Annotated in this window: 48 protein-coding genes and 2 pseudogenes (1 of these 50 running past the window's edge); 40 read left to right on the forward strand and 10 right to left on the reverse strand. The window is 68.7% G+C overall.

What is annotated here, in order from left to right:
- The 4 genes from AC1RNC_RS18150 to AC1RNC_RS18165 all read left to right on the forward strand — a co-directional run.
- On the forward strand, positions 1 to 542 hold the 3' portion of the coding sequence (locus AC1RNC_RS18150) for a DUF2793 domain-containing protein (protein ID WP_492887725.1). Its footprint begins 211 nt before the window's first position; only the last 542 of its 753 coding nucleotides appear in the window; its start codon lies off the left edge, out of view; it ends in the stop codon at positions 540 to 542.
- Between the two features lie 240 nt (positions 543 to 782).
- Positions 783 to 1,358, forward strand: coding sequence for a TMEM165/GDT1 family protein (locus AC1RNC_RS18155; RefSeq protein ID WP_492887726.1), 576 nt, complete (start codon positions 783 to 785; stop codon positions 1,356 to 1,358).
- A 130-nt stretch (positions 1,359 to 1,488) separates the two neighbouring features.
- Complete coding sequence (locus AC1RNC_RS18160) at positions 1,489 to 5,073, forward strand: hydantoinase B/oxoprolinase family protein (protein WP_492887727.1); 3,585 nt, start codon at positions 1,489 to 1,491, stop codon at positions 5,071 to 5,073.
- On the forward strand, positions 5,058 to 5,555 hold the full coding sequence (locus tag AC1RNC_RS18165) for a low molecular weight protein-tyrosine-phosphatase (protein WP_492837935.1): 498 nt from the start codon (positions 5,058 to 5,060) through the stop codon (positions 5,553 to 5,555). The genes AC1RNC_RS18160 and AC1RNC_RS18165 overlap by 16 nt, the downstream gene beginning before the upstream one ends.
- Here the strand turns inward: AC1RNC_RS18165 and AC1RNC_RS18170 are convergent.
- The 4 genes from AC1RNC_RS18170 to AC1RNC_RS18185 all read right to left on the reverse strand — a co-directional run bounded on the left by AC1RNC_RS18170 (position 5,552) and on the right by AC1RNC_RS18185 (position 7,911).
- Positions 5,552 to 6,037 (reverse strand): hypothetical protein, encoded by a 486-nt coding sequence (locus AC1RNC_RS18170; RefSeq protein ID WP_492887728.1) that lies wholly within the window; start codon positions 6,035 to 6,037, stop codon positions 5,552 to 5,554. The two genes, AC1RNC_RS18165 and AC1RNC_RS18170, sit on opposite strands and share 4 nt — an antisense overlap.
- 145 nt (positions 6,038 to 6,182) lie before the next feature.
- Complete coding sequence (locus AC1RNC_RS18175; protein ID WP_492887729.1) at positions 6,183 to 6,821, reverse strand: DUF1190 domain-containing protein; 639 nt, start codon at positions 6,819 to 6,821, stop codon at positions 6,183 to 6,185.
- A gap of 11 nt (positions 6,822 to 6,832) precedes the next feature.
- Complete coding sequence (locus tag AC1RNC_RS18180) at positions 6,833 to 7,246, reverse strand: DUF350 domain-containing protein (RefSeq protein WP_492887730.1); 414 nt, start codon at positions 7,244 to 7,246, stop codon at positions 6,833 to 6,835.
- 17 nt (positions 7,247 to 7,263) lie between these two features.
- Positions 7,264 to 7,911 carry a YjfK family protein gene (locus AC1RNC_RS18185; protein ID WP_492887731.1) on the reverse strand — a complete coding sequence of 216 codons (648 nt, stop codon included), beginning with the start codon at positions 7,909 to 7,911 and terminating at the stop codon, positions 7,264 to 7,266.
- Between the two features lie 215 nt (positions 7,912 to 8,126).
- Here AC1RNC_RS18185 and AC1RNC_RS18190 point away from each other — a divergent pair, with 215 nt between their 5' ends.
- Genes AC1RNC_RS18190 through AC1RNC_RS18200 form a run of 3 tightly spaced genes read left to right on the forward strand, consistent with a single transcriptional unit; the run spans position 8,127 to position 10,744 of the window.
- Positions 8,127 to 8,798: a YjfI family protein gene (locus tag AC1RNC_RS18190; RefSeq protein ID WP_492887732.1), complete on the forward strand. Its 672-nt coding sequence runs from the start codon at positions 8,127 to 8,129 to the stop codon at positions 8,796 to 8,798.
- A gap of 24 nt (positions 8,799 to 8,822) precedes the next feature.
- Positions 8,823 to 9,581 (forward strand): PspA/IM30 family protein, encoded by a 759-nt coding sequence (locus AC1RNC_RS18195; protein ID WP_492887733.1) that lies wholly within the window; start codon positions 8,823 to 8,825, stop codon positions 9,579 to 9,581.
- Positions 9,581 to 10,744 (forward strand): glutathionylspermidine synthase family protein, encoded by a 1,164-nt coding sequence (locus AC1RNC_RS18200; protein WP_492887734.1) that lies wholly within the window; start codon positions 9,581 to 9,583, stop codon positions 10,742 to 10,744. The genes AC1RNC_RS18195 and AC1RNC_RS18200 overlap by 1 nt, the downstream gene beginning before the upstream one ends.
- 64 nt (positions 10,745 to 10,808) lie before the next feature.
- Here the strand turns inward: AC1RNC_RS18200 and AC1RNC_RS18205 are convergent, their stop codons facing one another.
- Entirely contained in the window at positions 10,809 to 11,546 is a 738-nt protein-coding gene (locus AC1RNC_RS18205; protein ID WP_492887735.1) for a copper homeostasis protein CutC, read from the reverse strand.
- Between the two features lie 55 nt (positions 11,547 to 11,601).
- Between AC1RNC_RS18205 and AC1RNC_RS18210 the strand changes: the two genes are divergently transcribed.
- The 9 genes from AC1RNC_RS18210 (at position 11,602) to AC1RNC_RS18250 (ending at position 21,991) form a co-directional block, all read left to right on the forward strand.
- A complete protein-coding gene (locus tag AC1RNC_RS18210) occupies positions 11,602 to 12,660 on the forward strand; it encodes a glycosylasparaginase (RefSeq protein WP_492887736.1) in 1,059 nt (352 codons plus the stop codon).
- A gap of 101 nt (positions 12,661 to 12,761) precedes the next feature.
- Complete coding sequence (locus AC1RNC_RS18215; RefSeq protein ID WP_492887737.1) at positions 12,762 to 13,625, forward strand: dienelactone hydrolase family protein; 864 nt, start codon at positions 12,762 to 12,764, stop codon at positions 13,623 to 13,625.
- A 214-nt stretch (positions 13,626 to 13,839) separates the two neighbouring features.
- The gene (locus AC1RNC_RS18220) at positions 13,840 to 14,841 is read left to right on the forward strand and encodes a purine-nucleoside phosphorylase (protein ID WP_492887738.1); all 1,002 of its coding nucleotides are present in this window, start codon (positions 13,840 to 13,842) and stop codon (positions 14,839 to 14,841) included.
- A 111-nt stretch (positions 14,842 to 14,952) separates the two neighbouring features.
- Positions 14,953 to 15,411, forward strand: a complete 459-nt coding sequence (locus AC1RNC_RS18225) for a MarR family winged helix-turn-helix transcriptional regulator (RefSeq protein WP_492887739.1) — start codon at positions 14,953 to 14,955, stop codon at positions 15,409 to 15,411.
- Between the two features lie 12 nt (positions 15,412 to 15,423).
- Positions 15,424 to 17,442, forward strand: coding sequence for an FUSC family protein (locus AC1RNC_RS18230; protein ID WP_492887740.1), 2,019 nt, complete (start codon positions 15,424 to 15,426; stop codon positions 17,440 to 17,442).
- Positions 17,439 to 17,648 carry a DUF1656 domain-containing protein gene (locus AC1RNC_RS18235; protein WP_492887741.1) on the forward strand — a complete coding sequence of 70 codons (210 nt, stop codon included), beginning with the start codon at positions 17,439 to 17,441 and terminating at the stop codon, positions 17,646 to 17,648. The genes AC1RNC_RS18230 and AC1RNC_RS18235 overlap by 4 nt, the downstream gene beginning before the upstream one ends.
- Before the next feature lie 12 nt (positions 17,649 to 17,660).
- Positions 17,661 to 18,542, forward strand: coding sequence for an efflux RND transporter periplasmic adaptor subunit (locus tag AC1RNC_RS18240; RefSeq protein WP_492887742.1), 882 nt, complete (start codon positions 17,661 to 17,663; stop codon positions 18,540 to 18,542).
- Entirely contained in the window at positions 18,539 to 19,957 is a 1,419-nt protein-coding gene (locus AC1RNC_RS18245) for an efflux transporter outer membrane subunit (protein ID WP_492887743.1), read from the forward strand. The genes AC1RNC_RS18240 and AC1RNC_RS18245 overlap by 4 nt, the downstream gene beginning before the upstream one ends.
- A gap of 54 nt (positions 19,958 to 20,011) precedes the next feature.
- Positions 20,012 to 21,991 (forward strand): TonB-dependent receptor, encoded by a 1,980-nt coding sequence (locus tag AC1RNC_RS18250; RefSeq protein WP_492887744.1) that lies wholly within the window; start codon positions 20,012 to 20,014, stop codon positions 21,989 to 21,991.
- Positions 21,992 to 22,002: 11 nt separating this feature from the next.
- On the opposite strand, the gene AC1RNC_RS18255 is transcribed toward AC1RNC_RS18250, so the two are convergent.
- A complete protein-coding gene (locus AC1RNC_RS18255) occupies positions 22,003 to 22,749 on the reverse strand; it encodes a Crp/Fnr family transcriptional regulator (RefSeq protein WP_492887745.1) in 747 nt (248 codons plus the stop codon).
- Positions 22,750 to 22,782: 33 nt separating this feature from the next.
- On the opposite strand from AC1RNC_RS18255, the gene AC1RNC_RS18260 reads away from it, so the two are divergent.
- The 16 genes and pseudogenes from AC1RNC_RS18260 to AC1RNC_RS18335 all read left to right on the forward strand — a co-directional run bounded on the left by AC1RNC_RS18260 (position 22,783) and on the right by AC1RNC_RS18335 (position 39,347).
- Positions 22,783 to 24,795, forward strand: a complete 2,013-nt coding sequence (locus tag AC1RNC_RS18260) for a TIR domain-containing protein (protein WP_492887746.1) — start codon at positions 22,783 to 22,785, stop codon at positions 24,793 to 24,795.
- Positions 24,796 to 24,812: 17 nt separating this feature from the next.
- Positions 24,813 to 25,229, forward strand: coding sequence for a hypothetical protein (locus AC1RNC_RS18265; RefSeq protein WP_492837955.1), 417 nt, complete (start codon positions 24,813 to 24,815; stop codon positions 25,227 to 25,229).
- Between the two features lie 11 nt (positions 25,230 to 25,240).
- Positions 25,241 to 26,980, forward strand: coding sequence for an adenylate/guanylate cyclase domain-containing protein (locus AC1RNC_RS18270; protein ID WP_492887747.1), 1,740 nt, complete (start codon positions 25,241 to 25,243; stop codon positions 26,978 to 26,980).
- Positions 26,981 to 27,265: 285 nt separating this feature from the next.
- Entirely contained in the window at positions 27,266 to 27,460 is a 195-nt protein-coding gene (locus tag AC1RNC_RS18275; protein WP_492887748.1) for a hypothetical protein, read from the forward strand.
- 174 nt (positions 27,461 to 27,634) lie between these two features.
- The gene (locus AC1RNC_RS18280) at positions 27,635 to 27,985 is read left to right on the forward strand and encodes a hypothetical protein (RefSeq protein WP_492837958.1); all 351 of its coding nucleotides are present in this window, start codon (positions 27,635 to 27,637) and stop codon (positions 27,983 to 27,985) included.
- 78 nt (positions 27,986 to 28,063) lie between these two features.
- A complete protein-coding gene (locus AC1RNC_RS18285; RefSeq protein WP_492887749.1) occupies positions 28,064 to 29,878 on the forward strand; it encodes a PAS domain-containing hybrid sensor histidine kinase/response regulator in 1,815 nt (604 codons plus the stop codon).
- Positions 29,879 to 30,045: 167 nt separating this feature from the next.
- Positions 30,046 to 30,372, forward strand: coding sequence for an STAS domain-containing protein (locus AC1RNC_RS18290; protein ID WP_492887951.1), 327 nt, complete (start codon positions 30,046 to 30,048; stop codon positions 30,370 to 30,372).
- Entirely contained in the window at positions 30,369 to 30,734 is a 366-nt protein-coding gene (locus AC1RNC_RS18295) for a response regulator (RefSeq protein WP_492837961.1), read from the forward strand. The genes AC1RNC_RS18290 and AC1RNC_RS18295 overlap by 4 nt, the downstream gene beginning before the upstream one ends.
- Positions 30,731 to 32,707 (forward strand): chemotaxis protein CheA, encoded by a 1,977-nt coding sequence (locus AC1RNC_RS18300; RefSeq protein WP_492887750.1) that lies wholly within the window; start codon positions 30,731 to 30,733, stop codon positions 32,705 to 32,707. The genes AC1RNC_RS18295 and AC1RNC_RS18300 overlap by 4 nt, the downstream gene beginning before the upstream one ends.
- Positions 32,708 to 32,717: 10 nt before the next feature.
- On the forward strand, positions 32,718 to 33,203 hold the full coding sequence (locus AC1RNC_RS18305) for a chemotaxis protein CheW (RefSeq protein ID WP_492887751.1): 486 nt from the start codon (positions 32,718 to 32,720) through the stop codon (positions 33,201 to 33,203).
- Positions 33,204 to 33,220: 17 nt separating this feature from the next.
- Positions 33,221 to 34,909: a methyl-accepting chemotaxis protein gene (locus AC1RNC_RS18310; protein ID WP_492887752.1), complete on the forward strand. Its 1,689-nt coding sequence runs from the start codon at positions 33,221 to 33,223 to the stop codon at positions 34,907 to 34,909.
- Positions 34,910 to 35,093: 184 nt separating this feature from the next.
- A pseudogene (locus AC1RNC_RS18315) lies at positions 35,094 to 35,621 on the forward strand (MCP four helix bundle domain-containing protein); the annotation flags it as partial.
- Positions 35,604 to 36,896, forward strand: a pseudogene (locus AC1RNC_RS18320) (methyl-accepting chemotaxis protein); the annotation flags it as partial. The pseudogenes AC1RNC_RS18315 and AC1RNC_RS18320, both read left to right, overlap by 18 nt.
- Positions 36,896 to 37,381, forward strand: coding sequence for a chemotaxis protein CheW (locus AC1RNC_RS18325; protein ID WP_492887753.1), 486 nt, complete (start codon positions 36,896 to 36,898; stop codon positions 37,379 to 37,381). The pseudogene AC1RNC_RS18320 and the gene AC1RNC_RS18325, both read left to right, overlap by 1 nt.
- Before the next feature lie 12 nt (positions 37,382 to 37,393).
- Complete coding sequence (locus AC1RNC_RS18330) at positions 37,394 to 38,251, forward strand: CheR family methyltransferase (protein WP_492887754.1); 858 nt, start codon at positions 37,394 to 37,396, stop codon at positions 38,249 to 38,251.
- A gap of 4 nt (positions 38,252 to 38,255) precedes the next feature.
- A complete protein-coding gene (locus AC1RNC_RS18335; protein ID WP_492887755.1) occupies positions 38,256 to 39,347 on the forward strand; it encodes a protein-glutamate methylesterase/protein-glutamine glutaminase in 1,092 nt (363 codons plus the stop codon).
- Positions 39,348 to 39,492: 145 nt separating this feature from the next.
- Here AC1RNC_RS18335 and AC1RNC_RS18340 read toward each other — a convergent pair whose 3' ends face one another.
- Together AC1RNC_RS18340 and AC1RNC_RS18345 are read right to left on the reverse strand one after the other, a co-directional pair.
- Positions 39,493 to 41,220 (reverse strand): methyl-accepting chemotaxis protein, encoded by a 1,728-nt coding sequence (locus AC1RNC_RS18340; protein WP_492837972.1) that lies wholly within the window; start codon positions 41,218 to 41,220, stop codon positions 39,493 to 39,495.
- Between the two features lie 155 nt (positions 41,221 to 41,375).
- Entirely contained in the window at positions 41,376 to 44,435 is a 3,060-nt protein-coding gene (locus AC1RNC_RS18345) for a TonB-dependent receptor domain-containing protein (protein WP_492887756.1), read from the reverse strand.
- 200 nt (positions 44,436 to 44,635) lie between these two features.
- Between AC1RNC_RS18345 and AC1RNC_RS18350 the strand changes: the two genes are divergently transcribed.
- Entirely contained in the window at positions 44,636 to 45,313 is a 678-nt protein-coding gene (locus tag AC1RNC_RS18350) for a TetR/AcrR family transcriptional regulator (protein WP_492887757.1), read from the forward strand.
- 117 nt (positions 45,314 to 45,430) lie between these two features.
- Here AC1RNC_RS18350 and AC1RNC_RS18355 read toward each other — a convergent pair whose 3' ends face one another.
- A complete protein-coding gene (locus AC1RNC_RS18355; protein WP_492887758.1) occupies positions 45,431 to 46,741 on the reverse strand; it encodes a spinster family MFS transporter in 1,311 nt (436 codons plus the stop codon).
- A gap of 177 nt (positions 46,742 to 46,918) precedes the next feature.
- On the opposite strand from AC1RNC_RS18355, the gene AC1RNC_RS18360 reads away from it, so the two are divergent.
- From AC1RNC_RS18360 to AC1RNC_RS18385, 6 genes are all read left to right on the forward strand, one after another.
- Positions 46,919 to 49,183 carry a TonB-dependent receptor gene (locus tag AC1RNC_RS18360; protein ID WP_492887759.1) on the forward strand — a complete coding sequence of 755 codons (2,265 nt, stop codon included), beginning with the start codon at positions 46,919 to 46,921 and terminating at the stop codon, positions 49,181 to 49,183.
- A 9-nt stretch (positions 49,184 to 49,192) separates the two neighbouring features.
- Positions 49,193 to 50,836, forward strand: coding sequence for a carboxylesterase/lipase family protein (locus tag AC1RNC_RS18365; RefSeq protein ID WP_492887760.1), 1,644 nt, complete (start codon positions 49,193 to 49,195; stop codon positions 50,834 to 50,836).
- 26 nt (positions 50,837 to 50,862) lie between these two features.
- The gene (locus AC1RNC_RS18370) at positions 50,863 to 52,404 is read left to right on the forward strand and encodes an AMP-binding protein (RefSeq protein ID WP_492887952.1); all 1,542 of its coding nucleotides are present in this window, start codon (positions 50,863 to 50,865) and stop codon (positions 52,402 to 52,404) included.
- A 108-nt stretch (positions 52,405 to 52,512) separates the two neighbouring features.
- Positions 52,513 to 53,142: a TetR/AcrR family transcriptional regulator gene (locus AC1RNC_RS18375; RefSeq protein ID WP_492887953.1), complete on the forward strand. Its 630-nt coding sequence runs from the start codon at positions 52,513 to 52,515 to the stop codon at positions 53,140 to 53,142.
- A gap of 112 nt (positions 53,143 to 53,254) precedes the next feature.
- Positions 53,255 to 54,148 carry an SDR family NAD(P)-dependent oxidoreductase gene (locus tag AC1RNC_RS18380; RefSeq protein ID WP_492887761.1) on the forward strand — a complete coding sequence of 298 codons (894 nt, stop codon included), beginning with the start codon at positions 53,255 to 53,257 and terminating at the stop codon, positions 54,146 to 54,148.
- Entirely contained in the window at positions 54,148 to 55,320 is a 1,173-nt protein-coding gene (locus AC1RNC_RS18385) for an acetyl-CoA C-acyltransferase (protein WP_492887762.1), read from the forward strand. The genes AC1RNC_RS18380 and AC1RNC_RS18385 overlap by 1 nt, the downstream gene beginning before the upstream one ends.
- 153 nt (positions 55,321 to 55,473) lie before the next feature.
- Here the strand turns inward: AC1RNC_RS18385 and AC1RNC_RS18390 are convergent, their stop codons facing one another.
- Entirely contained in the window at positions 55,474 to 56,100 is a 627-nt protein-coding gene (locus tag AC1RNC_RS18390; protein ID WP_492887763.1) for a TetR/AcrR family transcriptional regulator, read from the reverse strand.
- Between the two features lie 108 nt (positions 56,101 to 56,208).
- Between AC1RNC_RS18390 and AC1RNC_RS18395 the strand changes: the two genes are divergently transcribed.
- On the forward strand, positions 56,209 to 57,639 hold the full coding sequence (locus AC1RNC_RS18395; protein WP_492887764.1) for an efflux transporter outer membrane subunit: 1,431 nt from the start codon (positions 56,209 to 56,211) through the stop codon (positions 57,637 to 57,639).
- Positions 57,640 to 57,671 lie beyond the last annotated feature (32 nt).

Below are 57,671 nucleotides of genomic sequence, written 5' to 3' on the forward strand. Positions count from 1 at the left end.
CGGCCTGGGCGAGCCAGCCCTCCGGCGTTCTGATGCGCTTCGAGGCCGGCGCCTGGGAACCCCTCGCGCCCGCCGAGGGCGTACTGGCCTGGGTCAAGGACGAGAACCAGATGGTCGCCTTCGACGGCGCGGCCTGGACGCAGCTGTCGGCGACGTTCCGCGGCACGACCGCCGCCCAGACGCCTAACCTCGCCAACACCCGCCTGGAGATCCTGGAGCAGGAAGTGACCTTGTCGGGCGCTTCGACCGCGACGGGCATCGCCATCCCCAACCGCGCCATCGTGCTGGCTGTATCGACCCGCACCACGGTCGCGGTGACCGGGGCGGCCTCGTACAACTGCGGCGTCTCGGGCGATGCGAGCAAGTTCGGCGGCTCGCTGGGCGTGGCTAAGAATTCCAGCAACATCGGCGTGGTGGGGCCGACCGCCTACTACGCCGACACCCCGGTCCTGATCAGCGCGGTCGGCGGCAGCTTCGTCACGGGCAAGGTGCGGGTCGCCATCCACGTTCTGAGGTTCGACGCGCCCGCCGCGGTCGCCTGATACGTTGACCTGGCGCGTTGACGGCGGGGGGCGGAGCGGCTAAACGCGCCTCACCTTTGGGGAGTAGCCGCCCGCATCTATCAGCGGGCCCCGCCGTCAACACACTTGCTGCTTCGGGAGCATGGCGCGGGGAAGGGAAGCGACTGGAGCTTCCTTGGCGAGACCAATGGCGCCGATTTTCATCCGGGCCGGGTGGACGTCGACGCTATTGGCATGCGCCCGGCCCGGAGGACAATTTCAGTGGAAGCCCTGCTCGTCTCGACCCTGGTCGTGGCCATCGCCGAAATCGGCGACAAGACCCAGTTGCTGGCCATCATCCTGGCCACGCGGTTCAAGAAGCCTGTTCCGATCATTCTTGGCATCCTGGTCGCCACCCTGGCCAACCACGCCCTGGCCGCTACCGCCGGCTACTGGGTGTCGGACTTCCTGAGCGGCGCCTGGTTCAAGTGGGCCATCGCCATCTCGTTCATCGCCATGGCCGCGTGGGCCCTGATCCCCGACAAGGCCGATGACGAGGAGGGGGCGAGCGCTGGCCGCTACGGCGTGTTCGTGACCACGGCCATCGCCTTCTTTCTGGTCGAGATGGGCGACAAGACACAGATCGCCACCGTCGCCCTGGGCGCCAAGTTCCACTCGATCTTCTGGGTCGCCGCCGGCACCACCCTGGGCATGATGCTGGCCAACGTCCCGGCCGTCTATCTGGGCGAGGCGGCGACCAAGATCGTGCCGCTGAAGTACGTGCGGATGGGCGCGGCGCTGATCTTCCTGTTGTTGGGTCTCTGGCAGGTGGCGGAGTTGACGGGCGTGCTCAAATAACCCCTAAACCGACTTCCCCGGCGAAGGCCGGGGCCCAGATCGTAAGGCTCCGCGTCGCCAGGATTGGCGGATGCTCAGGCTGAACCTGGGTCCCGGCTTTCGCCGGGAAGATCGGATTTTGGGGATGTGGATGACCGCTCGCGGCTGGGAATTCTGGATCGACCGCGGCGGCACCTTCACCGACATCGTCGCGCGGCGGCCGGACGGCTCGCTGGTGACCCACAAGCTGTTGTCGGAAAATCCCGAGCACTATGCCGACGCCGCCGTGGCGGGCGTGCGGGCGCTGCTGCCGGAAGGCGCGGGCGTCGACGCGGTGAAGATGGGCACCACTGTCGCCACCAACGCCCTGCTCGAGCGCAAGGGCGAGCCGACGGTCCTGGCGATCACGGCGGGTCACGCCGACGCCCTGCGCATCGGATACCAGGCGCGGCCCAAGCTATTTGAGCGCCACATCGTCAAGCCGGAAGCCCTCTACGACCGCGTGGTCGAGGTCGACGAGCGGATGAGCGTCGAGGGTCAGACGCTGCGGCCGCTGGACGAGGGCGCGGCGCGGGCGAGCCTGCAAGCGGCCTTCGACGAAGGCTTCCGCGCCATCGCCATCGTGCTGCTGCACGGCTTCCGCTTCACCGACCACGAGGCGCGGGTCGCCGCGATCGCGCGCGAGATCGGCTTCACCCAGGTGTCGGTCAGTCACGAGGTCAGCCCGCTGATGAAACTGGTCGGGCGCGGCGACACCACCGTGGTCGACGCCTATCTGTCGCCGATCCTGCGACGCTATGTGGACCAGGTGGCCGATGCGCTGGGTCGTGACACCCGGCTGCTGTTCATGCAGTCGAACGGCGGCCTGACCGATGCGCGGGCCTTCCGGGGCAAGGACGCCATCCTGTCCGGCCCGGCCGGCGGTGTGGTCGGCATGGCGCGGACGGCGGGCGAGGCCGGCTTTGATCGTGTCATAGGCTTCGACATGGGCGGCACCTCGACCGACGTCTGCCACTATGCCGGCCAGTACGAGCGGGCCTTCGAGACCGTTGTGGCCGGCGTGCGGATGCGCGCTCCGATGATGAACATCCATACCGTGGCGGCCGGCGGGGGCTCGATCTGCAGCTTCGACGGCGCGCGGCTGCGGGTGGGGCCGGCCTCGGCCGGCGCGGTCCCTGGACCGGCGGCCTATCGTCGGGGCGGCCCGCTGACGGTCACCGACTGCAACGTCATGCTGGGCAAGCTGCGGCCGGAGTTCTTCCCCCAGGTGTTCGGCCCCAACGCCGACCAGCCGCTGGACGCCGATGCGGTGGCGGCCGGCTTCAGGGCGGTGTCGGCCCAGATCGAAGCCGCGACCGGCAAGGCCATGACCCCGCAGGACGTGGCCGAAGGCTTCGTCACCATCGCCGTCGAGAACATGGCCAAGGCCGTGCGGCAGATCTCGATCCAGCGCGGCTACGACGTCACCCGCTATGTCCTGGCCTGTTTCGGTGGCGCGGGCGGTCAGCACGCCTGCCTGGTGGCCGACGCCCTGGGCATGACCAAGGTGATGATCCATCCGTTCGCGGGGGTGTTGAGCGCCTATGGCATGGGCCTGGCCGACCTGCGCCTGATCCGCGAGGAGACGGTCGAGCGGCCGCTGGACCAGGCGGGCGACCTGGCCGATCGCGCGAAGGTGCTGGCCGCGGAAGCGGAAGCGGCCTTGCGCGCCCAGGACGTGCCGATGGCCTCGGTCGAGACCGTCGCCAGCCTGCGGGTGAAGTACGCAGGGACCGACACGCCGCTGGTCACATCCTTCGGCGAAGCGGCGTCTGTTCGTGAGGACTTCGAGGCGCTGCATCAACGCCGCTTCGGCTTCACCTCGCCGACGACGCCGCTGGTGGTCGAGACGCTGTCGGTCGAGTCGATCGGTCATTCGGACGCCGGGGCGCAACCGGATTTCGAGACCGGCGCGTCCAAGGGCGAACCCACGCCGCTGGCGACGGTCGAAACCCGGATGGCGGGCGCGAGCCATACGACGCCGGTCTTCGACCGCGAGGCCCTGGCCGTCGGCGTCGAGATCCTCGGCCCGGCCATCATTCGCGAAGCCACCGGCACGACGGTCGTCGAGCCCGGCTGGCGCGCGACCGTGGACTCCCGTCTGAACCTGATCCTCGACCGCGTCGTCGCCCTGCCGGCCCGCAAGGCCATCGGGACCGAAGCCGACCCGGTCATGCTGGAGGTGTTCAACAACCTCTTCATGGCCGTGGCCGAGGAGATGGGTTTCGCCCTCCAGAACACCGCCTACTCGGTCAATATCAAGGAGCGGCTGGACTTCTCCTGCGCGCTGTTCAGCCGCGACGGCGACCTGATCGCCAACGCGCCGCATATGCCGGTGCACCTGGGCTCGATGGGCAACAGCGTGCGGGCCATCCGTGAGGCGCGCGAGGGCGACGGCCGCGGCATGAAGCCGGGCGACGCCTACATGCTCAATGCCCCCTACAAGGGCGGCACCCACCTGCCGGACGTCACGGTGGTCATGCCGGTGTTCGACGCGGCGGGCGCCCTGCTGTTCTACGTCGCCGCGCGCGGGCACCAGGGCGACATCGGCGGCATCACGCCGGGCTCGATGCCGCCGACCAGCAAGACGGTCGAGGAAGAGGGCGTCCTGATCGAGAACTTCCTGCTGGTCGAGGGCGGCCGGTTCCTGGAAGCCGAGACCCGCGCCCTGCTGGCCTCGGGCAAGTGGCCGGCGCGCAACCCCGACCAGAACATCGGTGACCTCAAGGCTCAGATCGCCGCCTGCGCGCGCGGCGCCGAGGCCCTGACCTCGATGGTCGCCGAATTCGGCCAGGACGTCGTCGAAGCCTATATGGCCCACGTCCAGGACAATGCCGAAGAGGCCGTCCGTCGCGTGCTGGCGAAGATGGAAGGCGGATCGTTCGCCTACGAACTGGACGACGGGGCGGTGGTCCGCGTGGCCATTACGGTCGACCGCCAGGCCCGCACCGCCCGCGTGGACTTCACCGGCACCAGCGACCAGGTCCCGACCAACTTCAACGCCCCGGCCTCGATCTGCCGGGCGGCGGCGCTGTACGTCTTCCGCACTCTGGTCGACGACGAGATCCCGATGAACGACGGCTGCCTGCGGCCGGTCGAGCTTGTCATTCCCGAGGGCTCGATGCTGCGGCCGCGCTATCCGGCCGCCGTGGTGGCCGGCAATGTCGAGACCAGCCAGGTGGTGGTCGACGCCCTCTATGGCGCGCTGGGCGTGATGGCCGGGGCCCAGGGGACGATGAACAACTTCACCTTCGGCGACGAGCGGCGCCAGTACTACGAGACCATCTGCGGCGGCTCGGGCGCGGGGCCGGACTTCGCCGGGACCGACGCGGTCCAGAGCCACATGACCAACAGCCGCCTGACCGATCCCGAGGTGCTGGAGACCCGCTATCCCGTGCTGGTCGAGACGTTCTCGATCCGGCGCGGTTCGGGCGGGGCGGGCGCGCATCGCGGCGGCGACGGCGTCGTGCGCAGGATCGGCTTCCGCGAGCCGATGACCGCGACCTTGCTGTCCAATCGCCGCCGCGTGCCGCCGTTCGGCCTGCGGGGCGGGGGCGCGGGCCAGGTCGGCAAGGCGTGGGTCGAGCGCGCCAACGGAACGGTCCAGCCTATGGCCGCCACCGATCTCGTGGAGGTCGGCGCGGGCGACGCGATCGTCATCGAGACGCCGGGCGGCGGCGGTTGGGGAGAAGCCTGATGGCCAAGGCCAGCGTGCTGTTCGTCTGCATGGGCAACATCTGTCGCTCGCCCCTGGCCGAGGGCGCGTTCCGGGCGGAAGCCGATCGGCTGGGGCTGGAGGTCATGGTCGACAGCGCGGGCACCGGCGGCTGGCACAGGGGCGATCCGCCGGACCCGCGCGCCATCGCGGTGGCGCGGCGTAACGGCGTCGACATTGGCGGCCTGAAGGCGCGTCAGGTGAAGCCTGACGACTTCCGGACCTTCACCCACATCTACGCCCTGGACCACGACAACCTGCGCGGCCTGCTGCAGGTCGCGCCGTCCGATGCGACCGCCGAGGTCGGGCTGTTGCTGGATCTGGTCGAGGGGCATCGGGGGCGGGCCGTGGCCGATCCTTACTACGGCGACGACGCCGGGTTCGACGTGACTTGGAGTGACGTCGTGCAGGCGGCCCAAGCGCTGGCGCGGCGGTTGGTGGATGAGGGCTGGTCTCGGGCCTAGTGCAGCGTCGGCCGCCGCGCGTGCGAAACCACCACCTCAGGCTCATCGAACCGCATCGGCAGCGCCATGCCGTCATTGGCCAGGGCCGTGTTCAGGAACCGCGCCATCACCGTCACGCTCTCGGGCGTGATCACCAGGTCCTCGATCAGGCGGCCGGCGATCTCGGGCGAGGCGGGGCAGACGCCGCAGGCGGTGATCAGGCGCTGTTCGTCGTCCGCATAGCCCTCGCAGCAGGGCGCGGAGACGCAGAGCGGACGGCGGACCTGGCCTTCGATGGCGCTCATCATCAGGATGAAGGCGGTCGCCACGCGGGGCGAGACCAGGGCGCCGGCCTTTTTTGATAGGCGCTGGCCTGGCTCTTCGCCCAGCACGCGGGCGGTGACCCACTGTCGCAGCATCCAGAGCAGGATCCGCTCGCCGTCGGCCAGGCCGACAGGGCCGCAATGGTTCAGGTGGGTCTCTGAGAAAGGGTCGGGCCGCACGCCGGAAATCTCCTCGCCAAGCAGGGGGCCGACACCCGCCGTGGCGAACCGATCTCGGTGAGCGGCCCGACGCGTTCTTGCGAACACATCGCAACTAGATGGGATGTCTAGTTGCGAGTCAATTGCAAAAATGCGTCCGTCCGATCTAGCCGCCGAAACCGCCCTTATAGCTGCCGCTGTGGGCGTAGCTGCGACCGCCGCCGAAGCCGCCGCGAGAGACCACGGAAGTGCGGGTCTGGACCTTGGGCGGGGCGTTGCGGATCGCGTCGGGCGGGTCGATGCTCTCGCGGCTGATGACCGTGCGGCCGGTGCTGTAGTCGCGGCTCAGGCGTCCGCCCCAGGTCGAGTAGTAACCGCCGCCATAGCGGTCGTCCTGGCGGTAGAGGCCGGTGCCGCGATAGCCACCGCCGTCCAGCATCCGGCCGATCACGAAGCCGGCCAGCAGGGGCGTGAAGAAGTTGCCGCCGTTGTTGTAGCTGCGCGGCACGCAGTTGCCGGCGCCATAGACCTCCTCGCACGAGGCGCGGGCCTCGTAGCGCGGGGCGTCCTTGGCGTCGTCCTTCTGGGCGGCGGCGTAGGAGGTGTCGCACTGGGCGTCGGAGACCTCGTTGGCCGCCTTGCACTCTTCCAGGGTCTTGTAGCTAAAGGCCTCGACCTGCTCGCCCTTGTTGGGATCCCAGCTGGCCTGGCCGGCGGGATCGTCGCAGCCGGAGAGGGTCAAGGCCGTGGCGCCGGCCAGCATGGTGGTCAGCTTCAGCGAGCTCGAGCGTTTGCGCGGGGTCATCGCTCAGGTCCTCAAGAGGTCATGCAGGCGGCGTTCAACAGGCCGACCGCGATCGAGATGCCGGCCAGATAGATGCCGATCGAGACCTCGTTGGCCTCGATCCGCGCCTTGACGTCGGGCAGGGCGATCAGGCGCACGCCGGTGAACGCGGCGATCTGGATAATCCCCGCCAAGGTCGCCCAGGCGGCGAGCTCCGGCAGGCTGACCGTGTGGCTCAGGGCCGAAGCCAGCGGCAGGGCGTAACCGATCAGCGCGCCGGCCAGGGCGATGGCCGCCGAGGTGTTGCCCGCGCGGATCAGGGTCTTCTCGTTGTAGGGCGTCACCCACTGGTAGATGTACTTGAAGGCGATCGTGAACAGGCCGGCCACGACGAAGGCCAGCAGGAACGCGGTCGCGCCGTCCTGGAAACTGGTGAAGTCGAACATCTGGGTTTGTCCCCTACCTAGGCCCTGAACTCACCCACCGACAGCGGCAGGCCGATCATCGTCTCGTGGCTGATGTCCTTGCTGTCCTCGGGCTCCAAGGTCAGGGCCAGAAGCAGCTCGCGCCCGTCGCCGCCGGCGAGGTCGCGGTTGAACAGCATGGTGGTCTGGAAGAGGCGTCGGTCGGGCCGATCGGCGTCGCGGTTGTAATAGACGTCTTCCCATAGGGTCACCGGATCCTGCTCCGCGGCCTCTTCGCCGAACCACAGGCGGGTATAGGCGGGCAGGCCCTCGGGCTGGAACGCGCGGGCGCGCAGGCGCTGGGTCCAGAGGTCGCGGTCGGCGCGGTCGGCGGGATATTCGCTGGCCCACGGGACGAAGACGGTGAAGTCGTTGGCCTTCTGGCCCTCGCGGTCGTCCGACACGACCTGGAACAGGATCTCGTCGTCCGTATAGAAGCGATGCACGAACGCGCCGTCGTTCAGCTGGATCAGGCCCTGGGCGGTGATCTCCAGCGTGTCGCGGTCGAGGGCGAACTTGGTCTCGGCTCCGAACCGGCGCCAGGCCAGCGGATCCAGCACCACGGTCCGGCCGATCGTGACATTGCGGATCACGGGCAGGGCGGGCCTAGCCTCGCCGCCTTTGTTGCCGAAAAGCTTTCCGAACATCGCGGTGCGCGTGCCCTCAAAAACCTGCTCGGGCCGCTTATCTGACAAGCGACGCCGAATTGCCCGACGGCGCGCTTGCCCTGGCCTTGTTCAAGGAACAAGGTCCGACCCAAGCACACTGAGCGTGGCGAGCCACGCACGGGGGTGAACTTAACGCGCAGGATGGCGCCGAACGACGCCTTGTCAAGCGTACATGTTATGCGTACATGTAACGCATGCCTGCCAAACCGACCCGAAGCGCCCAGGCCGCTGAAAGAACCCGAGCGTGGCGCGAAGCCCGCCGGAACGCCGGCTTCGTGAAGATCGAGGTCTGGGCGCCGGCGGCGTGCAAGCCCGATATCCTTTCGGCCGTGCAGGCGATCGTCGTCGAGTCGGTTCGTGGCCCGACCCTGGCAACCAACCCCCATCCCCCCAAGGGCGTCAGACACATGGACTCCGTTATCGATACCGCCTGGACGATCCACAACTTGCGCGACGCGCTGGTGGAAAGCGCCCTCGTGCGCGAAGGCGAGATGACCGCCACCGTCGTCGAGGGCGTCGAGCCCGTGCTTCAGGTCACGATGCACGAGTTCGGCGATCTGCCGATCTATGTCAGCGGCGGCGAGCTGCAACTGGTCGTATCGACCCTGTTGTGGCCCTGCGACGAGCAGAACGACCGCGCGGCCTTCAACGAGTTCCTGCTGAAGGCCCAGAAGATCGTGCCACTGTCGAATTTCGGCATCACCAGTGTCGACGGTCGTGACTATTACGAGCTGATGGGCGAGATCTCGTCCAAGACCACCCTGCAGACGCTGATCATCGAGCTGCGCACCCTGGCCGACAACGCCATCGCCGCCGCCAGCGATCTGCGCGACACCTTCGAAAAAAGCCGCGCGACGGCCGCTTAAAGAACCGGACCTGGAGACTTACTGATGTCGATCTGGAGCAAGCTCTCGGCCCTGTTCCGTGGGACCGCGCATGACGGCGCGCAGACCATCGTGGACGCCAACGCGCTGAGGATCCTGGACCAGGAAATCCGCGACGCCGACAACGCCCAAGGCAAGGCCCGGGACGAGTTGGCCAAGCTGGTCGCTCGCCGCCGTTCGCTGGAGACCGAGGTCGCCCAGCTGACCGACCAGTCGCGCAAGTACGAGTCCTCGGCCCGCGCGGCGATGAACAAGGGCGACCAGGCCCTGGCCCTGGAAGTCGCCCAGCGCATCGCCGACCTCGAGAAGGACGCGGGCCAGAAGGCCACGCAGATGACCGAGCTGCGCACGGCCGAGGAAAAGCTGCGCACGATCATCGCCCAGACCGACACCAAGGTCGAAGCGCTGCGTCGCGAGATCGAGATCGTGAAGGTCAACGAGAGCGTCCAGAAGGCTCAGGCCGCGGTGATCTCGCGCTCGGGGTCGGCCAGCGGCGTCGTCGGCTCGGCCGCCGACAGCCTCAAGCGCATCAAGGAGCGTCAGTCGGTCCGCGAGGAGCAGTTCCGCCTGCACAGCGAGTCGGAAGACCGCAAGACTGGCGCGGATCTGGACGCCAAGCTGGCGGCCGCCGGCATCCTGCCGGGCAGTGGCGGCGCCGAAGACGTGCTGGCCCGCCTGATGGCGCCGAAGGACGAGGCTCTGCCCGCTCCGATGCTGGCCATCGAGGACAAGGTGAAAGCCAACAAGGACGGCTCGGACGCCTGATGCGCCGTCTCACCCTGACGCCTCGACCGGACTGGAAGTCCAAGGCCGAGGCGGTCGGCTTCACCTGGCATCACGCGGACGGTCGTCGCTACTGGGACGAACGGGCCGCCTACGCCTTTACGCTGGAGGAGGTCGAGGGCCATCTGGAGCCCGCGACCGAGGCGCTGCACAAGCTGTGTCTGGATCTGGTCGACGACGCGGTGAAGAGCGACGCCCTGATGGCGCGTCTGCAGATACCGGAAGCGTCTCGCGACCTGGTCGCCGCCTCGTGGGCGGGGCGCGATCCGTCGCTCTACGGCCGCTTCGACTTCTTCTACGACGGGGCCGGGCCGCCCAAGCTCTACGAGTACAACGCCGACACCCCGACCAGCATCTATGAGGCCGGCGTGTTCCAGTGGCTGTGGCTGGAGGACCTGATCCAGCAAGGCCTGCTGCCGGAGAGCACGGACCAGTTCAACAGCCTGCACGACCAACTGGCCGACCGCTTCAAGGCGATCTTCCCGAACGGCGGCTTCGTCCACTTCGCCAGCGATCCCGACTTCGTCGAGGACCGCCAGACCGTGCGGTTCCTGGAGGACATGGCCAGGCTCGCTGGGCTGGAGCCGAAGTTCGTGCCGATGACGGCCATCGGCTTGGACGCCGACGGCCGCTTCGTCGACCAGGACAACTACATCGTCGGGGCGATGTTCAAGCTGTACCCCTGGGAGGACATGCTGCGCGAGCCTTACGCGGCCAACATCGCCGGCTCCAAGACCCTGTTCCTGGAGCCGCCGTGGAAGGCGGTGCTGTCGAACAAGGCGCTGCTGCCGCTGTTGTGGGAGCGCCATCCGGGCTACCCGAACCTGCTCGAGACCTATTTCGACGACGATCCCAAGGTCGAGCGGTTGGGCAACAGCTACGCCCGCAAGCCTTTGTTCAGCCGCGAGGGCGCCAATGTCGAGCTCTGGAAGGACGGCCGCAGGGGCCGTGTGCTCGACCAGGGCTATGGCGAGGAAGGCTGGATCCGCCAGGAACTTAAAGCCCCGCCCAAGTTCGGCGTGAACTATCCCGTGGTGGGTTCATGGGTCATCGGCGACCAAGCCGCCGGCATCGGCGTGCGTGAGGACCGCGGCCGGGTGACGCGGGACCGCTCGCGGTTCATCCCGCACATCATCGAGGGCTAAGGGGCCGAACCTCGACCTGCGACAAGCTCAGGATGAGGACAAAGCGCGGCGCTCGCCATCTGTTTCAGAGATCGCGGAGAATCCGCGCCGCTTCCGCGACGGCCGCCTCGTCCGTGTCCCGCAGCTCGGGCGGCACGAAGCCCATCTCGCTGAGCTTCGATCCCGGAGCCGCTCCCGGAATCTGACCGCTGAACGAGCCGTGCACCTCGCGCACGCCGGTGCGTTTCACCAGTTCGGCCACGTTCGATGGCCGCACGCCAGCCCCGGCCAGGATGCCGATCCGGCCGTCGGCCTGCTGGACCAGCTCGGCGATCCGCTCCGCGCCCGCTTGCGCCGTCAGGGCGCCGCCCGAGGTCAGCACCCGCTCGAAGCCCAGGGCGATGGCCGCCTCCAGGGCCACGGACTGTTCGGGAACGAGGTCGAACGCGCGGTGCAGGCTCAGGCCCAGCCCCTGGCTGTGCTCGACCAGCATTTCCAGCACGTCCAGATCCAGCTGGCCGTCAGGGAGGCTGGCCCCGATGACGACGCCGGCGAGGCCATATTCCCGCACCGCGTCGATGTCCCGCCGCATGTGATCCAGGTCGCCGGCGTCATAGCAGAAGTCACCATTCCGGGGACGGATCATCGGATAGATCGGGACGGGCGCGCTGGCCGCCTGGGCCATCAGGCCGGGGGCAGGGGTCAGACCCTGCAGCGCCAGGGCCGCGCAAAGTTCGATCCGATCCGCGCCGCCGGCGATCGCCGCCGCCAGTCCGGCGGGCGTGTCGACACAGACTTCCAGAAGAATGCGGGTGGCGGTCATGGTCCTGCTCCAGGTCGTGCTAGGGATTCGCGCGATCTTGTTGGAGCACACGAGCATGATGAATCGTAGAGGCCTGATCGGCGCCTCCCTGGTCGGATCGGCGATGCTGGGCGCGAAGGCGTCCGCCGCGAAGGCGTCCGCCGCGAAGGCGTCCGCCGCGGAGGGCGGCGTCAAGCTGGACGGCCCTTGCGTCATCTCCACCTGGGACTTCGGCGTCGCCGCCAACCAGGCCGCCTGGGCGGTGCTGTCCAAGGGTGGCCGGGCGCTGGACGCCGTCGAGGCCGGCGCGCGCGTGCCCGAGCAGGACCTGAAGAACCACAGCGTCGGCCGCGCCGGTTATCCGGATCGCGACGGCCACGTCTCGCTGGACGCCTGCATCATGGACGAGCTGGGAAACTGCGGCGCGGTCGCGGCCCTGGAGCACATCGCCCACCCGATCTCGGTCGCGCGAAAGGTCATGGAGAAGACCCCGCACGTGATGCTGGTCGGGGCCGGCGCCCTGCAGTTCGCGCTGGAGCAAGGCTTCCCGCGCGAGGAACTGCTGACCCCGGAATCCAGGATCGCCTGGGAGGCCTGGAAGAAGGACGCCAAGTACGAACCCAAGGCCAATAGCGAGGTCGGCGACTACGGCAAGACCTCCGGCCAGCTGGGCACGCCGGGCGGGGCCAACAACCACGACACCATCGGCATGCTGGCCATCGATGCTAAGGGCGATATCGCCGGCGCCTGCACCACCAGCGGCATGGCCTGGAAGATGCGGGGCCGGGTCGGGGACAGCCCGATCATCGGCGCGGGCCTCTATGTCGACAACGAGGTCGGCGGCGCCACCTCGACCGGGGTCGGCGAGGAGGTGATCCGCAATGTCGGCAGCTTCCTGGTCGTGGAGCTGATGCGCCAGGGCCGTTCGCCCGAGGCCGCCTGCCGCGAGGCCGTCGAGCGCATCCTCAAGAAGAAGCCGAACGCCAAGGCCTTCCAGGTCGGCTTCCTGGCCGTCAACAAGAAGGGCGAGGTCGGGGCCTGGGCGATCCAGAGCGGCTTCAGCTACGCCCTGTGCGACGGCAGGAAGCAGGACCTGCTGCTGCCTGGCAAGGCGACCTATCAGTTGGGCGCCTAAACAGGGCCAGCAAGGCGACCCGTGGGGCGCCTTGGAAAGAGGGTATGCGGCAGGAGAACGCGGTTATAGCGTGCCGCTCCCATCATTCGGAGGAGACCGCCATGTGCGATGACGATATCCACCCAGGCCTCGTGCACGATCCCCGCCTTTCGCGTCGCGCCTTCGGTCTGCTGACGGTCGCGGCCACCGGTGTCGCCACGGTCGCCCGCGCCGACGACACGGTCGAGGAGAAGGACGTCGAGGTGAAGACGCCCGACGGCGTGGCCGACGCGGCGATCTTCTACCCGAAGGCCAAGGGCAAGTACCCGGCGGTGCTGCTGTGGCCCGACGTCATGAGCTTGCGGCCGGTGTTCCGCGACATGGGCCGCCGCCTGGCCGCAGCCGGCTATGTGGTGCTGGTCCCTAACCTCTATTACCGCGTCAAGAAGGCGCCGGTGGTCGAGGGGACGTTCAACTTCGCCAACCCCGACGACCGGGCCAAGCTGACGCCGCTGCGCGCTTCGGTGACCACAGAGGGCACGTTCAAGGACGCCGCCGCCTACATCGCCTTCCTCGACGCGCAGGCCAAGACCGACAAGGCCAAGAAGGCCAGCGTGCAGGGCTACTGCATGGGCGGTCCGCTGTCGTTCCGCACGGCCGCCGCCGTCCCGGCCAGGATCGGCGCGGTCGCCAGCTTCCACGGCGGCGGTCTGGTCACGGACAAGGAGGACAGCCCGCACCTGCTGATCCCCAAGACCCACGCCAGTTACCTGATCGAGATCGCCGACAACGACGACAAGCAGGACCCCACCGCCAAGGACAAGCTGAAGGCCGCCTTCGAGGCCGCCAAGCGTCCGGCCCAGGTCGAGGTCTTCGCCGGCGCCGCCCACGGTTGGACGGTGAAAGGCAGCCAGGTCTACAACGAGGCCGCCGCCGAGACGGCCTGGGCCAACCTGCTGGCGCTGTACAAGAAGGCGCTGGGTTAGGAACGTCGCGTCGCGCCTCTCTCGCCGGACGGGGGAGGGAGGCGCGCCGCACAGCCTCGAAATCGCGCAGAGAACAGGCAGGGCCTGCCCTCGCGACTGGAACTCCGCCGTCCCGTCGTCGTGGGCGTTGACGCATCCGGACGATGCATCGATAGCGTCGAGCCATGACTGACACCGCCGCCCGACAGGACGTCCAGATCGCCGGAGTCAACGCGTGAGACTGCTGGCCGCCGTTCTCGCCGCGCTTGCCCTCGCGGGCGGCGCCAAGGCGCAGGTTCCCGCCACCGCCCCGATCAAGGTCAAGGTCTTCGTGGCCGCCATGTTCGAGATCGGCGAGAACACCGGCGACCGCGCCGGCGAGTTCCAGCCCTGGTACGAGCGCTACTGGCGCCAGAGCGCGCCCAGGACCGTGAGGGGCGCTCTGAAGCCTGTCTACTGCAACCCCGACGGCGTCTGCGGCTCGACCTTGGGCATGGGCAAGGTCAATGCGTCGGCCTCGATGCAGGCCATCCTGCTGGATCCGGCCTACGACTTCTCGCAGGCCTATTTCGTTCTCAGCGGCGTCGGCGGGACGCCGCCTTCGCGCGGGACGATCGGCGACGTTTCCTGGGCGACCTGGCTGGTCGACTATGACCTCGGCCATCGCTGGGCGCCGGCGGAGAACACGGCCGGCGCGCCGACCTTCATGCCGCGGGCCGGCTACGAAGAGTACCGCCGCTTCCAGCTCGACCCGAACCTGGTCGGCTGGGCCGTGCGCTGGTCCAAGGGCGCCCCCCTGCAGGACAGCGACGACGCCCGCCGCTACCGCATGCGCTATGCCGACGCCCGGGCGCGCAAGGCGCCTTCGGTCATGGTCGGCACGCATATGACCGGCGACACCTTCTTCCATGGCCCGGGCCTGTCGAAGGAAGCCCAGTCCATCGCCAAGCTCTACGGCGCCGACGACTATGTGATTACCGAGATGGAGGCCGCCGCCCTGGCCCTGGTGATCAAGCGCCAATGGGGAACGGGGCGCATCTTGAGCCTGCGCGGGGCGGTCAATTTCGATCAGGGCGCGCCAGGGGAAACGACCCTGCAGCACCTCGACCCGGCGCCGGGGCAAACAGCCGGCGGCTTCGCCGAGACCGTCGCCAATATCGGCGTGGTCGGCGCGCGCGTCGTGGACCACATCGTCGCCGACTGGCCGCGCTGGCGGGAGGGCCCGCCGCCCCTCTGAGCCCGCCTCGCGACGGCTTCCGGGAATTCCCCTGCGGCGCTCTTGCGATGAGATAGGTAGGATGCTATCTAATTTAGATAGGAAGCTACCTATTTAATTGACCTTCGTTCCATGATCGCCATTCGCACCCTCGATGAACGCGCCTTCGCCCAGGGTCTGCTGCGCCTGGCGCGGGTCTATCGGCGCGAGGTCAACCGCGCCCTGGCCGCCCACGGCATCTCGGACGCCAAAGCCATGCCGGTGCTGCACATCGCCCGCGCGGGCGGCGGCATGCGCCAGGGCATGCTGGCCGAGGAGATCGGGGTGGAGGGGCCGTCCTTGGTCCGGATTCTCGATCAGTTGAGCCAGGCGGGTCTGGTCGAGCGCCGCGACGATCCTTCCGACAAGCGCGCCAAGACCCTGCACCTGACGACCGACGGCCAGGCGCTGGCCGCGGTGGTCGAGGATGCCGTGCAGGTGGTGCGGGCTCAGCTGCTGGCCGACGTCAGCGACGCGGATCTCGCCGCCGCCGTACGGACCTTCAGCGCGTTCGAGGCCGCCTTGAACGCGGCTGCCGGGCAGGGGGCGTAGAGCGCTTCCACCATGTTCCCCAAGTTCGATCGGCATACGCTGCTGTTCTCGGCGAACAGCTTCGCGGGGGCGATGCTGGCCCTCTATATCGGCTTCGCCCTGGGTCTGCCCCGTCCCTATTGGGCGATGACCACGGCCTATATCGTCAGCCAGCCGCTGGCCGGGGCCGTGCGCTCCAAGGCGGTTTACCGCGTGCTGGGCACCGTGCTCGGCGCGGCCGCCGCCGTCGCCCTCGTGCCCAATCTCGTCAACGCGCCGGTGCTGCTGTGCCTGGCCCTTGCCCTGTGGGTCGGCGGTTGCCTGACCATCTCGCTGCTGGACCGCACCCCGCGCAGCTACCTCCTGATGCTGTCCGGCTACACGGCCGCGATCATCGGCTTTCCCAGCGTCAACCAGCCCGGCGCGATCTTCGACGTCGCCGTCTCGCGGGTGATCGAGATCGGCCTGGGCATTCTCTGCGCCACCCTGGTTCATAGCCTGGTCTTTCCGCGTCCGGTCGGAACGGTGCTGAAGCAACGCCTCTCCACCTGGCTGGGCGAGGCCGACCACTGGGCGCTGGACGTGCTGCACGGCGAGAACGGCGAGGCCATCGCCCGCGATCGCCGCCACCTGGCGGCCGCCGCCAGCGAGATCCAGATGCTGGCCGTCCACCTGCCGTTCGACACCTCGCGCCTGCGCGAGACCTCCGGCGTCGTCAGCGCTCTGCACGAGCGCATGCTGCTGCTGATCCCGCTGCTGTCGGGCCTGGCCGACCGAATGGAGGCCCTGCGCGAGGTTCGCGACGACCGCGTTCGCGCCGCCCTGAACGCCGTCACGGCCTGGATCGAGGCCGGCTCGCCCCGCGACCGGGGCCTTGACCTGATCGAGCGCCTGGACAGGCTGGCCGCCCACCGCCGCGGCTCGGCGTGGTCGGCCCTGCTGATCGAGAGCCTGCTGGCGCGCCTGTCCGCGACCGTTCGGGCGCTGGCCGAGGGCCACGCCCTGATGGCGCGCCTAGAGGATCCCGATGCGCCGCTGTCGCCGGGCCTGGAAGCCTCGACCCGCGTCAAGGCTCAACGCGCGATGCACGCCGACCTGCCGCTGGCCCTGCTGTCGGGCGGGGCGGCGGCGATCGCCATCCTGCTCTCCTGCGCGACCTGGATCCTGGCCGGCTGGGGCGACGGCGCCGCCGCCCCGGTCATGGCGGCCGTGTTCTGCTGCTTCTTCGCGGCGATGGACGATCCGGTTCCGGCCATCAAGAGCTTCGGCGTCTACACCCTGCTCTCCCTGCCGCTGTCGGCGATCTACATGTTCGCCATCTTGCCCGCGATCGACGGCTTTCCGCTGCTGGTCCTGACCATGGCCCCGCCGCTGCTGTTCCTGGGCCTCTACATCCCCGACCCGCGCCGGGCTGGCGCGGCCCTGGCCGTGTTGATGGGTTTCTTCAACGCCCTGGCCCTGCAGGAGACGTTCAGCGCCGACTTCGCGAGCTTCCTGAACGGCAATCTGGGCCAGTTCGTCGGTCTGCTGTTCGCGATCATCGTCACGGCCGGTCTGCGCTCGATGGGCGTGGACGCCAGCGCCCGGCGCCTGCTGGTCCGCACCTGGAGGGGCCTGGCCCGCCTGGCTCGCGCCCGCCAGGCGCCGGAACCGGCCGCCTTCGCCGCCATCCTGGTCGACCGCCTGGGCATACTGACCCCCAAGCTGGCCGACGCCGGCCGGCGCCACGACTTCGTCGGCGTCGACGCCCTGCGCGACCTGCGGGTTGGCATGAACCTGGTCGCCGTCCAGACCGCCCGGCCGGACCTGCCGCCAGAGGGCAAGGACCGGCTGGACGCCGCGCTTGACGGCGTCGGCGACTATTTCGCGGCCCTGGCGGCCGGAGCCGTCCGGAAGCCCAACGATGACCTGCTGGTCCGCCTCGACGCGGCTCTGCGTGGCCTGTTGAGCGTCCCGGCCGCCTCGGCGGTGCAGGGCGTGGCCGGCCTGGTTGGCCTTCGCCGCAACCTGTTCCCGGAGGCTCCCGCCTTCGTTCCGGAGATCGCCCGATGATCGGCGAGTTCGCTATCGACGGGGTCTTCCTGTCCTCCGTCCTGGTCTCGGCCGTGATCGCGCTGGCCGCGTCGTTCGTGCTGCGTCGCGTGCTGTCGAAGGTCGGGGCCTATCGCTTGGTCTGGCACCCGGCGCTGTTCGACACCGCCCTGTTCGTCATCCTCTGGGCCGTCGTCGTGGCGGTCCCTTCGCCCCTGAAATTCTGAAGTTCGGACCGCATGCCTCCGTTGAAGACCGTTCTACCGACCACAGCCCGCGCCGCCGTCACCGGCGTCGTCGTCATCGCCGCCCTGGTCGGCGGTAAGGCGCTATGGACCCACTACCAGGTTGATCCCTGGACCCGCGACGGCCGCGTCCGGGCCGATGTCGTGCAGGTGGCTCCCGACGTTTCGGGCCTGGTCACCCGCGTCGACGCCGTCAACGACCAGACGGTCAAGGCCGGCCAGCCGCTGTTCTATGTCGACCGCGATCGCTATGCCCTGGCCCTGCGCCAGGCCGACGCCGCCGTCGAGGCTCAGCGTGTGACCCTGGCCCAAGCCCGCCGCGAACTGGCGCGCAACCGAACCCTCGGCGAACTGGTCGCCGGCGAGGTCACCGAGCAGAGCCTGTCCAAGGTCGAGCAGAGCCAGGCGGCTCTGTCCCAGGCCCTAGCGGCCCGCGACGTCGCGGCGCTGAACCTGGAACGCACGGTGGTGTCCGCCCCGACCGACGGCTTCCTCTCGGACCTCACCCTGCGCACAGGCGACTACGTCACCGCCGGCAAGCCTGTCCTGGCGCTGATCGACTCCCGCTCGTTCCGGGTCGAGGGCTATTTCGAGGAGACCAAGCTGTCGTCCTTGCGCATCGGCCAGCCGGTGACCGTCAAGGTGATGGGTGACGACCGACCGCTGAAGGGCCACATCCAGTCGATCGCCGCCGGCATCGAGGATCGCGACCGCGCCGCCAGCGGCAACCTGCTGCCCAACGTCAACCCCACCTTCAGCTGGGTGCGCCTGGCCCAGCGGGTGCCGGTGCGCGTGGCCCTGGACCAGACGCCGCGCGACCTGCGCCTGATCGCCGGCCGCACCGCCACGGTCGCGGTGGTGGGGGCCGGCCGATGAGTCCGCTCAAGGCGCTGGCGCTCGTCGGTTCGCTGCTGGCCCTGGCCGCCTGCACGGCGGTCGGGCCGAACTACAAGCTGCCCCCCGAGGCCAAGATCAACGCCCCGACGGCGCAGGGGCCGTTCCTGGGCGCGGCCTCGAGGGCGGTCAGCCAGGACCCTGTCCCAGCCGGCTGGTGGAAGCTCTATGACGACCCGGTGCTGAACGGTCTGGTCGAGGAGGCCTTGAGGGCCAACACCGACCTGCGCGTCGCCGCCGCCAACCTGGCGCGGTCCCAGGCCATCGCCGGCGAGGCCGACGACGCGGGCGGCTTCAAGCTCGGCGCCTCGGCGGCCGCCATGCATTCGCGGGAGTCGGGCGAGCAGTACCTGCTGACCAAGCAGCTGCCGGTCGAGAACCTGGCGGATGCCGGGGTGAAGGTTTCCTACCAGGTCGACCTGGTGGGCCGGATCAAGCGCGCCGCCGAGGCCGCCCATGCCGACGCCGAGGCCAGCCAGGCCGCCCTCGACCTGGCCCGCGTCAGCGTCGCCGCTGACGTCGCCCGCGCCTATGTCGAGGCCTGCGCCAACGGCCACGAACTGGCCGTCGCTCAGCACACCGTCGACCTGCAGTCGCGCGGCCTGGACGTCACCCGCAAGCTGGTGAGGGCAGGCCGGGGCACGGCCGTCGACGTGTCCCGCGCGCAGGCCCAGCTGGATCTCTCCCGCGCCAGCCCGCCGACCTACCAGAGCCGGCGGCGCGCGGCGCTCTACAGGCTGGCGACCCTGACCGGAAAGCCGCCGGCCGAGTTTCCCAAGGCGGTCGAGGCCTGCGTTCATCCGCCGATTCTGACCCAGCCGATCCCGGTCGGCGACGGGGCAGCCTTGCTGAAGCGCCGGCCCGACGTGCGTCAGGCCGAGCGGACCCTGGCCGGCGCCACGGCCCGGATCGGCGTCGCCACGGCCGCGCTCTATCCGAATGTCACCCTGGGCCTCGGCGCGGGCTCGACGGGCCTCCTGGCCGACATCGGCCAGGCGCCGGCCAACCGTTGGGGCCTGACCTCGCTGATCACCTGGACCTTGCCGGGCGAGGCCGAGCGGGCCCGTATCCGCCAGGCCGAAGCCGGCGCCGACGGTGCGTTGGCCCGGTTCGACGGGGTGGTTCTGACCGCGCTGCGCGAGACCGAGACCAGCCTCGACGCCTACGCCCACGACCTGCGGCGCCAAGCCGCTCTGAAGGAGGCTCGCGACCAGGCCGTTCTGGCCGAGACCCAGGCCCAGACTCTCTACCGCGCTGGCCGCAGCCCGTACCTGGCCGGCCTCGACGCCCAGCGCGCCCTAGCCCAGTCGGAGGCGGCTCTGGCGGAGGCCGACAGCCAGGTGGCCGCCGACCAGGTCAACCTGTTCCTGGCTCTGGGCGGCGGCTGGGAACGATAGCGTGGTCTTGCGACTTTGGGCTAAGCATAGCCTTTCCCAAAGTTGAGTTCGTCCGTGCCGCTAGACGCCCCGCCGCCCTCGGTTTCCACGGTCGTCGTCGAGGCGCCGCGGCTGCTCCCGCTGGCCGGGCGGCAGGCCTTTTCCACCGCCTACTATGACGCCGCCGAACTGGGAGCCCAGGCGCGGCTGGACGATGCGCTGAAGACCACGCCCGGGGTCTCGCTGTTCCGCCGCACAGGCAGCGACGCGGCCAACCCGACCATTCAGGGGCTTTCGTTGCGCGCCATCGCCCCCTCGGGCGCGGGCCGGGCGCTGGTGACCCTGGACGGCGCGCCGCAGAACGATCCGTTCGGCGGCTGGGTGATATGGACGTCGCTGCCGGGCGAAGGCCTCTCGGGCGCCACCGTCGTGCGCGGCGCCGGGGCGGGTCCCTATGGCACCGGGGCCCTGACCGGCGTCGTGGCCCTGCGCGAACGGGCGGCCGGCGGCGGCCTGACCAGCTTCACGGCCGAGGTCCGCGAGCGCGATGGCTGGCGCGCGGCCGGGACCTTCGGGACCGACCACCTGCTGCTGACCGCCAGCGGCTCGCGCACCGACGGCTATCGGCCGGTCAGAGGCTCGGCGGCGGGCGCGGCCGATACGCCGACCACCTTGGAGGACGGCTCGGTCGCCGCCCGGGTCCAGGGCGACCTCGGCGAGGTGCGTTGGGCGATCCGCGCCGGCGCTTACCAGGAGACGCGAGACGCCGGTCTGGTCGGCGCTCGATCGAACGCCACCGGCGCTTCGCTGGCCGCGACCGTGGCGGGCGACGCCTGGAGCGTGCAGGCCTGGCTGCGCAGGAGCGATCTCGAAAACACCTCCGCCGCCGTCGCCGCCGGTCGCGTCGGCGCGACCCCCGCCAACGACCAATATTCGACCCCGGCCAGCGGCTACGGCCTCAACGCCGCCTGGCAGGGCGCGCTGGGGGAGTGGGCGTGGGAACTGGGCGGCGACGCCCGCATCACCGAGGGCAAGACCCACGAGCTCTTTCGCTACATGGCCGGCGCCTTCACCCGCCAGCGCACGGCCGGCGGCCGGACCCTGGTGGGCGGGGTCTATGCCGAGGCCGCCTGGAACCGACCGGACTTCTCCCTGGTCGCCGGCGCGCGCCTGGACGGCTGGCGGTCTTATGACGGTGTCCGGCGCGAGCGGGACGCGGCCACCGGCGCCCTGACTCTGGACGCTCCTCCAGCCAACGCCTCGGGCGCGACGCCGACGGGCCGCATCGGCGTTCGCCAGCGGCTGTCGGGCGAGACCTGGATCCGCGCGGCGGCCTATGCCGGCTTCCGGCCGCCGACGCTCAATGAGCTGCACCGCCCGTTCCGCGTCGGCAACGACGTCACCGAGGCCAACGCCGTCCTGAAACCCGAGACCCTTTATGGCGTCGAGACCGGCATTTCGGGTGACGGTGTCGCGACGTGGAACCTCGGCGTCTTCTACAATCAGGTCCGGGACCCGATCACCAACGTCACGATCGGCATCGGTCCGGGGACCTTTCCGGTCGCCGGCTTCATCCCGGCCGGCGGCGTGCTGCGCCAGCGCCGGAACGCCGGACAGATCAACGCCTATGGCCTGGAGGGCGACGTCGCCGCCGACCTGTCGCCCGCCTGGACCGTGCGCGCGGCCTTCTCGGCGACCCATGCCCGTGTCGACGGCGGCGCGGCGGCCGTCCAGTTGACCGGCAAGCGTCCCGCCCAGGCGGCGGCCCTGACCGTCACCGCCGGCGCGCGCTGGCGGCCGCTGGAGCGCCTCCGGTTCGACGCCGACCTGCGCTACGAGAGCAAGCGGTTCGAGGACGATCTGAACCAGCGGGCGCTGAAGGCCGGGACCAGTCTGGACCTGCGCGCCGGCTGGATGCTGTCGCCGAGCACCGAGGTTTATCTGGCCGCTGACAATGCCCTGAACGCCGATCTGGCCGTCGGTCAGACGGCGGATGGCGTGACTAGTTTCTCGGCGCCGCGCACGGTGTATGTGGGCTTCGCCCTGAGACGTTGAGGCGCCGGGCGCTAGACCTCGCCGCCGATCCGCTCGATCTCGGCGGCCAGGGCAGGCAGGTCGAGGACGTATAGCGTGCGGCCGGTCTGGCGGACGATTTCCAGGCTGGCCAGGCGATTGAGCTCGCGGGTGACCGGCTCGCGCTGGCTGCCCAGCAGGGCGGCGAGCTCGGCGTGGGTAGGGCAAGGGTGGATGACGCCGGTCTGGCCGTCCTCGCTATTGGCCGTGGCGAGGCGCAGAATCTCGATATCGACGCGGCAGGCCACCGAGACGGCGGTCAATTCGAACAAGCGGTCCGTCAGCGAACGGGTCAGTCCGGCCATGTCCTCCAGCAGCGCCCGCATGAAGCGCGGCGAGTCCTCGAACAGGCGTCGGACCAGGCTCTGGGGCAGGCGGGCGAGCCGGGAATCCTCGATCGCGACGATATTGGCCGAGCGGGGCAGGCCGTCGATGGCCGAAATCTCGCCGAAATAGCCGCCCGGCGTGATCCGGCGGTAGCCGACCTCGCGCCCCGACTTGGCGTACTGATTGGCCAGCAGCACGCCGTCCAGCAGCAGATAGACGCCGCCGTCCTGGTCGCGGCGTTGCAGGATCATCTCGCCCTTGCCGTAGGACCGATGCTCGATCAACGGCGCCAGCGCCTCGATCTCCTCACGCGACATGTGCCGGAAGATCTTGTTGGCGCGATAGTCTTTGGGCGGTTGCTCGAACATCGTATGGCTGACGGCACGCGGGGGCGATGATGGAATCACGGTCATCGGTTACGCTCCTGCCGTCGAGTGGGGCGACGCATGAACAGCCGACAGCGGTACAAGGCCTTTATCAGCTATAGTCACCGCGACCGCAAAGCCGCCGGGTGGCTGCATCGGGCGCTTGAGACCTATCGCGCGCCGCGCGCCCTGGCGAGCGCCGACCGGTCCTTGCGCCCCATATTCCGCGATCGTGACGAACTGAGCGCCTCGGCCAACCTCAACCAGGCCATTCGCGATGCGCTGGACCTGTCCGACGCCCTGATCGTGTTGTGCTCGTCCGCCTCCGCCGCCTCGCGGTGGGTGGACCAGGAGGTGGCCTACTTCCTGACGGGCGGAGGCCCCGAACGAATCCTCTGCGTGATCACGCCGGACACGCCGCCCACGACCGCGCTGGCCGAAATCCTGCCGCCGTCGCTGCGCGCGGCCCTGCCGGAAGGCGTCGAGCCCCTGGCCGTGGATCTGCGCCCCGACGCCGACGGCAAGCGCCTGGCCCGGTTGAAGATCGCCGCCCGCCTGCTGGGCGTCAGCCTTGACCGGCTGGTGCAGCGCGACGCCCGTCGCCGGCTGCGGGTGATGGCGGTGTTCACGACCGTGGCGATGGCCGTGACCGTGGGCATGGGGGCCATGACCGTAGTGACGCTGAAGTCGCGCCAGATCGCCCGCGAGCAGCGTGACGAGACCGAGGCCCTGGTGGCCTACATGCTGGGCGACCTGCGCCAGCAGCTGGAGCCCGTCGGTCGCCTCGACCTGCTGGACGGGGTCAGCGCCAGGGTGCTGACCTACTACGGCAAGTCGCGCACGGATCGGCTCGACGACAAGGCCCTGGCCCAGCGCGCCAAGGCCCAGACCCTGCTGGGCACGATCCGCGAGCAGCGCGGCGACCTGGTCGGCGCGCAGGACGCCTTCGGTCAGGCGGCGGCGACCACCCACGTCCTGGCGGCGCGCGATCCCAAGAACGGCGACCGCATCTTCGACGAGGCCCAGAACGTCTTCTGGCTGGCCTACGTGCAGTGGCGGCGCGGCGACCTCGCGAAGGCCGAACAAGGCCTCAAGCACTACGACGAACTGGCCCAGCGGCTGGTCAAGCTGGACTCCAACCGCGCGGAATGGCGGGTCGAGGTCGGTTACGCCCGCAGCAATCTCGGCACGCTGCTGTTCGAACGGGGGCGGCCCGAGGAAGCCCTGGCGGCCTTTCGGGGCGCCTTGGAGGTGTTCGGCGCGGAACTGGCCCGGGCGCCAAACGACAAGACCCGCATCGCTGACGCGACCAACAGCCAGGCCTGGGCGGCCGACTCCCTGCTGCGCCTGGGCCGGCCTCGCGAGGCCTTCGTCGAGCGTGAGCGAGCCGCCAACCTGCTGGCGCGGGCGGCGGCGGCCGATCCGGCCGACAAGCGCCTGGCGGCTAGGGACGTGACGATGCAGCTGGCGCTGGCGCGGCTAGAAGTGGATCTGGGGCGCCTGGCGCAGGCCCGCGCGCGGTCGGAGGCCAACCTGCGCCGCATCCATACCCTGTCGGCTCTGGACCCCAGCAATGCGCGCTGGCGTGAGTATCTGGTGGTCGGGCAACTGGACGCGGTCGAGATCGCCTGCTGGTCGGGCCGTCTGGCCGAAGCCCGCGCGGCGTACGCCGGGGCGGCGGCCAGCCTCGCCGAGTTGAACGCCAGCGAGAAGGAGAAGGTCTGGCGGGCCGACTTGGAAGGGCGTCTCGCCAGGCAGGCGATCATCTTGGCGCAGGAGAGCGGCGACCCAGGGAGGGCGCGCGACCTGGCGGCGGCGCTCCTGACGGCGCTGAAGGCCGGCAAGCCGGAGGAGACCGCCGAGCTGGAAGGCTTCGCGCGGCTCGCCCAGGGCCAGGCTTCGGAGGCGGTGTCCGTGTTGAGCCCCAAGCTGGCGTCGATGTCGCTGGCCAGCCGCGACGTCCTGGCGCGCGCCTATCTGGCGACGGGGGCGCGCAGCCAAGCCGGAAGCATCGTGCGCCTACTCAAAAAACAAGGCTACGAACACCCCGCCTTCCTTGCTTTTTGGCGAGATTCGCCTTCAGGTGGAATCTGAAGTCGGGAGAGAGTTAAATGTGCGAATCTGAACCTGAAAAGATCGTCAAACTGGTCATCGGCCTCGACGAACACTACAATTTTATGAATTTCGCCGATCCGGCCATGCCTACTCGGCTGAAACTGGACTTGACCGAGCGCTGCCTGCTCGTGTTTACGCTCAGCGATCAACTGATCAACGCCGGCTGGAGCTTCCAGCGTCGTCCGATCGAGATCGACCGTGACTACGGGGTGAACTTCTCCAGCTTTGTCTGGGTTCCCTACGGCATTGACGGCGAGGACAGCCCGCGCTCGCGCTTCAAGATCATCTACGAGTGCGCGCGGATGGGCGAGTATACCTACAGCCTTTTGATGATGGACTCGCATGGCCAGCTGATCAATCTCGATCCGGTCATCGAGAACGGCACGGGCCACATCGAGAGTAGCAAGGCCTGATCGCCGGGGCGGTGTTCGACCGGGACCAAGTCGCCGCGCTGATCCGGCGCGGCGAGATCCTGGCCGCCTACGACATCGCCCACGCCGCCCTCGAAGTCGGGGAAGGCTCACGTGAGATCGCCTATACGGCCGTGCTCTGTCTGGCGCGCGCCGGGGCTGTCGATTTCGCGCGCGCCGAATATGTCCGCCTTGGCCTGGCCGAGGCGGAGGACCATGCGGACGCCGTCGCCCTGGGCGCGCGCCTTCTGAAGGATGTCGCCCTGGCGGCGCGCGGACCGCGCCGTATCGCTTTCGCCAAGGCCTCGCTCCGCCGCTACGAGGCCTTGTCCCGGCGCTTCGGCGGGCTCTACGGCGCCATCAACGCCGCGACCCTGACCCTGATGGCCGGAGACCGCGCCGGAGCCGCCGCCCGGGCCGCGGCCGTGCTGGCGACGCCGCCCACGCCGGGCCTGGAAGGCGAGGGCGCCTACTACGAAGCCGCCAGCCGCGCCGAGGCCTGGTTCCTGGCTGGCGATCAGGACGCCGCGCGCGAGACCCTGGCGGTCGCCGTGGCGTCCGCGCCCCGCGCCTATGCCGCTCATGCCTCGACCCTGCGCCAGCTGGAGATACTGTGCCGCGAGACCGGCGCGGATCCTGGCTGGCTGACGCCGTTCCGACCGCCGGTTTGCGCGCACTTCACCGGCCACATCACCAACCTGCCCGAAGATGCGCTGCGCCAGCGGATCGACCAGGTGCTGCGCGAGCAGCGCGTCGGCTTCGCCTATGGCGGCCTGGCGGCGGGGGCGGACATCCTCTTCGCCGAGGCCCTGCTGGACGCTGGCGGCGAACTGCATGTCGTCCTGCCCGTGAGCCGCGCTTCGTTCGTAGAGGTGTCGGTGGCGCCGTTCGGCGAGGACTGGATCCCGCGCTTCGAACGCTGCCTCTCGCGCGCCACCTCGATCCGCTACGCCTCTCAGGACCCCTATCGCGGCGACGAGCAGGTGTTCGCCTATTCCAGCCAGTTCGCCATGGGTTGCGCGGTGCTGCGCGCCGAGACCCTGTCGACCGAGGCGATCCAGCTGGCCGTCTGGGACGGCTACGCCGCGCCAGGCCCGGCCGGCGTCTCGGCCGACATGGCCTATTGGGCGGACAGCGACCGGCGGCTCGTGGTCATCGAGGTCGAGCGTCCGCCCCCCTGTCCTTCGCGCTGGGCGTCGCCGTCGGTTGGGGCGGAGCGGCGGGCCATGAAGGCGATGCTGTTCGCCGACGTCCAGGGCTTCGGCGCTCTGCGCGACGACCAGATTCCGGCCTTCATTGAAGGCGTGATGGGGCGCATGGCCGATACGGTCGAGGGACTGGCCGAGCGGCCCTGTCACATCGAGACCTGGGGCGACGGCCTGTTCCTGGTCTTCGACCGACCGATCGACGCGGCCCTGGCGGCGCTGGCGCTGCTGGAGGCCCATCGGTCGCTGGACCTCAGGGCCCTTGGCCTGCCGCGCGGCCTTGGCCTGCGCATCGGCGGTCACTACGGCCCCGTCCATCTGCGGACCAATCCGTTGACCAAGGCTCCGGCCGTGATCGGCGCCCACGTCGTGGTGGCCGCCCGTATCGAGCCAGACGTCGCGCCGGGCTCGGCCTATGTCAGCGAGGCCCTCGCCGGGGCGTTGGCGACCTTTCACGGCGACCGCGTTCGTTGCGGCTATGTCGGCCGCACTCAGGGGCGCAAGGGCTTCCCGGCGACCCCGATCTTCAGCCTGTCGCGCGCGCTCTAGGCGCGCTCGAGTTCAGCCGTTGCGCGCCTAGAGCGCGCCGCGCGCAATTGTAAACCTTCCCGGGAAAAACCGTAATTTTTCCCGATGTGCATATCCGCACATCCAGATCGCCCCCTTGCCGAACATGGTTCAACTGTCGACCGCGACGGGCAGCAACCCATTCCCTGGATCAAGCCTGTCGCCGGCCGCGTGAACCGACTGGGGACCCGGCCACCCGCCGGCTGGGTCCTCTTTTTCGAAGCCTCAACCAGGTCGGAGATCCGACCTCAGAACAGGAGCCGCGCCGTGCATTTCGACGACATCCTTTCCGACGCCCCCTCCAATCCGGAAACCGGCAGGACCTTCCTGCGCCACGCCCTGCGCGTCTGGGCCCGCGAGAACGGCGTGGCCGACGACCAACTGCCCGGCGTGGTCCACAACATCCTGGACTTCGCGGTCGGCTCCCTCCGCGGTCAGTCGCGGCAGGCCCTCGGCGCCTGACCTCCCGCCCGTCGGCGGCGCGGCTTTGTCGTTCTCGCTGTGTGGGGCGTCGGGACGACAGGTCGACGGAGGCCCGCGTGTGCGGAACGCATGGGCCACTGTCGCGAAGGGCCCGAGCGGTGCGGCCGCTCGGGTCCTTCTCAACATCTGACCCGCAACTACCGGAGCCGAGACATGCTGGCCTTGCTGAGCCTTTTCGACAGCCCGATCATTCGCCTCCTGGCGGAGATCCTCGCCGTGGCGCTGCTGCCGACAGTGGCGTTTCTGGCCCTGCGGCTGCTGGGCGCCGAGGCGCGCCTGGTCCAGGCGCGTCGGATGGCCGTCGACCTCGCCGCCGACCGTGATCGCGTCCTGGCGGAGCTGGCTCTGAGCCGCGAGCGCCTGACCGAGACCCGCCAGGCGGCGGGCCGCGCCCAGGCCGAGGCCGCCGAGCGCGAAGTGCGGCTCAAGGCCTTGGCCAATGTCCATCGTGAACTCGGCGAGCGCCGGACGATCGTCTCCAGCTTCCGCGACGCCGGAGCCTGACGCGCGCCAACCCGACGTTAACGCCGCCGGGGCGCTATCTATCCGAGAGCGGGGATTGGACCGCGCGGGGGCGGCGGGTTGAACTGTCTTTGGAGCCTGGAACGGGACGGCTGCATTCGGCACATGAATGAGGCCGCGGAAATGTACGCCGGCGCCTCCCTGGCGGAGGCGCGTGGCAAGCCTTGGCGAGACCACTGGCCCGAGCAGAACCGCTTTTCCGTCGACCGCGCCGTGGCCTCGGCCGCCGAGGGACGGATCGCCCGCTTCCGCACCTTCGACGCCCGGCTCGGCGCGGCCCGCACCTATTACGACACCACGGTCGCTCCGGTCTGCGACGCGGACGGAGCGGTGGCCTCGCTGGTCGCCGTCTCGAACGACGTGACCGCGGAGGTCGAGGCCGAGGCGCTGATGCGCTCGGTCGTCCAGTCGTTGCCGTCGCCGCTCACGGTGGCGTCGGCGCGGAGCCGCCGCTACGTGCTGTGGAACCGCGCGGCCGAAGCCCTTTTCGGCGTCGACGCTGACGACGCGCTGGGCCGCACGCCCGAGGAACTGTTCGATCCCGACCTGGCCAAGGCGGTCACGGTCGACGATCCCGAGGCCCTGCGGACAGGCGAGACCCACATCGCCGCGGGCGTCGTCATGCCGGAAGCCTTGGGCGGCGGGGTGTTCGACATCAAGTCGCTGGCCACCCTCGACGACCAGGGTCCGCGCCACGTCATCTGCCTGGGCGAGGACATCACCGAGCGGCTGGACCAGGCCAAGGCCCTGCGCGCCGCGCTGGACGCCGCCGAACGGGCCAGTCAGGCCAAGAGCGCCTTCCTGGCCAATATGAGCCACGAAGTCCGCACGCCGTTGCACGGCATCGTCGCCGGAGCCGACATGCTGGCCCGCGCCGACCTCGACCCGAAGGGGCGCGAGTTGGTCGACATGATCCGCGACTCCGGCCGGACGCTGGAACGCCTGCTCGACGATCTGCTGGACGTCGTGCAGATCGAGGGCGACCGCGTCCGCATCGTCGACAGGCCGTTCCATCTGGGGGAACTTCTGCAGTCGATCGGGGCGATGGCGCAGCTGAGCCTGGGGGAGGTCGACGTCAGCTTCTCGATCGTCCTGCCACCGGAGCTGAACGGCGAGCTGATCGGCGACGGCGTGCGCCTGGGCCAGGTGATCGGAAACCTCGTGCGCAACGCGGTCAAGTTCACCGAGCGCGGCGCGATCACGCTGACGGCGACGGCTGGGACGGGCGATCGGGTCCGCTTCGAGGTCGCCGACACCGGCATCGGCTTCGACGCGGCCGAGAAGGCGCGCCTCTTCGAACGCTTCCAGCAGGCCGACGCCTCGATCACCCGCCAATTCGGCGGCATGGGGCTGGGGTTGTCGATCTCCCGAGACCTGGTGTCGCTGATGGGCGGGGTCCTGGACTGCGAGAGCAGGCCGGGCGGGGGCGCGCGGTTCTGGTTCGAGCTTTCGCTGCCGCCCGCCTTGGACAGTGACGCGCACGGATCGGCGCCAGGGGGCCCGGACCGGGCGTTAAGGGTGCTGGTCGCCGACGACCACCCGGCTAATCGTCGCATCGTGGAGTTGATGTTGGCCGAGGCCGCCGAGGTCACCTGCGTCGAGAACGGCCTCGAAGCCGTGCGCGCCTACCTCGTCGAGCGGCCCGACGTGGTGTTGATGGACATGCAGATGCCGGTCATGGACGGCCTCTCGGCGGTCAGCGAGATCCGTCGCCTGGAAGCCGCCGGCGGCCAGGAACGCCGGCCGATCTTCATGCTGACGGCCAATGTCGGTGACGAGCACGTTCGCGCCAGCCTGGCGGCCGGAGCCGACCGTCACCTGCAGAAGCCGATCACCGCCGCCAGGCTCTTCGGCGCCCTGCAGGCCGTGCTGTAGGTGATCGACGGTCTCACCCCGCGTGGAAAAAAGCCGCACGTTGCGGACACAATGTCGCAGTTCCAAGGGTTGTCGAGTTTACCCTAAATTAAGCTTGGTGGTTGAACCTTAGATAGTAGGTATAGTTCCGTTCTTTCGACGGACTATATTTGTACGCGGGGGCGGCTGTGCCAGGTGAATTTCAAAGTTCAGTTGTCCGATTTTCGGGCAGCGTCACTATATCAAATATTTCGGACGCTCACGGTATTTTGCTCGCGGCTCTCGAGCAGAATAATTCCATCACAATTGAAATCGACGACCTCGAAGAAGTGGATCTGACCTTCGTTCAAATGATCGAGTCTGCTCGGCGCTCAGCCGCGGAGGGCGAACGCTCGGTCGTGTTGCGAAGGGCCGCGCAAGGCGCGGTCCTGCAGGTCCTACAGCGAGGCGGCTTCCTGGATCCCGAAGACCGGGACCGGGCGAACTTCTGGCTTCAAGGGGCGACTGAACAATGACCGCGATCCTCACAGTTGATGACTCGGCCTCCATTCGCGCGGCCATCAAGATCGCCCTGACCGGCGAAGGCTACAACGTCAGCGAGGCGGCCCACGGCGCCGAGGGGCTGGACAAGGCCTCGGCCGGCGGCTTCGACCTGATCGTCACCGACCTGAACATGCCGATCATGGACGGTCTGACCATGATCCGCGAGCTGCGCCAGCGGCCGGCCGGCGCGGGCGTCCCGATCCTGTTCCTGACCACCGAATCCGACGCCGACGTGAAGGCCCAGGCCAAGGCGGCCGGCGCCACCGGATGGCTGACAAAGCCCTTCGATCCAGAACAGCTGGTCCGCGTCGTCAAGAAGGTGCTCGCCAAATGAGCGGCCTGGATCCCATCGAGACGTTCCGCCAAGAGGCCCAGGAACTGCTGGAGCAGGTCGAACAGGGCCTGCTCGATCTGGCGCGTCGTCCGGGGGATCGCGCGCTGATCGACACCATCTTCCGGGGTTTGCACACCCTGAAGGGCTCGGGGGCCATGTTCGGCTTCGACGCCCTGGCCGCCTTCACCCACCACTGCGAAACCGCCTTCGACCGTGTCCGCAAGGGCGAGGTGCCGGCTTCGCCCAGCCTGGTCTCGGCCGTGCTGGCCGCCCAGGACCATATGCGGGCCCTGGCTGAGGGCGCCCCCGTCGTCGACGGTGCCGGTGAGGCGCTGCTGGCCGACCTGCAGGCCGCCATCGACGGCGGCGAGACGGCTCCGGTCGCCGCGCCGGCCGAGCCTGGCCTGAACATCTTCAGAATCCGCTTCAGCCTGCCGGCCGACGCCCTGATCAACGGCGCGCGCCCGCTGCCGCTGCTGGACGAGCTGCGCGACCTGGGCGAGGCCCGCGTGCGGGTCATCACCGACGACGTCCCGCCGCTGGACCAACTGGTCCCGGCCGAGTGCCGCCTGGCCTGGGAAGTCGTGCTGACCACCAAGCACGACCGGGACGCCATCGACGACGTCTTCATCTTCGTGATCGACGAGATGACGCTCGAGGTCGAGGATCTGACGGTCGCCGCCGTCGAAGAACCCGAAGTCGTCGAAACCGTCATCACCCAGGAAGAAGCAGCCCCCGTCGCCGCCAACGCCCCGGCCGAAGCCGGCCGCGCGGCCTCGCAAGATACACGAGGCAAGTCCGGAGACACCGTCCGCGTTCCCGCCGAACGCCTCGACGAGCTGATGGACCGTGTCGGCGAACTGGTCATCGCTCAGTCCCGCCTGAAGCAACTGGCCGCCTCGTCGTCCGACGTCGCCCTGCGCGCCGTGGCCGAGGAAATCGAGCGTCTGGCCGGCGAGATGCGCGACACCATGATGGTCGTCCGCATGGTGCCGATCGCCCAGCTGTTCGGCCGCTTCCGGCGTCTGATCCACGACCTGGAGCGCGACACCGGCAAGCAGATCGAGCTGTCGACCGAAGGCGAGACCACCGAGCTGGACAAGACAGTGATCGAGCGACTGGCCGACCCGCTGATCCACCTGATCCGCAACTCCGCGGACCACGGCCTGGAAGGCGCCGAGCAGCGCGCCGCCGCCGGCAAGCCGACCGCAGGTAAGATCATGCTGGCCGCGCGCCAGTCCGGCGCCGAGGTGGTGATCACCATCTCCGACGATGGCCGGGGCGTCGACCGCGACCGCGTCCGCGCCAAGGCCGAGGAGAACGGTCTGATCCAACCGGGTCAGGTGCTGAACGACAACGAACTGCTGCAGCTGATCTTCGCCCCTGGTTTCTCCACCGCGGCGGCGATCACCAACCTGTCGGGGCGCGGCGTCGGCATGGACGTGGTCAAGAAGACCATCGAAGGCCTGCGCGGTTCGATCGAGATCAGCAGCACGCCCGGCGAAGGCTCGGTGGTGTCGCTGCGCATACCGCTGACCCTGGCCATCATCGACGGCCTGCTGATCCGTGTCGGCTCGGGCCGCTATGTGATCCCGCTGGCCACGGTCGAGGAATGTGTCGAGCTGACCCCGATCCAGGACCTGCGCTCCGCGGGGCGCAGCCTGATCACGCTTCGCGACGAGCTGGTGCCGTTCATCCGGCTGCGCGAGCAGTTCGCGACCGGGACCCAGCCTGACCCGCACCAGAAGATCGTCGTGGTTTCGACGGGCCAGGACCGGGTGGGCCTGGTCGTCGATCAGATCCTCGGCGACCACCAGACCGTCATCAAGCCGATGTCGGCCTTCCATGAAGACGTCGGCGCCTTCTCGGGCGCGACGATTATGGGCGACGGCGGCGTGGCCTTGATTCTGGACATCGCCGCCCTGGTCAGCCTGGGCCAACGCCACGACGCGCAAATGCGCGCGGCCGGGTGAGGGAAAGACGATGACGCAAGAAACCATCGAGGCCCTGACCTTCGACCTGCAGGGCGAGACCTTCGCCCTCGAGGCCGGCTATGTGCGCGAGGTCCTGGACCTGCTGCCCGAGACGCCGGTTCCCGGGGCCCCGCCGTTCGTCGGCGCCGTGATTAACTTCCGCGGCCGCGTGATCCCGCTCGTCGATCTGCGCATGGCCTTCGGCATGGGCGTCGGCGAGACCACGATCGACAACCGCATCGTCGTCATCGAGCACCCGCTGGACGGCGAACCGACGCTGATCGGGCTGCGCGCCGACAAGGTGCATGAGGTGACCTCGATCACCGCCGACACCACCGAAGAGGTTCCGCGCGTCGGCATGCGCTGGCGGGCCGACTTCATCCGCCGCCTGGTGCGCCGCAATGGCGACGTGATCGTGCTGCCGGACCTGGACCAGATCTTCGCCACCCGGGGGCAGTCGGCCCCGGTGACGCCTCTCCATACCGCCCAACGTTGATCGCCCGGAGTATCCCAATGCGTCTGACCATCAAACTTCAGCTCGGCTTGGCCTTCGGGTTCGTGATCGCCCTGCTGCTCATCGGCAACGTCTTTGGCATCACCAATCTGTCCAAGACGAACAAGGCTCTCAATGACGTGGTGGACGGTCCGGCGATGCGCCTGGAAGCGGCCCAGCAGCTCAACATCCACCTGCTGAACGTCGTGCGCTCCGAAAAGAACATGATCCTCGTCGGCTCTCCCGAGGAGGTGAACAAGCTTGAAACCTCCATCGAAAAGGAGCGCCAGGCGTTCGACGCCCTGCTGACCAAGGCCGAAGGCCTGGCCACGGCCGAGGGGCGGCCGAAGTGGCAGGCTCTGGGCGGGGCCTTTGATCAGATGATGGAGGTCCATGGCCGCATCCTGTCGATGGCGATCGCCGGCCATGATGTCGAAGCCTCGGCTCTGTCGATGGGCGAAGGTCGTAAGGTCGTGGTCGAGGCCGGCGCTCGCGTGGAGGAACTGGTCGAGCTGTCGAAGGCTCAGCTGGAAACCGCGACCGCCAAGGCCGACGCCGATTTCGCCGCCACCCGTAACCTGCTGATCGGCCTGTCGGTCCTCTCGCTGCTCGGCGCGGCCGGCGCGGCGCTCTACATCTCGATGGCGGTCAGCAAGGGCCTGAGTCGCGCGTCGGAAGCCGTGAGGATGGTAGCCGATGGCGACCTGACCAAATCGGTCGACATCACCACCCGCGACGAGATCGGCGACCTGCTGGGCCATGTGAACATCATGATCGAGCGCCTGCGCGGGGTGGTCGCCGACGCCATCGCCGCTTCCGAGAACGTCTCGGCCGGCAGCCAGGAACTGTCGGCGACCTCTGAGCAGATGAGCCAGGGCGCCACCGAGCAGGCTTCGGCCGCCGAACAGGCCTCGGCCTCGATGGAAGAAATGGCCGCCAACATCAAGCAGAACGCCGACAACGCCACCCAGACCGAGAAGATCGCCCGCCAGTCGGCGATCGACGCGGAGACTTCGGGCGCCGCCGTCAGCAAGGCCGTCGACGCCATGCAGACGATCGCCGAGAAGATCACCATCGTGCAGGAGATCGCTCGCCAGACCGACCTGCTGGCCCTGAACGCCGCTGTCGAAGCCGCCCGGGCCGGCGAGCATGGCCGTGGCTTCGCGGTCGTCGCCTCGGAAGTGCGCAAGCTGGCCGAGCGGTCGCAAACCGCCGCCTCGGAGATCAGCGCCGTATCGTCCGACACCGTTAAGGCCGCCCAGTCGGCCGGCGAGATGCTGACCAGCCTGGTGCCGAACATCCGCAAGACGGCCGAACTGGTCGCCGAGATCAGCGCCGCCTGCCGCGAGCAGGACATCGGCTCCAGCCAGATCAACGAGGCCATCCAGCAGTTGGACAAGGTCACGCAACAGAACGCCAGCGCCTCGGAAGAGATGTCGGCCACCTCCGAGGAACTGGCGGCCCAGGCCGAGGAGCTGCAGGCCTCGATCTCCTACTTCCGCACCGACATGAACGGCGGCCAGCGCGCCCCGGTCCGCAAGGCCGCCCCGGCCAGGCGCCCGGCCTCGACCGGCGCGGCCCGCAAGGCGCCCGCCAAGCCGGCCACCCGTCCGGTCGCCGCCCAGCAGGCCCGCGTGGCCGGCTTCGCGCTGGACCTGACCAATGGCGGACCTGACGCCGACGACGCCGATTTCAAGCAATACGCCTGATCCTGGCCTGAACTCATAGACCGGCGGCTTACCGCGCCGGTCACCCTTTTCGATCCCAACCCAGTAAGCGCTTCAACATCTAACGCAGACGATCTCGAACAGACCCAGCGGACCGCGGCCAGTCCTTGGCGACCGTCATATGGATCTCGTCTTTTCAATCCTGAGCCGAAGCGGGGGCTTCTCCATGCGTGCAACTATCAAGATGAAACTGGCTGGCGCCTTCGCCACCGTCTTGCTGATCTTGGCGCTCATGGGCGTCGTCGGCATCATGAAGATGAGCTCGATAAACGAACAGTCGACGGTTATTTCTGAAAACTGGATGCCAAGTATAGATTCAATCCACAGCATCAATACCGCTACATCCGACCTACGTGTTCAGCAATATGTCCACGTCGCGACCATTGACCCGGCGGCTATGGCTAATGTGGACAAGGAAATCAGCGCGACGCTTGAAATGATCAAGAAGGATCGCGCACGATATGAGAAGCTGATTTCGTCCGATAAGGAACGGGAGTTGTATGGTCAGTTTTCCGAAAAGTACGAAAAGTACATTCGCGACTCAGATCGCCTTCTTGTGTTGTCCAGAAGCAATCAAAATGCTGCCGCTGTTCAAGCTTTGAGTGACAGCAAGGCGCTGTACGACGATATGTCGGCGGACCTGCTCAAGCTGGTCAACCTGAACATCGATGGCGGCGCGACCGCGAGCGCCGAGGGCGACAAGGTGTTCGCCGATGCGCGAGCCTTGTTCATCGGACTGGTTGTCCTGGCGCTGGCCATCGGTTCGGTCGCGGCCTTGTGGATCTCCAGGACCGTCACGATGGGCCTGCGCAAGGTCAGCGTGGCCATAGATGCGGTGGCGGTCGGCGACCTGGAAAAGGACGTCACGGTGACGACCAACGATGAGATCAAGGATCTGGTCGATACGGTCAACCGGATGACCGCGAACCTGCGGGAGACCGCGGCGCTGGCGGACAAGGTCGCCGACGGCGATCTGACCGTGCGTCCGAAGCCCCTGTCGGACAAGGATACCCTGGGCATGGCTCTGGAGCGCATGGTGGAGCGCCTGCGCGGCGTGGTCGCCGACGCTATCGCCGCTTCCGAGAACGTCTCGGCCGGCAGCCAGGAACTCTCGGCGACCTCTGAGCAGATGAGCCAGGGCGCCACCGAGCAGGCTTCCGCCGCCGAACAGGCCTCGGCCTCGATGGAAGAGATGTCGGCCAACATCAAGCAGAACGCCGACAACGCCACCCAGACCGAGAAGATCGCCCGCCAGTCGGCCGTCGACGCCGAGACCTCGGGCGCCGCCGTCAGCAAGGCCGTCGACGCGATGCAGACGATCGCCGAGAAGATCACCATCGTGCAGGAAATCGCTCGCCAGACCGACCTGCTGGCCCTGAACGCCGCTGTCGAAGCCGCCCGCGCCGGCGAGCATGGCCGTGGCTTCGCGGTCGTGGCCTCGGAAGTGCGCAAGCTGGCCGAGCGGTCGCAAACCGCCGCCTCCGAGATCAGCGCCGTGTCGTCCGACACCGTCAAGGCCGCCCAGTCGGCCGGCGAGATGCTGACCAGCCTGGTGCCGAACATCCGCAAGACCGCCGAACTGGTCGCCGAGATCAGCGCCGCCTGCCGCGAGCAGGACATCGGCTCCAGCCAGATCAACGAGGCTATCCAGCAACTGGACAAGGTCACCCAGCAGAACGCCAGCGCCTCGGAAGAGATGTCGGCCACCTCCGAGGAACTGGCGGCCCAGGCCGAGGAGCTGCAGGCCTCGATCTCCTACTTCCGCACGGAGACCGCCGACCGTTCGACGCAGCGCCGGCCCGCCCCGCGCCCTGTCGCCGCCAAGCGCGCCGCCCCGGCCGCTACGGCCGCGCGCAAGCCGGCGCGGAATGCGGTGGCCGGCCAGCAGGCCCGCGTCGCTGGCTTCGCCCTCGACCTCACCAACGGCGGTCCCGACGACGCCGACGCCGATTTCAAGGAATATGCCTGATGAGCGGCTCGACCGAACAGTTCGTGACCCTGGGCCTGGGGGCCGAGGTCTTCGCGGTTCCCGTGGCCTATGTCCGCGAGATCCTCGACTACGCCAAGCCGTCCGGCATCCCCGACGGGCCGTCCTATCTGCTGGGCCTGACTGACGTGCGCGGTCGCGGCGCGCCGACCCTGGACCTGCGCCTGAAACTGGGTCTCCCCGCCGTGCCGCCCGACGGCGCGACGCGGATCCTGGTGGTCGACGTGCCGGTAGAGGGCCGCATCCTGTCGCTGGGCCTGGTCGCCGACCGGGTGATCGAGGTGATCTCGTTCGCCGAAGGTCAGATCGAGGCCTCGCCCGACATCGGCGTGCCGTGGCGTTCGGACTACATCCGCGGTGTCGTGCGCCGCGACATGGCCTCGGGGAAGGGGGGCTTCGTGGTCATCTTCGACCTCGCCCGCCTGCTGACCAGCCAGGACGCCGCCTACATCGCTCAAGCCGCCTGATCGGATCCCTTAGTGTCGCAAGCCGCGCTCGCTCTCCAACCCGTCACGACCAGCGAACCGCTCAGCGCCCGCAACTTCACGCGGCTGGCCGAGTTCATCCACGGCTACAGCGGCATCAAGATGCCGTCGAACAAGAAGACCATGTTGGAGGGGCGCCTGCGCCGCCGGATGCGGGTCAATCGCATCGACAACGTCAACGACTACTGCCGCTTCCTGTTCGAGGACGGCGGCCTGGAAACCGAGACGATCCACCTGATCGACGCGGTGACCACCAACAAGACCGAGTTCTTCCGCGAGCCGGTGCACTTCAACTTCATGGAAACGACGGTCCTGCCGCAGTTGGCCAAGACGCGTCGCCACATCAACGTCTGGAGCGCGGCCGCCTCGACCGGGGCGGAGCCCTACACCTTGGCCATGGTGCTGGACGAATTCTGTTCCGCGCGCCGCGGCCTGGACTATTCCATCCTGGGCACGGACATCTGCACCGAGGTGCTGCAGCAGGCGATCGCGGGCCGCTTCGTGGAGTCGATGATCCAGCCGGTCTCGATGCCCCGTCGCCAGCGCTACGTGATGCGGGCCAAGGACGCCTCGCGCGGCGAGGTGCGGATCGTTCCCGAACTGCGCAGCAAGGTCGCGTACGGCCGTCTGAACCTGATGGACGAGCGTTATCCCGTCGAACAGCAGATGGACATCATCTTCTGCCGTAACATCCTGATCTATTTCGACAAGCAGACCCAGGCCAAGGTGCTGGAGCGGCTTTGCCGCCACCTGGCGCCCGACGGCTATCTGTTCCTGGGTCACTCCGAATCCATCGTGGGCATCGATCTGCCGCTGCGGCAGATCGCCAACACCGTCTTCCAGAAGGGCTAGGCCCTTGGCCCGCAAGATTCGCGTCCTGATCATCGACGATTCCGCCACCGTCCGGCAGACCCTGTCGGCCGTGCTGGAATCCGACCCGCAGATCGAGGTTATCGGAGTCGCCTCCGACCCGTTCGTGGCCGCCAAGCGGATCCGTGACGATATCCCCGACGTCATCACCCTGGACGTCGAGATGCCGCGCATGGACGGCATCACCTTCCTGCGCAAGCTGATGAGCCAGCATCCGATCCCGGTGGTGATGTGCTCGTCGCTGATCGAGGCCGGCTCGGAGACCCTGCTGCAGGCCCTGGAGGCCGGCGCGGTCGACATCGTGCTGAAGCCGAAGATCGGGGTCGCCGATGCTCTGATGGAGTCGCGGATTCGCATCTGCGACGCGGTGAAGGCCGCCGCCAGCGCCCGCGTCGCCGGCGCTCGACGCCCTCCGGTCGCCGTGCCGCGTCCGATCCACGAGCCCGAGAAGAAGCTGACCGCCGACGCCATGCTGCCCCCTCCGTCGGGGAGGGCCATGGCCAAGACGACCGAGGCCATCGTCTGCATCGGCGCCTCGACCGGCGGCACCGAAGCCCTGCGCGCGGTGCTGGAAGACCTGCCGCCGGATTCGCCGGGCATCGTCATCGTCCAGCACATGCCCGAGAAGTTCACCGCCTCGTTCGCCAAGCGGCTGGACAGCCTGTGCGCGGTCTCCGTCAAGGAAGCCGAGGACGGCGACACCGTGCTGCGCGGTCGGGTGCTGATCGCGCCGGGCAACAAGCACACGATCCTGGAGCGCAGCGGCGCCCGCTACTACGTCACGGTCAAGGACGGTCCGCTGGTCACTCGCCACCGGCCGTCGGTGGACGTGCTGTTCCGCTCGGCGGCGCGCTCGGCCGGTTCCAACGCCGTGGGCGTGATCATGACCGGCATGGGCGACGACGGCGCGCGCGGCATGAACGAGATGAAGCAGGCCGGCGCCTACACGATCGCCCAGGACGAGGCGACCTCGGTGGTGTTCGGCATGCCCAAGGAAGCCATCGCGCTGGGCTGCGTCGACCGCGTCGCGCCGCTGCACGCGCTGGCCAAGGAAATCCTGAAGGCTTCGAGCCGGTAGCGCCGCTCAAAATTCAGATACCCGGCTGAACTTCCCAACCTAAGTCATTCCCGCCCGTGTCGCGGGAACCCCCTTGGCCGCCGCAAGGGCATGGGTATGGCGGGGTGGCCCGCCATCACGTGTCGTCTGAACCTAGGAGTTCGTCCTAGAACAGCAGGTCGTCGTCCTCGACGGCCTCGGTTTCCGCCGGCGCCTCGATCATCGCCAGGTCCAGCCCTTCCGTCAGCGCGGCGTGGACCTCACGTTCCTGGGCCATGGTGTAGCTGCGAGCCAGGTCGGTCAGCAGCGGCGACAGCGCGCCCATCAGGTCATCGACCTGGACGTCACCGGACAGACTCTCCAGCTCGGCGGCGGCCTGGTCGAGGTGGTCGCCGACCTGGCGCTGGAAGTCGAAGCGGGCGGCGGCGCGGCGGAGCATCTCGACGACGTCGGCGCCCTGGCGGGCCGCGTCGACGAGGCCGCCTTCGACGGCGTCGCCGGTCTTGCGGATACGGCCGACGGCCTCGCGCAAGGCGAGGGCGGCGCTGGCCGCGCCGTCCTGGCCGTTGGCTTGCGGCTGGGCGTCGGCCGAGGCCGAGAGCGACTGCAGCGCCGTCAGGGTGCGGGCGGCCGAGGTTTCCAGGTGACCGGCATGGGCGCGCAGCTCGACGGCGATAACGCCCAGCGGCTTGCCGGTCTCGCCGATGCGCGAGCACTTCAGCGTGGTGTTGAGCGCCATCATCTGCACGTCGGCGCGCATGTTCTGGATGCCGTGGATCTGGGCGGCCAGGTCGCGGGCGGAGCTGGCGGCCGAGTGGCTCACATCCGCGGCCTGGCGGGCGCCCGCGTCGATGTCGTCCACGAGCGCGAAGGCCTCGCCGACGCTGGTCTCCAGGCCGCGCAGGAAGCTGGTTTCGCCGTTCGACGAACCGCCCTGGGCATGGTCTCGCAGGCGCAGGATCTCGCTGGCGTCGCTGGCGATGGCGCTGACGCTCTGGCCGATGCGCGAGACGTCGCGGTGGAAGTCGTCGATGGTGGCGGTGAGCTGGGCGGCCAGCAGGCGGTGCACGAAGGCCTCTAGCCGCTCGCGCGCCTGCGCGGAGAGGGCGCGGGCCGGGGCCGAGGTTCGCAGCAGCGTCAGACCCTTCTGGACGTGCTCGATGCGCTGGCGGGTGATGTCGCCGATCTGCAGGGCGGCCAGGGCCGAGCCGATCTTCTTGCGGACGTCGCGGACCAGTTCGGCGACACGGGCGGTGATTTCAGCGATTTTCGCCTGGTGGTCGGCGATGGCGGCGGTCTGCCCGACCAGGGCGTCGGGCACGGCCGGCAGCAGGCCGTCGCAGCGGCGGCGCAGCTCGTCCTCATGGCCCAGGGCCGCGCGCAGGGCGCCGTCCATGCTGGAGAGGTCGTTGCGGAAGGTGTCCAGCTGGGTGCGGCCCAGCTCGATGCAGTCGCAGATCTCCTGGGCGAAGATCGCGAACTCCGGGCCGGCGGCGGCGATGCCGCCCGAAGTGATCTTGATGTTGACGCCGAAGACCCGGAGGTAGGCCAGGTGCTGGCGCATGTCCTCGATACAGGCGGTCAGGGCGTCGCCAGCGCTGACCAAGGCGCCCAGGCGGTCGCGGCGCGCGTGCAGGGCGGCGGGCAATTCCCGCAGCTGGTTGGAGGCTTCGCTCAACTGGCGGGTCGCGGCGGCGACTTCCTGGCCTTCCAGGCCCTCGCGCATCCGGTCCAGGGCGGTGATCAGGGCGCTGGTCCCGTCCACGACCTGCGAAAGGACTTCGCCCACCTCCACGAAGCGACCTTCGATCGCGCCACGCGCGGTTTCCAGGCGCGCGTGAACCCCGCCGTCACCCGCATGGGAAGCTGAAAACGCCAGGGATGAGAGGGCCATGAGCTCGCCGTGTGAACCGTGGCCGACAAGATCATCCACAATGTGCGAATTTGGCGTAAAGGCCCGCCATGGTGGCGATTTTCCGTCCCCAAAAGAAGGACGGCGGACGGCCCGAAGGTCGCCCGCCGCGCGAGGTAGGAACGGAAACGCCTTACTTAGAAGGCCTTTTTGACGCCCAGTTCGATGGTCCGGCCCAACGGGTTGCCGGTCCACGGGTCGTAGCCGAACTCTTCCTGGGCCGGAGGCGGGTCGCGATCGAAGATGTTCGCGACCGTCGCGGTCAGGGCCATGTCGTCGCCCAGCTGCAGGCGGTAGGTGAAGTCGGTCGTCACCCAGGCCTTGCCGTCTTCGCCGTACTGGACGCCGGCCCGCTCATCCTTGACCGCCGAGACGTAGTTGACGCCCAGGCGGAAGTTCTGGCGGCCGAGGCCGTAGTTGACGCCAAGGTTGGCGCGCAGCTTCGGGGCGGCCTGGGCGAAGGTGGCGAAGTTCAGCGTGCCCAGCCGATCGTCGCCGGTCGAGATGGTCACGCCATCCAGGGTCGTCGGGCCGGTCTTCAGCTCGGTGACCCGGGTGGCGGTGAAGCTGACGTCCAGATCACCGGGGCCGACCGGGAGACCGTAGGTCGCTTGAACGTCGAAGCCCTTGGTCGTCTGGCCCGGCCCGTTGCCGTAGCGGGTGGAGACGGCGGAGAAGCTCCCGACGCCGCTCATGCCTACCGCGCAGCCGCTATTGAAGGTGATACGGGCCAGCAGGGGCTGCTTGGCGACATCGCAGGTGGTGATCGTGCCGCCGGCGCCGTTGAACACCAGGCTGGCGATCTGGTTCGGGTCGGCGACCTGGCCGATCTGGTCCTTCGTGCGAATGTCGAAGTGGTCGACGATCAGGCGGAACTTGTGATCGTCGAACAGGCCACGGCTCTGCCAGATCGCGCCGATATTGGCGGTCTTGGCGGTCTCGGGCTTGAGGTCGGCGTCGGTGATGAACTGCGCCGCCAGCCAGTTGCTGGCCGCCACGGTGTAGGTGCGCGCGGCCACCGTGATGGCGCCCGGCGTCACGCCCAGCGGCGGGGTCTGGTAGTTGGTGCCGTACGAGCCGCGCAGGGTCAGCGGCCCCCAGACGTTCCACTTGCCCGACACCTTGTAGACAGTGGCGCCGAGGTCGTTGGAGAACTTCTCCTTGCGGGCGGCCAGCTGGATGTCGACGGTCGAGAACAGCGGCACCTGCAGCTCACCGAACAGCGAGTACTGGCTCTGGTCGGCCTGGACCGGCAGCGTCGGGGCGAACAGGACGAACGGGCCCGGCGCGTCGGGCGTGCAGCCCCGGAAGTTCGGATCGTTGGTCGGCAGCGGATTGGCCGGCAGGTTCGGCGAGCCCGGACCGTTGGCGCTGGTCGTGCCGGCGGGCCACTCGCACTGGACCGTCCCGTTGTTGAACGGGCTGGAGACGATCTGGCGGCTTTCGAACGAGCGGTACTGGGCGCCGAGCGCCCAGCCCACTTCGCCGCCGGGCAGTTTCAGACCCGACAGGCCGTTGAACACCAGGTCGGCGGTGAAGTTGTTGCTCTTGGTCTCCACGGCGCGCGGGTCGAACATCCAGAGGGAGAGATCCTCGGGGTTCTCGTGGCCGGCGATGTAGTTCGGGTTGGCCAGGCCGCGCACGGGTTGGCCCTTGAACGAACTGGAGAAGGGGTTCCAGTACTGGCAGCCGTTCTTGCCGGCGGCGGCGGCGTTCTGCGTGCCGAAGCGGGTCGGATCCAGGTCGGTGGCGTGGCAGTTCGAGCCGCCGAAGCCATTGAGGGCTTCCTGCAGGCGATAGCCGACGGTGTCGGCGTGGGTATTGTAATTGTAGGCGTCGTTATAGGTCAGGGCGAAGTCGTAGCCGACCGCCTTGGCGAACGGCGCGAGGTCGCCCAAGTCGCCAGTGACGCCCGCCGAGACGCGCCAGACCTTGTTGGTGATCTTGTCAGCCACGCCGAAGCCGTCGCCGCCCGAATAGTAGGGATTACCGCCATGGCCGAACAGTCGGTAGGTGATTGGCGTGAAGCCCGAGGCGCCGACGATGCCGTGGGCGGCGGCGAATTCGGCCGCGAACGGGTTGCTGATCGGCACGTAGAACTGGTTGACGGCGCCCGTCGTCAGGGCCGGGCCGCGCGACACCGGCTGGGCCGGCGAACCCATCACCTGTGGCAGGTCCACCTTGCCGTACGAGGCGTCGGCGTGGAACTTCATGCTGTCGGTGATCTGCGCCTTCAGCTGGGCGTAGAGCCTGTAGGTGTCCTGGTTCTCCACCAGTCGGTAGTACGGGATGTAGTTGTAGGCGCAGGTGTAGACGTTATCCATGCGGCCGCCGACGGCGGCGCAGCTGGCGGCGCTGAAGTCCGAGACGATGCCGCCCAGGTTCGCGCCCCACTCGCCGGTGTCCGTGGCGGTGGGCACGGCGGGCAGGGGGCCGCGCGGCTGCCAGCCCGTGAGGTTGGTCAGGGTCGACCAGGGGGCGGGATTGTAGCCGGCTCCCGGCGTCAGCGAGGCCTTGGTGAAGTCGCGCTCCAGCGTGTTCAGGCGCGAGCGATGCTCGTACTCGGCCGAGACCAGCAGATTGACGCGCTCCTCGCCGATGCCGCCCATCACGCCGACCGAATAGTCGCCCTTCGAGCCCTTGATGTGCTTGTACTGGGCCTGGGCCTCCATCCCGACGAACTTGTCACGGGTGATGAAGTTGACGACGCCGCCTGTGGCGTCGGCGCCGTAGATCACCGCCGCGCCGTCCTTGAGAATCTCGGTTCGCGCCAGGGCGATCGAGGGGACATTGGCGGTGTTCTGGTTCATCCGCCGGCCGTTCAGCAGCACCAGCGTCTTGTCGGCCCCGAGGCCGCGCAGATTGTAGTTCACCGAGCCGACCAGGGTCGGACCGCCGAAATAGTAGGACTCGCCGGTCGTCGGGCCCGAGATGGTCAGGCTCTTGGCGAACTCCAGCGCTGTCGGCGAGCCCTGCTTTTCCAACTGCTCCTGAGAATAGACCTCCACGGGGAGGGCGGCGTCCAGCGCCGAGCCTCGGATGTTGGAGCCGGTGACGACGATCTCCTCGACCTGGGTGGAGGGATCGTTGGTCGTCTTTTCCTGACCCCTCAGTACTTGACTTTGGGCCGGGGCGCCCAGGCCCGCGATCCCGATCAACAGCGCGACGCCCGACGCGCTCATAAGCCCAATTCTCATGTGGCGAACCCTCCCGTTGAACGAGTCTCTAACGCTCATTCTCACAAGAGTGAGTATTGTAGCGTCGCCGCGATGGCGTCAATGATCATTGTTCGATGACCTCGGAGCGCGGCTCCGACGCGGCGATTGCCGTTATGGGAACGATTGACAGGGGCGCGCCGGGCCGACTACGCGGCGGACGGTAGGACCAGGAGGACGGTTTGGCAGGAGCCACCGCGGAGGAGGCCAAGGAGCGCCCGCGCACCAAGGCCGAACAGCGCGCCCAGAGCCTCGAGCAGATTCTGGATGCGGCCGAGTACCTGTTCTCGCAGAACGGCCTCTATGGCGTAACGCTGCGCGACGTGGCCGTGCGGGTGGGCATCCACACCACGCTGCTGAACTACTATTTCAAGGACAAGACCAACCTGTTCGAGGCCGTGTTCGCCCGGCGGGCCGGGGTCACGTCCGGCCGGCGGATGATCGCTTTGGAGCAGTACGAGCAGTCGGTGGGCGACAGGCCGACCGTCGAGGGCGCGCTGCACGCCTTTCTCGATACCGACCTCGACCTCTACTACGAAGGCGGCGAGCACTGGATGAACTATGGGGCGTTCTGCGCCCGGGTCAGCAACACGCCCGAGGGCGCGGCGCTGATGGACGAGCACTTCGATCCGGTGGTCCTGAAGCTGGTCGGCATCCTCAAGCGCGCCCTGCCGGACTATGCCGACGAGGAGATCTTCTGGGGCTACCACTTCGTCTCGGGGGCGCTGATGAACACCCTGGCGCGGACGGGCCGGATCGACCGGCTATCCAGCGGCCTTTGCCACTCCGATGACTTTCCGGCGATCAAGAAGCGGATCGCGCGGTTCATGGCGGCGGGCTTCATCGCCCTGAAGGAATGAAGCCCGCGGAGTCGAAAACCCCGCCCTTCGACAAGCTCAGGGTGAGGTTTTCTACTAAACCGGCGCATCAGTAGTCCTCATCCTGAGCTTGTCGAAGGACGAGGACCGCCCCTGGAATTAGCCTCGTTCAGCCCGGCGGAAGATCCGGGCCAGCCACAGGAACAGCCCGATCGCGATCACATAGAACGGGACCAGGGTGTAGAGCGCCATCTGCAGCGAATTGTGCGGATGGCTGGCTTTGAAGAAATCGCTCGCCGCGCCGACATAGGTGGGGCCCAGGCCCAGGCCGATGAAGTTCATGACCAGCAGCAAGAGGGCGCCGGACATCACCCGCTGGTCGGGCCGCACTTCCTCCTGGACCAGCGCCACCGACGACGACAGGTAGAAGTAGTTCAGGAAGGTCGGGCCGATCAGCAGGGCCAGGGCCAGCGGCCAGGTCGGCGCCCAGACGAAGCCGACATAGAACGGGATCGCCAGGGTCAGGGAGATGACCGGGGCCATGGCGTAGACGACCTTCGACCTCTTGCGGAAGCGGTCGATCACCCGACCCGAGACAAAGATGCCGGCGCTCATGCCGATGCCGACGACCAGAGCGTACCAGACGGCGACCTCGTCGAGCGCCATGCCCTTCTCGCGCATCAGGAACAGGGTGGTGAAGTTGCCCAGGCCATAGGTCACGAACTGGGTCGCGCCGCTGCCCAGCGCGGCCAGCACCAGGGTGGGACGCGAGAAGAACATCTTCAGGGTCGACCAGAAGCCGGCCTTGGCGACCTTGATCTCGGTCCCGTCCAGGCCGCCGCGCGGCGGTTCCTTGACCACCAGCGGCAGGATCAAGGCGGCGGCCAGGCCGACGACGCCCAGGATCACGAAGGCGTAGCGCCAGTTGAACGCCGCGGCGATCGCCGCGCCGAAGGCGATGCCCAGCGCCGCGCCCACGGGCGGGCCAAGGTTGTAGATGCCCAGCGCCGTGCCGCGTCGGCCGGCCGGGAAGTAGTCGGAGATGATCGCGTAGGAGGGCGGCACCCCGCCGGCCTCGCCGAAGCCGACCGTCATCCGGGCGAAGGCGAATTCGCCATAGCCGCGTGACAGGCCGCAGGCCACGGTCGCCGCGCTCCAGATTCCGCAGGCCAGGGACAGCACCGCCACGCGGTTGGTGCGGTCGGCCAGCCAACCGACCGGAATGGCGATGAAGCAGTAGAACATCGCGAAATAGAGGCCGCCGATCAAGCCGAGCTGGCTGTCGGAGACGTGCAGGGTGTCCTGGATCGGCTTGGCCAGGATCGACATCAACTGCCGGTCCAGGAAGTTCAGCACATAGACGAACCACAGCATGCCCAAGACTAGCCAGGCGCGGCGGCCGGGGGCGGGGTGAGGGTGGTCTGGACGCGCGGACAAGGCCGCGGCGCCATCGCGCTCGAGGTCGTTCAAGGTTTCCTCCCAGCTGCCCGTTCTCGAGCCTTGCTTGCAGCGAGGATGACCTCAATACCGGCCCCGCGTCAATATTCACACGCGAGTGAGTGAGTGTTGACAGCAGCCCAGATCACCGCCACCGTGGGCTCACAACGTCGACGCAAACGATCGACGCTCGTTAGGGGAGTGAACGCCATGAAGGCTGGACTGCTTGCGTCGGCATGCGCCGTCGCGCTCGGCGTGTTTTCGACAACACAGGCGCTGGCCCAGGCGGCCGGTGGCGATCAGGGGAGGGGCGACGCCGCATTGGTCGGAGAAGTCATCGTCACCTCGACCCGCCGTCCCGAAAAGCTGCAGGACGTGCCGCTCAGCGTCACCGCCTTCGACCAGAAGGAGCTGACCGCCAAGGGCATCGTCGGCTTCGAGGGTCTGGCCCGTCAGACGCCCGGCGTGGTGTTGAACCGCGCCACCGCCAACTTCAACAACTTCACCGCCCGGGGCATCGCGACCAACGGCTACGGCGCGAACCTGCAGAGCACGGTGGCCGTCTATGTCGACGAACTGCCGATCTCGACGATCGGCAACACCACGGTGCTGGATCCCAACCTGTTCGACGTCGAGCGCGTGGAGTTCCTGCGCGGCCCGCAGGGCACGCTGTTCGGCTCGGGCTCGCTGTCGGGCGCGCTGCGCATCCTGACCAAGGCGCCGAACCTGTCGAGCCGCGAGGGCGCGGCCCTGGTCGACTTCGGCCTGACCGGTTCGGACTCCCTGCGCCAGCGCTACAACGGCATGCTCAACATGCCGATCATCCAGGACAAGCTGGCCCTGCGCCTGGTCGGCTTCTACCGGCACGAGGAAGGCTATCTCGATAACCTCGGGACCGGCGTCCACAACTCCAACACCTTGGTCGACTGGGGCGGTCGCGCGACGCTGTTGTGGAAACCCACCGACCGCCTGTCGGTGAAGGCGCTGTTCTCGTACGAGGACAGCAACCCGAAGGACTCGTCGATGGTCAATCCGGCTCTGGGTCGGAACAAGCGGATCTCGGACCGGCCGGACCAGTTCGTGGGCGAAATGCGCAGCCACAACGTCACGGTCGACTACCAGTTCGACGGCGCGCACTTCACCAGCTCGTCGACCTATTCGAAGTTCGACCAGAAGTTCTATGTCGACCTGGCCGGCACGTTCGGCGGCGCGATCGCCTTCGCCCTGGACGCCGGCGGCTTCCAGAAGACCTTCGTGGAAGAGGCGCGTCTGGCGTCCGATCCTGGCGGCAAACTCGACTGGGTGGTCGGGGGCTTCTATCTCGATCGCCGCCTGGACGTGGACTACTTCTACCGCTCCAATCCGGCCTTCCTGACCTCGCACGGCATCACCGGCCTGCCGGACGAGTACTACCAGCGCCAGTACACCCACATAAACTCGCAGGAAAAGGCCGCCTTCGGCCAGCTGACCTATCACTTCAGCGACAAGGTCTGGCTGACCGGCGGCATGCGCTATGGCCGGGTCGAGGCCCAGGGCTTCACCGAGGCCGGCGGCTATAGCAGCGCCTATCTGACCAACGCCCTGTTCGGCATCCGCGGGCCGCTGACCCTGACGCCGTTCGCGGCGGCCAGCGGCGTCAAGGCGACGGGCAGCAAGCCCTCGTTCAAGGTCAGTCTGTCCTACAAGCCGTCGTCGACCCTGACGACCTACGCCACGGTGTCGACCGGCTTCCGCACCCCGGTGGTCAACGCCTTCGCCGGCAGGGCCAGCCTGGTCAATCCTAGCGACCTGATCATCCCGAACGGCGCCTCGTCCGACGACCTGACCAACTACGAGGTCGGGGCCAAGGGGCGGTTCCTGAATGGCCTCGTCTCGGCCAATCTCGCCGTCTACCTGATCGACTGGAGCAACATCCAGGTCCAGGCCAATCGCGTCTCCGACAGCGTCCAGTTCGCCACCAACATCGGCGCGGCGCGCAGCAAGGGGATCGAGCTGGAGCTGCTGGCCTTCCCGACCAAGGGCCTGACCATCGGCCTGAACGGCTCGCTCAACGACGCCAAGGTCACCGAGCTGACCCCGGCCGAGGCGGCGATCTCCGGCGCGGTGGTCGGGGCCCGCCTGGCCTCGCCGAAGGTGCAGGGCTCGCTGTTCGTCAACTACGGCTGGGACCTGACGACGAAGGCCAAGGCCAACCTGTCGGTCGTGCTGCAGCACGTCGGCTCGTATCCGGGCTCGTTCCAGCACGTGCCAGGCCAGCCGACCGTGACCAGCGCGACCTATGGCTTCACGGACTCCTATCAGAACGTCAACGCCACCTTCGCCGTGGCCATGGGCGACACCACGATCGGGGCCTATGTCGAGAACCTGTTCGACGACCACTCGATCACCTACGTCCACCCCGAGGCCTTCATCGCCAGCCGGTTCGCGACCATGCGGCCGCGCACGGCCGGCGTGCGGCTGGGCTATGCGTTCTAGGGGATGGGGATGAGCAGCTCGCGCAAACGTCTCCTGGTATCAGCCCTGGCGGTTCTGGCGATGGCTCCGGCCGTCGCCAGAGCCCAGGCCCCTGTCGTCAAGGCTCCGGCGGGCGCCGTGCGCGGCGTCGCTCAGGATGGCCTCCAGGTCTTCAAGGGCATCCCCTACGCGGCGCCGCCGGTCGGCGCGCTGCGCTGGAAGCCGCCCGCCGCCCCGGCGACGTGGGGCGGCGTCCGCGACGCCCTCGATTTCGGCCCCTCGTGCCTACAGCCCAAGCCGCGTCCGGGCAGCATCTACGCTTCGCCCCTGAAGGCGTTCAGCGAGGACTGCCTGTCGCTGAACGTCTGGACGCCAGCCAAGGCCGCCAAGGCCCCGGTGCTGGTCTGGATCCATGGCGGGTCGCTGATCGGCGGCTCCAGCGCCGAGGGCCTGTACGACGGCACGGCCCTGGCCAGGCGGGGCGTCGTCGTGGTGTCGATTAACTACCGCCTCGGCGTGCTGGGCTACATGGCGCATCCGGAGCTCAGCGCGGAATCGCCCGACCACGTCTCGGGCAACTACGGCCTGCTGGACCAGATCGCGGCGCTGAAGTGGGTGCGGACCAACATCGCCGCCTTCGGGGGTGATCCGGCCAATGTCACCATCGCCGGCGAGTCCGCGGGGGCCTTGAGCGTCATGTACCTGATGGCCTCGCCGCCGGCCCGGGGGCTGTTCAGCAAGGCCATCGCCCAGAGCGCCTACATGGTCTCGACGTCGGACCTGCGCGAGCCCAAGCATGGCCACATCCCGGCCGAGACCATGGGCGCGGCCACCGCCGCCAAGCTGGGCGCCAAGTCCCTGGCCGACCTGCGGGCCATGGACGCCGAGACCCTGACGACCAACGCCCTGATGGCCGGCTTCCAGACCTTCGGCGCGGTCGACGGCAAGGTGCTGCCCAAGCAGCTGGTCGACGCGTTCGACGCCGGCGAGCAAGCCCACGTGCCGATCCTGGCCGGCTTCAACAGCGGCGAGATCCGCTCGCTGCGCTTTCTGGCCCCCCCGCCGCCGGCCGACGCCGCCGCGTACGAGAAGGAAATCCGGGCGCGCTACGGCGACCTGGCGGACGATTTCCTGAAGCTCTATCCCTCCAGCGACGTGCCCGAGAGCGTGCTGCTGGCCACCCGCGACGCCCTCTACGGCTGGACCGCGGAGCGCCTCGTGGCCAAGCAGACCGCCGTCGGCCAGGCCGGTTACTTCTACCTGTTCGACCATGGCTATCCGGCCGCCGACGCGGCCGGCCTGCATGGCTTCCACGCCAGTGAACTGCCCTATGTCTTCGGCTCCGCCAAGAGCGCGCCGCCGGCCTGGCCGAAGAATCCGGACACGCCCGAGGAGGCCAGGCTGACGGCGGCCATGGGCGATTACTGGGCCTCGTTCGCCAAGGACAGCGGGCCCAAGGCCGCCGGCCAGCCGGTCTGGAAACCGTACGGCGCCGAGCGCGCCTACATGGCCTTCGTCGCAGGGCCCCAGCCAGGCGTCCGCCTGCGCCCGGGCATGTACGAACTGAACGAGGCGGTGATGTGCCGCCGACGCGCCCAGGGCGACACGCCCTGGAACTGGAACGTCGGCGTCGTCGCGCCGCTGCTTCCCCCTGGAGTGACTCAGTGCCGATAAGTAGTGCGCCGACGATTGACGGCGAGATGCAGGCCTTCGCCCTGACGCTCGACAAGTTCCTGGACCACGCCGCCAAGTGGCGGCCCGACGGCCAGGTGGTGACCGCGCGCGAGGGCGGACGGATCGAGCGGGTCGGCTACGCGGATCTGCGCGATCGTAGCCTTCGGGTCTCTTCGGTGCTCGCCGGGCTTGGCGTGCGTAAGGGCGACCGTGTCGCCACCTTGGCCTGGAACACCCAGGACCATGTCGAGGTCTGGTACGCGATCATGGGCATGGGGGCAGTGTGTCACACGCTGAACCCGCGCCTGACCGCCGAGCAACTGGCGGCGATGATCGTCCAGTCGCAGGCCCGCGTGCTGATCGCCTCGGCCGACCTCGCGCCCCTGGCCCGCGAGATCATGGACGCCGCGCCGGGCGTCGAACGCCTGCTGATCATCGACGGCGAGGCCGCCGAGGGCGAGGCTCTGGAGCCACTGATCGCCGCCGCCAGGCCGGACGCCGTCTGGGGCCAGTTCGAGGAGACCGCGCCCAGCGGCCTGTGCTTCACCTCGGGCACCACGGGCGCGCCCAAGGGCGTGACCTATACCCACCGCTCCAGCTACCTGCACACCCTGCGGGCCCTTCAGGTGGACGTGATGGCGATCTCGGGCGCCGACGCCGTCTTGGCGGTGGTGCCGATGTTCCACGCCAATGCCTGGGGCCTGCCGTTCGCCGCGCCAGCGGTCGGCGCCAAGCTGGTCCTGCCTGGCCGCCACGCCGATGGCGCCAGCCTGGCCCGCCTGATCGCCGCCGAGGACGTCACGGTCGGGGTCGGGGTGCCGACGGTCTGGCTGGGCCTGGTCGAGCATCTGGACGCCACGGGCGAGCGCCTCCCGTCGCTGAAGCGCATCATGGTCGGCGGCGCGCCGATGCCCCCGGCCCTGATGGAGCGGATCGAGCAGGGCCTGGGCGTCACCGTCCAGACCAGCTGGGGCATGACCGAGCTGTCGCCCTCCGGCACCGTCGCGCCGCTGCACGCGCCGTCCCAGGCCGCGCTGTCGGGCCGTCCGGCCGTGGGCGTCGACCTGCTGCTCACCGACGCCGACGGCGTGGCCCTGCCGCGGCAACGCGACGCCGAAGGTCACCTGCGGGTGCGCGGCGCGGCGGTGGTCGAACGCTATTTCGGCCAAGAGACCTCGGCCACCGACGCCGACGGCTGGTTCCCGACCGGCGACCTGGCCCGCATCGACGCGGCGGGGAACCTGATGATCACCGGCCGCGCCAAGGACCTGATCAAGTCCGGCGGCGAGTGGATCAACCCCGCCGAGATCGAGGCGTTGGTCGCATCCTTGCCCGAGGTGTCGCTGGCCGCCGTCATCGGCCGGTCCGATCCCAAGTGGGGCGAGCGACCGATCCTGCTGGTCGAGACGCAAGGGGAGGTCAGCGACGAAGCGCTTCTGGACGCGCTGCGTGGCCGGGTGGCGACCTGGTGGATCCCCGACGCCGTCTATCGCCTGCCGCGCATGCCCCTGGCGTCGACCGGCAAGATCGACAAGATAAGGCTGCGAACGGAATACGGCGGCGGTTGACGCTTCCTCCGTCCACGCCTTTCGCCCAATGCCAGGAAGTCCCGCTCAGTGTCCGAAGCCGCCCCCACCCGTCGACGCACCACCAAGGCCGAACAGCGCGCCGAGAAGATGGAGCAGATCCTCGACGCGGCCGAGGAGCTGTTCTCGAAGCACGGGCTCCACGGCGTCACCCTGAAGGACGTGGCCAAGCAGGTCGGCGTGCACCACACGCTGATGAACTACTATTTCGACGACAAGAAAGCCCTGTTCGACGCGGTCTTCGCGCGCCGGGCGGTGGTGACCAGCGAGCGGCGGATGCGGGCGCTGGACGAGTACGAGGCGGCCTCGGCCGGCAGGCCGACGGTGGAGGGGGCCCTCCGAGCGTTCCTCGACACCGACCTTGATCTCTACATCGAGGGCGGGGAGGGCTGGAAGAACTACGCGGCCCTCGGCGCTCAGGTCGCCAACACGCCGGAGTGGGGCGCGTCGCTGATGGACAAGCATTTCGACCCTGTGGTGCTGCGCTTGATCGACCTGCTGAAGAAGGCCCTGCCGGACTGTCCGGAGGCCGATATCTTCTGGGGCTACCACTTCGTGACGGGGGCCTTGATGCTGACCCTGGCGCGCACCGGCCGGATCGACAAGCTGTCGGGCGGGGTCTGCAAGTCCGACGACTTCCACGCCGTGAAGGAGCGGATGGCCGCGTTCATGGCCGCCGGCTTCATCGCGGCCTGCGAGCGGCGCAAGGCCCAGGCCTAAAGGCGGCTTGCCCTGGGCGGGACAGTTCTGTCAAAGATATTCACTAACGAGATAGTGACTTAAGTGCGAGCTTCGGGCTCGTCGAGTTTTGGGGCGAGAAAGGAAGAGTTTCATGATGCTGCAAGGACGCGTCGCGATCGTCACGGGCGCCGGTGGGGGGCTGGGCCGCGCTCACGCGCTGTATCTGGCCGGGCAGGGCGCCAAGGTGGTCGTCAACGACCTGGGCCAGGAGGCCGCCGACCGCGTGGCCGCCGAGATCGTCGCCCGGGGCGGCGAGGCGTTCGGCGTCGCCGCCTCGGTTACGGATGAGGCCGCCGTCAACGCCATGGTCGAGCAGGTCGTGGCCCGCTGGGGCCGGGTCGACATCCTGATCAGCAACGCCGGCATTCTGCGCGACAAGACCTTCGCCAAGATGAGCCTCGATGACTTCCGCCTGGTGGTCGACGTCCACCTGATGGGCGCGGCGGTCTGCGCCAAGGCCGTCTGGGGCCTCATGCGCGAGCAGGGCCATGGCCGCATCGTCATGACCACCTCGTCGTCGGGCCTCTACGGCAATTTCGGCCAGGCCAACTACGGCGCGGCCAAGATGGCGCTGGTCGGGCTGATGCAGACCCTGGCCATCGAGGGCGAGAAGTACAATGTGCGGGTCAACTGCCTGGCCCCGACGGCGGCCACGGGCATGACCGAGGGCGTGCTGTCGGCCGAGAGCCTGGCCTTGCTCGACCCCGCCTTCGTCAGCCCAGGCCTGCTGGCCCTGGTCCAGGACGACGCTCCGACCCGCACGATCCTGTGCGCCGGCGCCGGCCACTTCGCCACCGCCAACATCACCCTGACCGATGGCCGCTATATCGGCGGCGGCGCGGACGCGGGCGAGCAGGTGATCCGCCAGTGGGACGGCGTTAGCGACCGCGCGGGCGAGATCGTCCCGGCCTACGGTTTCACCCAGGCCGAGCGCGAGGTCGCCAGCGCGGGTCTGATCGCCAAGGCTGTCGGGGAACGCGCGTGATGCGCCAGGCCGTCATCGTCTCCACGGCGCGTACGCCGATCGGCCGCGCCTATCGCGGGGCCTTCAACGACACCCCGTCGCCGACCCTGGCCGCCCACGCCCTGAGCCACGCGGTGCGGCGCGCCGGCGTGGCTCCGGACGAGGTCGAGGACTGCATCCTCGGCTGCTCGCTGCCGCAGGGCTTCCAGGCCACCATCGGCCGGATGGCGGCGCTGCGGGCCGGCCTGCCGGTCGAGGTCCCGGGCATGACCATGGATCGCCAGTGCTCATCGGGCCTGATGACCATCGCCACGGCCGCCAAGCAGGTCATCGTCGACCGCATGGACGTCATCGTCGCCGGCGGCGTCGAGTCGATCTCCCTGGTCCAGACGCCGCAGCTGCGGGTCGACCAGGATCCCGAGCTCGTGGCCCTGCACGCCGACGCCTACATGCCGATGCTGGACACGGCCGAGACGGTCGCGGCGCGCTACGGGATCACCCGCGAGGTTTGCGATCTTTACGCCCTGTCCTCGCAGCAGCGCGCGGCGGCGGCCCAGGAGGCGGGGCGCTTCGATGCCGAACTCGTCCCGATGACCGCCCGCATGAAGGTCGCCGACAAGGAGACTGGCGCGGTTTCGCATCGCGAGGTGACGCTGGCCCGGGACGAGGGCGTGCGTCCTGAGACCACGCTGGAAGGCCTGGCCGCCCTGAAGGTCGTGCGTCCCGGCGGTACGGTCACGGCCGGCAACGCCAGCCAACTGTCGGACGGCGCCTCGGCCTGCGTGGTCATGGAGGCGGGGCTCGCCGAGAAGCGTGGCCTGCAACCGCTGGGCCGCTATGTCGGCATGGCCGTGGCGGGGACCAAGCCAGACGAGATGGGCATCGGACCGGTCTTCGCCATACCGCGCTTGCTGGAGCGCTTCGACCTCAAGATCGACGACATCGGCCTGTGGGAGCTGAACGAGGCCTTCGCCTGCCAGGTCGTCCATTGCCGCGACCGCCTGGGCATCCCGGACGAGCTGCTGAACGTCAACGGCGGCGCCATCGCCATGGGCCACCCCTACGGCATGTCCGGCGCACGCCTGACCGGCCACGCCCTGATCGAGGGCAAGCGCCGGGGCGCCAGGCACGTCGTCGTCACCATGTGCGTCGGCGGCGGTATGGGCGCGGCGGGGTTGTTCGAGGTCTTGTAAGGGAAAATGGAGCTCTAAATCCCTGTCATCCCGGAAGCCTCGCAGAGGCTGTCCGGGACCCAGGGGCCAAGGCCTGTGCGCCGGCCCCTGGGTCCCGGCTCTCCGCTTCGCTGCGGCCGGGATGACAAGGAATGGATCGCTCGTTCAGGCCCCTCAGGCCTTCGTCCCGAAAGCCGCGAGGAACGTCGCCACGGCGGCCTGAACCTCGGCGTCCACTTCGGCGAGGGAGGGTTCGCCGACATAGTTGACCAGCCGGGCCTTCAGCAGGCGGTTCTGGCAGAGGCCGATGAACTGGTGGGCGGCGGCCAGCGGGTCCTCGGCGTGGATGCGGCCGTCGGCCTTGGCCCGCGCCAGATAGTCGCCGAGAATCTGCGCGCCGCGCATCGGTCCGGCCTCATAGAAGGCGCGGCCCAGGTCCGGCGTACGCTCGGCGGCGGCGGTGATCAGCCGGAAGTGGCGCATGTTGCGGTCCGACAGCACATTGGTCAGGTAGCGGCGACCCACGTGGGTGAGGGCGGTCTTCAGGTCGCCGCCATCATCGAGCAGGCTGAACATCGCCTCGCGCTGCCAGTCGCAATAGCGCTCGATATGGGCCTGGAAGATCTCTTCCTTGCTCTTGAAGTAGTTGTAGAGCGTGCTCTTGGAGCCGCCGACCTTCGACGCGATGGTCGACATCGAGGCGGCGTCATAGCCCTCGGCCAGGAACACCTCGGCGGCGATGTCGAGGATCGCTTCGCGGCGAGCGTCGCGATCCAGGCGGGGTTTGATCTCGGGCAGCATGATTCTTTTCCGACCGTACCGTACGGTCGCCTTGACTATAGCGCAGGTGAAGCCTACTTGCACCGCACCATATGACTATACCGTACGGTCACATCAAGGCGCTCGTTCATGCCGACTCTCTCTCCCCGCCGTAGCGTCCCCGTCTTCGCCGCCGCCAGCGCCCTGGTGCTGGCCGCATGTGCGAGCCTGCCCCCCGCGCAGCCCGCCCGCGTGGCGAAAACCCCTCAAGCCTACGAAACCGCCCAGACCCTGGCGGCTCCGAACGCTGACTGGCCGGCGGACGCCTGGTGGACGTCTTATGGCGACGCCCAGCTGAACGCCCTGGAGGACGAGGCCCTGAAGGGCTCGCCGACCCTGGCCGCCGCCGAGGCCCGCCTGCGCCGCGCCCAGTCGCTGGTCGCCCAGGCCAGGTCCGCCGACCTGCCGCGGGTCTCGCTGGGGGCCTCGGCCGCCGAGAGCAAGCAGAGCTATAACGCCGGCATCCCGCCCGCCTTCGTGCCGCATGGCTATAACGACATCGGCCGCCTGGCCCTCGACTTCAGCTGGGAGCTGGACTTCTGGGGCAAGAACCGCGCGGCCGTCGCCGCCGCCACCTCGGAAGCCAAGGCCGCCCAGGCCGACGCCGCCCAGGCCCGCCTGACCCTGTCGACCGCGATCGCCTCGACCTATGCCGAGCTGTCGCGCCTCTACGCCCAGCGCGACGTCGCCGATCAGGCCGTGCGCCTGCGCCAGCAGACCAGCGACCTCGTCTCCAAGCGCGTCGCCAACGGTCTCGACACCAAGGCCGAGAGCGAGCAGGCCGCGGCCGGGCCGCCGGCCTCGAAGGCCGAGCTGTCGGCCATCGACGAGCAGATCGCCCTGACCCGTAACGCCCTGGCCGCCCTGGTCGGCGCGGGTCCCGATCGCGGTCTCGCCATCGCCCGCCCGGCCAATGCGACGATCAAGCCGTTCGGCCTGCCGGCGAACCTGCCCGCCAACCTGATCGGTCGCCGCCCCGACGTGGTCGCCGCCAAGTGGCGGGCCGAGGCCGCGACCTCGCGCACGAAGCAGGCCAAGGCCGCCTTCTATCCGGACATCAACCTGTCGGGCTTCATCGGCGCCCAGTCGCTCTATCTCGACAAGCTGTTCTCCAGCGGCTCGGACATCGGCCAGGTCGGTCCGGCCTTGAGCCTGCCGATCTTCGAGGGCGGTCGCCTGCGGGCCGGCCTGCGCGGCGCCGAGGCCGATCGGGACGCCGCCGTGGCCAGCTATGACGGCGCCCTGACCCAGGCCCTGCGCGAGGTGGCCGACGTCACCGCCAGCGAGAAGGCGCTCACCAGTCGTCTGGCGGATGCCCGCGCGGCCCTGACCGCCAACGAGAACGCCTACCGCATCGCGCGCCTGCGCTACGAAGGCCAGCTGTCGACCTACCAGTCGGTGTTGCTGGCCGAGCAGTCGGTCCTGACCCAGCGCCGGGTCGTCGCCGACCTGGAAAGCCGCGCCTTCGCGCTCGATATCGCCCTGATCCGCGCCCTCGGCGGCGGCTTCACCGGCGCCTGAACCCAATCCCCAAAGCATCCGCTCGCTAGGAC

Source organism: Caulobacter sp. GW822-FHT01G02 (genome assembly GCF_058802865.1).

Bases quoted from the DNA above. Each gene is read 5' to 3' on its own strand.
- AC1RNC_RS18160 (WP_492887727.1), top strand. From the start codon at position 1,489: ATGACCGCTCGCGGCTGGGAATTCTGGATCGACCGCGGCGGCACCTTC.
- AC1RNC_RS18175 (WP_492887729.1), bottom strand. From the start codon at position 6,821: ATGACCCCGCGCAAACGCTCGAGCTCGCTGAAGCTGACCACCATGCTG.
- AC1RNC_RS18180 (WP_492887730.1), bottom strand. From the start codon at position 7,246: ATGTTCGACTTCACCAGTTTCCAGGACGGCGCGACCGCGTTCCTGCTG.
- AC1RNC_RS18185 (WP_492887731.1), bottom strand. From the start codon at position 7,911: ATGTTCGGAAAGCTTTTCGGCAACAAAGGCGGCGAGGCTAGGCCCGCC.
- AC1RNC_RS18190 (WP_492887732.1), top strand. From the start codon at position 8,127: ATGCCTGCCAAACCGACCCGAAGCGCCCAGGCCGCTGAAAGAACCCGA.
- AC1RNC_RS18195 (WP_492887733.1), top strand. From the start codon at position 8,823: ATGTCGATCTGGAGCAAGCTCTCGGCCCTGTTCCGTGGGACCGCGCAT.
- AC1RNC_RS18200 (WP_492887734.1), top strand. From the start codon at position 9,581: ATGCGCCGTCTCACCCTGACGCCTCGACCGGACTGGAAGTCCAAGGCC.
- AC1RNC_RS18205 (WP_492887735.1), bottom strand. From the start codon at position 11,546: ATGACCGCCACCCGCATTCTTCTGGAAGTCTGTGTCGACACGCCCGCC.
- AC1RNC_RS18210 (WP_492887736.1), top strand. From the start codon at position 11,602: ATGATGAATCGTAGAGGCCTGATCGGCGCCTCCCTGGTCGGATCGGCG.
- AC1RNC_RS18215 (WP_492887737.1), top strand. From the start codon at position 12,762: ATGTGCGATGACGATATCCACCCAGGCCTCGTGCACGATCCCCGCCTT.
- AC1RNC_RS18225 (WP_492887739.1), top strand. From the start codon at position 14,953: ATGATCGCCATTCGCACCCTCGATGAACGCGCCTTCGCCCAGGGTCTG.
- AC1RNC_RS18230 (WP_492887740.1), top strand. From the start codon at position 15,424: ATGTTCCCCAAGTTCGATCGGCATACGCTGCTGTTCTCGGCGAACAGC.
- AC1RNC_RS18235 (WP_492887741.1), top strand. From the start codon at position 17,439: ATGATCGGCGAGTTCGCTATCGACGGGGTCTTCCTGTCCTCCGTCCTG.
- AC1RNC_RS18240 (WP_492887742.1), top strand. From the start codon at position 17,661: ATGCCTCCGTTGAAGACCGTTCTACCGACCACAGCCCGCGCCGCCGTC.
- AC1RNC_RS18245 (WP_492887743.1), top strand. From the start codon at position 18,539: ATGAGTCCGCTCAAGGCGCTGGCGCTCGTCGGTTCGCTGCTGGCCCTG.
- AC1RNC_RS18255 (WP_492887745.1), bottom strand. From the start codon at position 22,749: ATGACCGTGATTCCATCATCGCCCCCGCGTGCCGTCAGCCATACGATG.
- AC1RNC_RS18260 (WP_492887746.1), top strand. From the start codon at position 22,783: ATGAACAGCCGACAGCGGTACAAGGCCTTTATCAGCTATAGTCACCGC.
- AC1RNC_RS18265 (WP_492837955.1), top strand. From the start codon at position 24,813: ATGTGCGAATCTGAACCTGAAAAGATCGTCAAACTGGTCATCGGCCTC.
- AC1RNC_RS18280 (WP_492837958.1), top strand. From the start codon at position 27,635: ATGCTGGCCTTGCTGAGCCTTTTCGACAGCCCGATCATTCGCCTCCTG.
- AC1RNC_RS18295 (WP_492837961.1), top strand. From the start codon at position 30,369: ATGACCGCGATCCTCACAGTTGATGACTCGGCCTCCATTCGCGCGGCC.
- AC1RNC_RS18300 (WP_492887750.1), top strand. From the start codon at position 30,731: ATGAGCGGCCTGGATCCCATCGAGACGTTCCGCCAAGAGGCCCAGGAA.
- AC1RNC_RS18305 (WP_492887751.1), top strand. From the start codon at position 32,718: ATGACGCAAGAAACCATCGAGGCCCTGACCTTCGACCTGCAGGGCGAG.
- AC1RNC_RS18310 (WP_492887752.1), top strand. From the start codon at position 33,221: ATGCGTCTGACCATCAAACTTCAGCTCGGCTTGGCCTTCGGGTTCGTG.
- AC1RNC_RS18325 (WP_492887753.1), top strand. From the start codon at position 36,896: ATGAGCGGCTCGACCGAACAGTTCGTGACCCTGGGCCTGGGGGCCGAG.
- AC1RNC_RS18340 (WP_492837972.1), bottom strand. From the start codon at position 41,220: ATGGCCCTCTCATCCCTGGCGTTTTCAGCTTCCCATGCGGGTGACGGC.
- AC1RNC_RS18345 (WP_492887756.1), bottom strand. From the start codon at position 44,435: ATGAGAATTGGGCTTATGAGCGCGTCGGGCGTCGCGCTGTTGATCGGG.
- AC1RNC_RS18360 (WP_492887759.1), top strand. From the start codon at position 46,919: ATGAAGGCTGGACTGCTTGCGTCGGCATGCGCCGTCGCGCTCGGCGTG.
- AC1RNC_RS18365 (WP_492887760.1), top strand. From the start codon at position 49,193: ATGAGCAGCTCGCGCAAACGTCTCCTGGTATCAGCCCTGGCGGTTCTG.
- AC1RNC_RS18370 (WP_492887952.1), top strand. From the start codon at position 50,863: ATGCAGGCCTTCGCCCTGACGCTCGACAAGTTCCTGGACCACGCCGCC.
- AC1RNC_RS18375 (WP_492887953.1), top strand. From the start codon at position 52,513: ATGGAGCAGATCCTCGACGCGGCCGAGGAGCTGTTCTCGAAGCACGGG.
- AC1RNC_RS18380 (WP_492887761.1), top strand. From the start codon at position 53,255: ATGATGCTGCAAGGACGCGTCGCGATCGTCACGGGCGCCGGTGGGGGG.
- AC1RNC_RS18385 (WP_492887762.1), top strand. From the start codon at position 54,148: ATGCGCCAGGCCGTCATCGTCTCCACGGCGCGTACGCCGATCGGCCGC.
- AC1RNC_RS18390 (WP_492887763.1), bottom strand. From the start codon at position 56,100: ATGCTGCCCGAGATCAAACCCCGCCTGGATCGCGACGCTCGCCGCGAA.
- AC1RNC_RS18395 (WP_492887764.1), top strand. From the start codon at position 56,209: ATGCCGACTCTCTCTCCCCGCCGTAGCGTCCCCGTCTTCGCCGCCGCC.